The 56,075-nt window shown below is 64.1% G+C and carries 55 protein-coding genes and 1 tRNA gene (1 of these 56 running past the window's edge); 22 read left to right on the top strand and 34 right to left on the bottom strand.

Going from position 1 to position 56,075, the window contains the following annotated elements; translation table 11 throughout:
- Both FJ954_RS31225 and FJ954_RS31220 read left to right on the top strand, forming a co-directional pair.
- Nucleotides 1–346, top strand: partial view of an amidohydrolase gene (locus FJ954_RS31225; protein WP_140665984.1) — the 3' end only. Its footprint begins 803 nt before the window's first position; the window shows 346 of its 1,149 coding nt (coding positions 804–1,149); its start codon lies beyond the left edge, outside the window; the stop codon is at nt 344–346.
- Nucleotides 347–473: 127 nt separating this feature from the next.
- A complete protein-coding gene (locus FJ954_RS31220) occupies nt 474–1,094 on the top strand; it encodes an FMN-binding negative transcriptional regulator (RefSeq protein WP_140665981.1) in 621 nt (206 codons plus the stop codon).
- 12 nt (nt 1,095–1,106) lie between these two features.
- Here the strand turns inward: FJ954_RS31220 and FJ954_RS31215 are convergent, their stop codons facing one another.
- A complete protein-coding gene (locus tag FJ954_RS31215) occupies nt 1,107–2,003 on the bottom strand; it encodes a sigma-70 family RNA polymerase sigma factor (RefSeq protein WP_140665978.1) in 897 nt (298 codons plus the stop codon).
- Nucleotides 2,000–2,758 carry an SDR family oxidoreductase gene (locus tag FJ954_RS31210; protein WP_140665975.1) on the bottom strand — a complete coding sequence of 253 codons (759 nt, stop codon included), beginning with the start codon at nt 2,756–2,758 and terminating at the stop codon, nt 2,000–2,002. The genes FJ954_RS31215 and FJ954_RS31210 overlap by 4 nt, the downstream gene beginning before the upstream one ends.
- 243 nt (nt 2,759–3,001) lie before the next feature.
- Between FJ954_RS31210 and FJ954_RS31205 the strand changes: the two genes are divergently transcribed.
- Complete coding sequence (locus tag FJ954_RS31205) at nt 3,002–4,024, top strand: aminopeptidase (RefSeq protein WP_140665972.1); 1,023 nt, start codon at nt 3,002–3,004, stop codon at nt 4,022–4,024.
- Nucleotides 4,025–4,064: 40 nt separating this feature from the next.
- Here FJ954_RS31205 and FJ954_RS31200 read toward each other — a convergent pair whose 3' ends face one another.
- Both FJ954_RS31200 and FJ954_RS31195 read right to left on the bottom strand, forming a co-directional pair.
- On the bottom strand, nt 4,065–4,625 hold the full coding sequence (locus FJ954_RS31200) for a GNAT family N-acetyltransferase (protein WP_246681181.1): 561 nt from the start codon (nt 4,623–4,625) through the stop codon (nt 4,065–4,067).
- Between the two features lie 398 nt (nt 4,626–5,023).
- Nucleotides 5,024–6,082 carry an alpha-hydroxy acid oxidase gene (locus tag FJ954_RS31195; RefSeq protein ID WP_140665969.1) on the bottom strand — a complete coding sequence of 353 codons (1,059 nt, stop codon included), beginning with the start codon at nt 6,080–6,082 and terminating at the stop codon, nt 5,024–5,026.
- Nucleotides 6,083–6,979: 897 nt separating this feature from the next.
- On the opposite strand from FJ954_RS31195, the gene FJ954_RS31190 reads away from it, so the two are divergent.
- Entirely contained in the window at nt 6,980–9,094 is a 2,115-nt protein-coding gene (locus FJ954_RS31190; protein ID WP_140665966.1) for an alpha/beta fold hydrolase, read from the top strand.
- Between the two features lie 436 nt (nt 9,095–9,530).
- Complete coding sequence (locus FJ954_RS31185; protein WP_246681182.1) at nt 9,531–10,757, top strand: alpha-D-ribose 1-methylphosphonate 5-triphosphate diphosphatase; 1,227 nt, start codon at nt 9,531–9,533, stop codon at nt 10,755–10,757.
- 41 nt (nt 10,758–10,798) lie between these two features.
- Here FJ954_RS31185 and FJ954_RS31180 read toward each other — a convergent pair whose 3' ends face one another.
- Both FJ954_RS31180 and FJ954_RS31175 read right to left on the bottom strand, forming a co-directional pair.
- Nucleotides 10,799–10,999 carry a hypothetical protein gene (locus FJ954_RS31180; protein WP_140665960.1) on the bottom strand — a complete coding sequence of 67 codons (201 nt, stop codon included), beginning with the start codon at nt 10,997–10,999 and terminating at the stop codon, nt 10,799–10,801.
- A 78-nt stretch (nt 11,000–11,077) separates the two neighbouring features.
- Nucleotides 11,078–11,308 (bottom strand): hypothetical protein, encoded by a 231-nt coding sequence (locus FJ954_RS31175; RefSeq protein WP_140665957.1) that lies wholly within the window; start codon nt 11,306–11,308, stop codon nt 11,078–11,080.
- A 158-nt stretch (nt 11,309–11,466) separates the two neighbouring features.
- On the opposite strand from FJ954_RS31175, the gene FJ954_RS31170 reads away from it, so the two are divergent.
- Nucleotides 11,467–13,494 carry an amidase gene (locus tag FJ954_RS31170; RefSeq protein ID WP_140665954.1) on the top strand — a complete coding sequence of 676 codons (2,028 nt, stop codon included), beginning with the start codon at nt 11,467–11,469 and terminating at the stop codon, nt 13,492–13,494.
- A 58-nt stretch (nt 13,495–13,552) separates the two neighbouring features.
- Entirely contained in the window at nt 13,553–13,972 is a 420-nt protein-coding gene (locus FJ954_RS31165; RefSeq protein ID WP_140665951.1) for a VOC family protein, read from the top strand.
- Between the two features lies 1 nt (nt 13,973).
- On the opposite strand, the gene FJ954_RS31160 is transcribed toward FJ954_RS31165, so the two are convergent.
- Together FJ954_RS31160 and FJ954_RS31155 are read right to left on the bottom strand one after the other, a co-directional pair.
- The gene (locus FJ954_RS31160) at nt 13,974–14,621 is read right to left on the bottom strand and encodes a ThuA domain-containing protein (RefSeq protein ID WP_140665948.1); all 648 of its coding nucleotides are present in this window, start codon (nt 14,619–14,621) and stop codon (nt 13,974–13,976) included.
- A 49-nt stretch (nt 14,622–14,670) separates the two neighbouring features.
- Nucleotides 14,671–15,693, bottom strand: coding sequence for an LLM class flavin-dependent oxidoreductase (locus FJ954_RS31155; RefSeq protein ID WP_140665945.1), 1,023 nt, complete (start codon nt 15,691–15,693; stop codon nt 14,671–14,673).
- Between the two features lie 106 nt (nt 15,694–15,799).
- On the opposite strand from FJ954_RS31155, the gene FJ954_RS31150 reads away from it, so the two are divergent.
- The gene (locus FJ954_RS31150) at nt 15,800–16,876 is read left to right on the top strand and encodes a CaiB/BaiF CoA-transferase family protein (RefSeq protein ID WP_140665942.1); all 1,077 of its coding nucleotides are present in this window, start codon (nt 15,800–15,802) and stop codon (nt 16,874–16,876) included.
- Between the two features lie 10 nt (nt 16,877–16,886).
- Nucleotides 16,887–17,387: a peptide deformylase gene (locus tag FJ954_RS31145; protein WP_140665939.1), complete on the top strand. Its 501-nt coding sequence runs from the start codon at nt 16,887–16,889 to the stop codon at nt 17,385–17,387.
- 105 nt (nt 17,388–17,492) lie between these two features.
- Here FJ954_RS31145 and FJ954_RS31140 read toward each other — a convergent pair whose 3' ends face one another.
- From FJ954_RS31140 to FJ954_RS31090, 11 genes are all read right to left on the bottom strand, one after another.
- Nucleotides 17,493–17,768, bottom strand: coding sequence for a hypothetical protein (locus FJ954_RS31140; RefSeq protein ID WP_015316720.1), 276 nt, complete (start codon nt 17,766–17,768; stop codon nt 17,493–17,495).
- A 150-nt stretch (nt 17,769–17,918) separates the two neighbouring features.
- Entirely contained in the window at nt 17,919–19,415 is a 1,497-nt protein-coding gene (locus FJ954_RS31135) for an aldehyde dehydrogenase family protein (RefSeq protein WP_015316719.1), read from the bottom strand.
- 156 nt (nt 19,416–19,571) lie between these two features.
- Nucleotides 19,572–20,987 carry an FAD-dependent oxidoreductase gene (locus FJ954_RS31130; protein ID WP_140665936.1) on the bottom strand — a complete coding sequence of 472 codons (1,416 nt, stop codon included), beginning with the start codon at nt 20,985–20,987 and terminating at the stop codon, nt 19,572–19,574.
- Nucleotide 20,988: 1 nt separating this feature from the next.
- Nucleotides 20,989–21,855, bottom strand: a complete 867-nt coding sequence (locus tag FJ954_RS31125) for a PfkB family carbohydrate kinase (protein WP_140665933.1) — start codon at nt 21,853–21,855, stop codon at nt 20,989–20,991.
- A complete protein-coding gene (locus tag FJ954_RS31120) occupies nt 21,852–22,706 on the bottom strand; it encodes a sugar phosphate isomerase/epimerase family protein (protein ID WP_140665930.1) in 855 nt (284 codons plus the stop codon). The genes FJ954_RS31125 and FJ954_RS31120 overlap by 4 nt, the downstream gene beginning before the upstream one ends.
- A gap of 19 nt (nt 22,707–22,725) precedes the next feature.
- A complete protein-coding gene (locus FJ954_RS31115) occupies nt 22,726–23,577 on the bottom strand; it encodes a carbohydrate ABC transporter permease (protein ID WP_140666020.1) in 852 nt (283 codons plus the stop codon).
- Between the two features lie 5 nt (nt 23,578–23,582).
- On the bottom strand, nt 23,583–24,542 hold the full coding sequence (locus tag FJ954_RS31110) for a sugar ABC transporter permease (RefSeq protein ID WP_246681180.1): 960 nt from the start codon (nt 24,540–24,542) through the stop codon (nt 23,583–23,585).
- 4 nt (nt 24,543–24,546) lie between these two features.
- A complete protein-coding gene (locus FJ954_RS31105; protein WP_140665927.1) occupies nt 24,547–25,869 on the bottom strand; it encodes an ABC transporter substrate-binding protein in 1,323 nt (440 codons plus the stop codon).
- A 37-nt stretch (nt 25,870–25,906) separates the two neighbouring features.
- Nucleotides 25,907–26,920, bottom strand: a complete 1,014-nt coding sequence (locus FJ954_RS31100; protein ID WP_140665925.1) for an SIS domain-containing protein — start codon at nt 26,918–26,920, stop codon at nt 25,907–25,909.
- A 189-nt stretch (nt 26,921–27,109) separates the two neighbouring features.
- Nucleotides 27,110–28,138, bottom strand: a complete 1,029-nt coding sequence (locus FJ954_RS31095; protein ID WP_140665922.1) for a LacI family DNA-binding transcriptional regulator — start codon at nt 28,136–28,138, stop codon at nt 27,110–27,112.
- 79 nt (nt 28,139–28,217) lie between these two features.
- Nucleotides 28,218–28,293: transfer RNA gene (locus FJ954_RS31090), tRNA-Ile, on the bottom strand.
- 135 nt (nt 28,294–28,428) lie between these two features.
- Here FJ954_RS31090 and FJ954_RS31085 point away from each other — a divergent pair.
- Nucleotides 28,429–29,139, top strand: a complete 711-nt coding sequence (locus tag FJ954_RS31085; protein ID WP_140617816.1) for an SIMPL domain-containing protein — start codon at nt 28,429–28,431, stop codon at nt 29,137–29,139.
- A 168-nt stretch (nt 29,140–29,307) separates the two neighbouring features.
- Here the strand turns inward: FJ954_RS31085 and FJ954_RS31080 are convergent, their stop codons facing one another.
- Both FJ954_RS31080 and FJ954_RS31075 read right to left on the bottom strand, forming a co-directional pair.
- Nucleotides 29,308–29,664: a hypothetical protein gene (locus tag FJ954_RS31080; RefSeq protein WP_015316248.1), complete on the bottom strand. Its 357-nt coding sequence runs from the start codon at nt 29,662–29,664 to the stop codon at nt 29,308–29,310.
- Nucleotides 29,665–29,911: 247 nt separating this feature from the next.
- The gene (locus FJ954_RS31075) at nt 29,912–30,358 is read right to left on the bottom strand and encodes a YcgN family cysteine cluster protein (RefSeq protein ID WP_041163697.1); all 447 of its coding nucleotides are present in this window, start codon (nt 30,356–30,358) and stop codon (nt 29,912–29,914) included.
- Between the two features lie 197 nt (nt 30,359–30,555).
- Between FJ954_RS31075 and FJ954_RS31070 the strand changes: the two genes are divergently transcribed.
- Nucleotides 30,556–32,574, top strand: coding sequence for an OmpA family protein (locus FJ954_RS31070; RefSeq protein WP_140665920.1), 2,019 nt, complete (start codon nt 30,556–30,558; stop codon nt 32,572–32,574).
- A gap of 455 nt (nt 32,575–33,029) precedes the next feature.
- Here the strand turns inward: FJ954_RS31070 and FJ954_RS31060 are convergent, their stop codons facing one another.
- Nucleotides 33,030–33,896 carry an NAD(P)-dependent oxidoreductase gene (locus FJ954_RS31060; RefSeq protein ID WP_140665917.1) on the bottom strand — a complete coding sequence of 289 codons (867 nt, stop codon included), beginning with the start codon at nt 33,894–33,896 and terminating at the stop codon, nt 33,030–33,032.
- A 179-nt stretch (nt 33,897–34,075) separates the two neighbouring features.
- On the opposite strand from FJ954_RS31060, the gene FJ954_RS31055 reads away from it, so the two are divergent.
- Complete coding sequence (locus FJ954_RS31055) at nt 34,076–34,342, top strand: type II toxin-antitoxin system VapB family antitoxin (RefSeq protein ID WP_140665914.1); 267 nt, start codon at nt 34,076–34,078, stop codon at nt 34,340–34,342.
- Nucleotides 34,343–34,586: 244 nt separating this feature from the next.
- On the opposite strand, the gene FJ954_RS31045 is transcribed toward FJ954_RS31055, so the two are convergent.
- Entirely contained in the window at nt 34,587–35,273 is a 687-nt protein-coding gene (locus FJ954_RS31045) for a helix-turn-helix transcriptional regulator (RefSeq protein ID WP_140665911.1), read from the bottom strand.
- Between the two features lie 8 nt (nt 35,274–35,281).
- Nucleotides 35,282–36,154, bottom strand: coding sequence for a S1C family serine protease (locus FJ954_RS31040; RefSeq protein WP_140665908.1), 873 nt, complete (start codon nt 36,152–36,154; stop codon nt 35,282–35,284).
- A gap of 166 nt (nt 36,155–36,320) precedes the next feature.
- Between FJ954_RS31040 and FJ954_RS31035 the strand changes: the two genes are divergently transcribed.
- Nucleotides 36,321–37,271 carry a trypsin-like peptidase domain-containing protein gene (locus tag FJ954_RS31035; protein WP_140665905.1) on the top strand — a complete coding sequence of 317 codons (951 nt, stop codon included), beginning with the start codon at nt 36,321–36,323 and terminating at the stop codon, nt 37,269–37,271.
- Here the strand turns inward: FJ954_RS31035 and FJ954_RS31030 are convergent.
- Entirely contained in the window at nt 37,231–37,707 is a 477-nt protein-coding gene (locus FJ954_RS31030; RefSeq protein ID WP_140665901.1) for a VOC family protein, read from the bottom strand. The genes FJ954_RS31035 and FJ954_RS31030 overlap by 41 nt on opposite strands.
- 66 nt (nt 37,708–37,773) lie before the next feature.
- Here FJ954_RS31030 and FJ954_RS31025 point away from each other — a divergent pair, with 66 nt between their 5' ends.
- Entirely contained in the window at nt 37,774–38,367 is a 594-nt protein-coding gene (locus FJ954_RS31025) for a TetR/AcrR family transcriptional regulator (protein WP_140665898.1), read from the top strand.
- Nucleotides 38,368–38,489: 122 nt separating this feature from the next.
- On the opposite strand, the gene fabF is transcribed toward FJ954_RS31025, so the two are convergent.
- On the bottom strand, nt 38,490–39,758 hold the full coding sequence (fabF, locus tag FJ954_RS31020) for a beta-ketoacyl-ACP synthase II (protein WP_140665895.1): 1,269 nt from the start codon (nt 39,756–39,758) through the stop codon (nt 38,490–38,492).
- 35 nt (nt 39,759–39,793) lie between these two features.
- Nucleotides 39,794–40,372: a TetR/AcrR family transcriptional regulator gene (locus tag FJ954_RS31015; RefSeq protein ID WP_140666011.1), complete on the bottom strand. Its 579-nt coding sequence runs from the start codon at nt 40,370–40,372 to the stop codon at nt 39,794–39,796.
- Between the two features lie 85 nt (nt 40,373–40,457).
- On the opposite strand from FJ954_RS31015, the gene FJ954_RS31010 reads away from it, so the two are divergent.
- From FJ954_RS31010 to FJ954_RS31000, 3 genes are all read left to right on the top strand, one after another.
- Nucleotides 40,458–41,570: an efflux RND transporter periplasmic adaptor subunit gene (locus tag FJ954_RS31010; RefSeq protein WP_140617807.1), complete on the top strand. Its 1,113-nt coding sequence runs from the start codon at nt 40,458–40,460 to the stop codon at nt 41,568–41,570.
- On the top strand, nt 41,570–44,680 hold the full coding sequence (locus FJ954_RS31005; protein ID WP_140665892.1) for an efflux RND transporter permease subunit: 3,111 nt from the start codon (nt 41,570–41,572) through the stop codon (nt 44,678–44,680). Before FJ954_RS31010 ends, FJ954_RS31005 begins: the two co-directional genes overlap by 1 nt.
- Nucleotides 44,681–44,819: 139 nt before the next feature.
- Complete coding sequence (locus FJ954_RS31000; protein ID WP_140665889.1) at nt 44,820–45,434, top strand: TetR/AcrR family transcriptional regulator; 615 nt, start codon at nt 44,820–44,822, stop codon at nt 45,432–45,434.
- A gap of 383 nt (nt 45,435–45,817) precedes the next feature.
- Here FJ954_RS31000 and FJ954_RS30995 read toward each other — a convergent pair whose 3' ends face one another.
- A complete protein-coding gene (locus FJ954_RS30995) occupies nt 45,818–46,780 on the bottom strand; it encodes a LysR family transcriptional regulator (protein ID WP_015316232.1) in 963 nt (320 codons plus the stop codon).
- Nucleotides 46,781–46,887: 107 nt separating this feature from the next.
- Between FJ954_RS30995 and FJ954_RS30990 the strand changes: the two genes are divergently transcribed.
- Complete coding sequence (locus FJ954_RS30990) at nt 46,888–47,523, top strand: FMN-dependent NADH-azoreductase (protein WP_140665886.1); 636 nt, start codon at nt 46,888–46,890, stop codon at nt 47,521–47,523.
- Nucleotides 47,524–47,577: 54 nt separating this feature from the next.
- Here FJ954_RS30990 and FJ954_RS30985 read toward each other — a convergent pair whose 3' ends face one another.
- Nucleotides 47,578–47,877, bottom strand: a complete 300-nt coding sequence (locus tag FJ954_RS30985) for an AzlD family protein (protein WP_015316230.1) — start codon at nt 47,875–47,877, stop codon at nt 47,578–47,580.
- Complete coding sequence (locus tag FJ954_RS30980) at nt 47,874–48,608, bottom strand: AzlC family ABC transporter permease (protein ID WP_140617803.1); 735 nt, start codon at nt 48,606–48,608, stop codon at nt 47,874–47,876. Before FJ954_RS30980 ends, FJ954_RS30985 begins: the two co-directional genes overlap by 4 nt.
- Before the next feature lie 171 nt (nt 48,609–48,779).
- Here FJ954_RS30980 and FJ954_RS30975 point away from each other — a divergent pair, with 171 nt between their 5' ends.
- Nucleotides 48,780–49,238 (top strand): Lrp/AsnC family transcriptional regulator, encoded by a 459-nt coding sequence (locus FJ954_RS30975; RefSeq protein ID WP_015316228.1) that lies wholly within the window; start codon nt 48,780–48,782, stop codon nt 49,236–49,238.
- A gap of 175 nt (nt 49,239–49,413) precedes the next feature.
- On the top strand, nt 49,414–50,616 hold the full coding sequence (locus FJ954_RS30970; RefSeq protein ID WP_140665883.1) for an MFS transporter: 1,203 nt from the start codon (nt 49,414–49,416) through the stop codon (nt 50,614–50,616).
- Nucleotides 50,617–50,697: 81 nt separating this feature from the next.
- On the opposite strand, the gene FJ954_RS30965 is transcribed toward FJ954_RS30970, so the two are convergent.
- The gene (locus FJ954_RS30965) at nt 50,698–52,698 is read right to left on the bottom strand and encodes an EAL domain-containing protein (protein ID WP_051041256.1); all 2,001 of its coding nucleotides are present in this window, start codon (nt 52,696–52,698) and stop codon (nt 50,698–50,700) included.
- Nucleotides 52,699–52,983: 285 nt separating this feature from the next.
- Between FJ954_RS30965 and FJ954_RS30960 the strand changes: the two genes are divergently transcribed.
- Complete coding sequence (locus FJ954_RS30960; RefSeq protein ID WP_140665880.1) at nt 52,984–54,018, top strand: class I SAM-dependent methyltransferase; 1,035 nt, start codon at nt 52,984–52,986, stop codon at nt 54,016–54,018.
- 113 nt (nt 54,019–54,131) lie between these two features.
- On the opposite strand, the gene FJ954_RS30955 is transcribed toward FJ954_RS30960, so the two are convergent.
- Nucleotides 54,132–54,428, bottom strand: coding sequence for an HlyU family transcriptional regulator (locus FJ954_RS30955; protein ID WP_015316224.1), 297 nt, complete (start codon nt 54,426–54,428; stop codon nt 54,132–54,134).
- Nucleotides 54,429–54,472: 44 nt separating this feature from the next.
- Nucleotides 54,473–55,114 carry a TetR/AcrR family transcriptional regulator gene (locus FJ954_RS30950; RefSeq protein WP_140665877.1) on the bottom strand — a complete coding sequence of 214 codons (642 nt, stop codon included), beginning with the start codon at nt 55,112–55,114 and terminating at the stop codon, nt 54,473–54,475.
- Nucleotides 55,115–55,197: 83 nt separating this feature from the next.
- On the opposite strand from FJ954_RS30950, the gene FJ954_RS31785 reads away from it, so the two are divergent.
- Nucleotides 55,198–55,365: a hypothetical protein gene (locus FJ954_RS31785; protein WP_181177954.1), complete on the top strand. Its 168-nt coding sequence runs from the start codon at nt 55,198–55,200 to the stop codon at nt 55,363–55,365.
- A gap of 114 nt (nt 55,366–55,479) precedes the next feature.
- On the opposite strand, the gene FJ954_RS30945 is transcribed toward FJ954_RS31785, so the two are convergent.
- Nucleotides 55,480–56,075, bottom strand: a 596-nt coding sequence (locus tag FJ954_RS30945) for a PadR family transcriptional regulator (RefSeq protein ID WP_140665874.1), incomplete at its 5' end; no start/stop codon positions are given.

Here is a 56,075-nt window from a genome sequence, read left to right as displayed (position 1 = left end):
CGCCGCCGCCGAAACCCTGGTCAAGGAGATCGCCGGCCGCCACGGCCTCTCCGCCAGCTGGGACTATCACGAGATCTTCGTCGCCAGCGTCAACGCGGCGGATGCGGTCGAGCACCTGCGGCGCGCCCTCGATGAAGAGAGCGTCGCGCATGGCGAGGAAGCCTTGCCAATGCGCGCTTCGGAGGATTTCGGCCTGTTCGGCCACAGCGCCAGGTCGGCGATGTTCTTCCTCGGTGCGGGCGAACACCACCCTGCCCTGCACAATCCCGACTATGACTTTCCCGACGACCTGATACCGATCGGCTCGAAGATCTTCATGAGGACCGCGCGCAACCTTCTCGGCTGATCTCAGCGGCACGCCGGCCAGCTCCGCCGCAAAGCTCTGTCAACTGGCCACCTGGATGCCTCGAACTGGATATTCCCAACGGGCCGGATTGTGTGGCATCTGTGAGCGCAATGCGAGGAGTTCGAAAATGTACACGCCGCCCGCCTTCCGCGACGACGACAAGGACAGCCTGATGGCCACGATCCGCGCCGCGCGGCTGGCCAATCTCGTCACCGCCACGGCGGACGGGCCGCTCGCCACCCCCCTGCCGCTTTTTCTCGATGAGACCGAGGGCGAGCACGGCGTCATCCATGGCCATCTGGCCAGGGCCAACCCGCAGTGGCGCGTTCCCGCGATCAGCGACGGGCTCGCCATCTTCATGGGCCCGGACGCCTATGTGACGCCGGCTTGGTACGCCACCAAGCAGGAAACCGGCAAGGTCGTGCCGACCTGGAACTACGCGGCGGTCCACGCCTACGGTCCGGTCGAGTTCTTCGAGGATGCCGACAGGCTGCTGGAAGTCGTCACCCGGCTGACCAACCTGCATGAAGGCGCGCGCGCCGCGCCCTGGGCCGTGTCGGACGCGCCGCCAGACTTCATCCAGTCGCAGCTTCGCGGCATTGTCGGCCTGCGCATGCCGGTCGTCAGGCTCGAAGGCAAGCGCAAGATGAGCCAGAACCGCAACGCCGCCGACCGCGCCGGCGTGGCCTCCGGGCTGGCCGCGAGCGAGCGTCCGTCCGACCGCGAGGTCTCCGCCCTCATCCCGTGAAGGCACGGCGCCTCACCTTGCCAGCACCAGGTCGGCGTCCTCGAGAACGTACCGGACATAACGGTAGTCGCGAATGAAGCTGATCCGGCCGTCGCGCCATTCCAGCCACATGAAATGACTGGGTTTCGCGTCGGCCCGGTCTTCGAACACCGCGATCACCTCGCGGCCCTCGACCCATGCCGGCCTGAGCCACAAGCCGTCGCTCCTGGCGTAGATGGTGAAGAACATGCCGACGTCGGCGGCCCCCGCGCGCGGCTTGTGCGTGGACTGATGGAGCCTCACATCGTCGGCCAGCAGCGCGCGCAAACCGTCCCAGTCGCGTCGGTTGAACAGATTGACGTAGCGCAGGATGGCCGCCGACGCGATGCGCGCATCGGGAAGCGGATTGGCCTCGGCGTTGATCCGCCGAAGCCGGGCGCGGCCGCGCGCCAGATGCGCCTTCACCGCATCGACCGTGATGCCGAGCAGGGCCGCGATGTCGGCCAGCGGCTCGTCGAGCACATCCCTGAGGATGACCACGCTGCGTTGCGTCACCGGAAGCTCGGCGAAGCGCGACACGGCGGTTTGCACGGCTTGCCTGCGCATCAGCACCTCCACCGGGTCGGCCTCGTCGGCTATGTCGAGCGCCGCCTCGATCGGCTCCGCGGCGCGGATCGCGCGGCTACGCAACAGGTCAAGCGCGCGGTTGTGGGCGATCCGGAACAGCCAGGGCCTGAGCCGAGGCGCCTCACACAACTCCTCCAGGGCAACGACGGCGCGCGCGAACGTGTCCTGCACGACATCCTCGCCGTCGATGACCGAGCCCATCAGGCGCGAACAATAGCGGTGCAGCTCCGGCCGCAAGGCAGTGGCAAGGGCAAGCAGCCCTTCCTGGCGGTCGCGCTCCCCCGCTGGCTTTCCGTCGTTCAAGGACCCGCGCTCTCCATGATCGTCACCCCGGCGTCGCCGCTAAGGCCGAAGACGACGCCCTCGCCATATTGCGGGTCTTCCAGCAGCGAGACCACCCTGTCGCCGAAAGCCCGGGGCGGCATCGGCGCGCCGAAGCGGGTGACGAATTGTTCCGGCGTGATGCCCATCGAGCCGGCATAGGCGCCGGCGGCCGCATCGCCGATCCCGGTGTCGAGGATCATCTGCCGTGGCACGATCGCCTGGAAGCGTATGCCGAGGCCTTTCTCCTGCGCCACGCCATTGGCGTATTTGGCCATGAACCAGAGCATCCGCTTGGCGCCGCCATAGCCGCCCGACATCTGCGACCCGGTGACGGCCGCACCGCTCGACCCGACCAGCACCCGGCTGCCCGGCCCGAGCGGCAGGTTCAGCGCCGCCTGCAGCCAGTAGAGCCCGGCCTTGACATCGGTTTCCCAGGCAATGGAGAAGTCCTCCCACTTCAACTGGTCCAGCCGCCCCATGCGGGGCGTGGCACCGGCGTTGAGCACCAGTATGTCAGGGCGGACCTCGCCAAGAATGCGATAGGCGGCGTCCTCGTCCGTGACATCTGCGGCGATGGTGGCGACCCCAAGCCGCGCACCGACCGCCTGCAGCGCCTCGGCGCCCCGGGCGACCACGGTCACGCCGGCGCCTTGCTCGACCAGCGCTTCGACCAATCCGAGGCCAAGCCCACGGCTGCCGCCGGTCACCACGATTTTCTTATCCCTGAGGCTCATTTGACCCTGCTCCAGTGTTTCACTGTAGCTAAGACGTTTGAGGATCCGGAAAAGAGTCAGCCGTGGGGGAGATTTGTCGTCAGCCAGAAGCCGGGTCGACAGTCCGCGCCGCTGCTCGCTATGGATCTTGACGAAAATTGGTGCGCCGGTTTGGACATTGGGGCGCAACATGTGCTCCATGGCAGGTGACGAAGCGGTGGGGAAGAAGTGAAGCGCGTTTTTCGATTGTTTGCGGCGGCCGTCATGGCGTCCGCGCTGAGCGGCTGCACCAGCGTTTCCTACTACGCGCAATCGCTGGAGGGCCATGTCCGGATCATGGCCGCGCGCCAGGACGTTGGAAAACTGATCGAGGCCCCTTCGACGCCGGAGGCATTGCGCGCCAAGCTGACGTCGGCGAGCGCCATAAGGCAGTTCGCGACGGACGAGCTGGCACTGCCCGACAACAGCAGCTATCACAGCTATGTCGACATCCACCGGGATGCCGTGACCTGGGCCGTTTTTGCCGCCCCGCAATTCTCGCTCACGCCCAAGACATGGTGCTTTCCGGTTTTCGGCTGCGTTCCCTACCGGGGTTACTTCGATCGGAAATCCGCGACCGAAAGCGCCATGGCACTTCATCGACAGGGGCTGGACGTCTATGTCACCGGCATCACCGCCTATTCCACGCTGGGCTGGTCTAGTGACCCGCTGCTCTCGACCATGCTGCGTCAGGACGACACCTATCTGGCGAGCCTTGTCTTTCATGAACTGGCGCATCAGCGCCTCTATGTGAACGGCGATTCCGCATTCAATGAGGCTTTCGCGGTCGCCGTCGAAACCACCGGCACGAGAAAATGGCTCCGCGCCGCCGGCGATCGCGCCGGATTGCGCCGCTACGAGGCCGATCGCAAGCGCAGCGCCGATTTTCTCGCACTGGTGTCGAAAACCCGCGACGAGTTGCGGCAGGTCTATGAAAGCTCCCGGCCCCCCGACGGGATGGCGGCGGCCAAGGCAGCCACGCTCGACAGGTTGCGGACGCGCTACCGGCAAATGCGCGACGGAAGCTGGGCCGGATACCGGGGATACGACGCCTGGTTCAATGCGCCGATCAACAACGCAAAGCTCGCCGCGACGTCTGTCTATGGCGAACAGGTTCCTGCGTTTATTCGCCTGTTCGAGCTGTGCTCCAGCGACTATCCGAGATTCTACGCTTCCGTTCGACGGATCGCTGACCTGCGCGAACCGGCCCGTGCCGAAGCGCTCAAGGCGGCGACCAGCTGCGATTGACCTGAGCAAACACGGCGGCCTTTGGCGTGCTCCGATAGCTCTAAGCCTGGTTCGCCAGGACCAACGGTCCTATGTGCGCGGCGAGCACGAAACGCTCGCATTGCTCGCCGTCGGACTCATCGATGAAGCTGTCGACATGTTTGAAGCCGAGCTTCGCCAGTATCCGCAGCGACGCGACATTGCGCGCCGCCGCCTCGGCCGTCACCTGTGCGAGCGCCAGGGTCTCGAAGGCGTAGCGAATGACCTCGCGGGCCGCCTCGGAGCCCAGCCCCTGCCCCCAATGCGCACGCCCCACCACAAATCCCAATGCGGCCGACCTGGCATCGTCCGCGCCGAAGGACAGGGTTATCGTCCCGATCGCGTCCGCCACGCCAGGCTGGTCTATCGACCATTTGATCGCCCGGCCGTCGGCGAACCGCTGACGCGCAAGGGCGAGCCATCGCGCGCCCGCGCCGATGTCGTCGGCAACGGGATCGCCGGCAAGGGAGGCGGATTCGATATCGCTCGCGCGCGCGAACCACGCCGGGATATCCCGCTCGCCCGGCGCCCGAAGCACGAGCCTTGGTGTGGTGAGCCTGGGAACTGCTTTCATGGAGAGCATTTTCGCCCCGGGGTAGCGCCAATGCAACGGCGCTGAGAGCCGCGGCGGCTGACCGCCAGGACAGATTCGACCGCAAGCTACGCCCCAACCGCCTTCAGCCCCAGCGCCATGCACTTCAATCACTCCGGGGCCACCCGGCTACCGCCGGCCAGCGAGTGGCGTGAGATTTGGTGATGGCACCAGCCCACCACAGGGTGGGACTATGACAACGCGCGTTGGCGATTCGCCATGAACATAAACGGCTGTTGTGGGGCCGACAGCAGACCATCGGCTTCTCTGTCCAAATTCTCAGAATCGGCGACAATGCGACAATATAGTGGGCGCTCGGCTGGACAAAAAGCGGGACGGAGTAAAGCGTAGATCTGCAATACTGAACATGCCGAGGAATAGTTGGGGCTTCACCAGATTGCCGACCGGTCGATCTCGTCGATGCGCGCCCGGCCGGTTAGCGCCATTGCCGCCTCGAAGTCTCTGCGGAGCAGGTGGACACAATAGGCTACGCCGTCGGCACCATCCGTTGCAAGTGCGTAGACATAGGGGCGACCAATCATGACGGCGCTTGCCCCTAGGGCAATCGCCTTCAAAACGTCTGTGCCACGCCTCACGCCGCCGTCGAGGATGATGGGAATCCGCCCGGCTACCCGCTCCGAGATGGCGGGCAGGGCGTCGATGGTCGCTGGCAGGGTGTCGAGGTTGCGCGAACCGTGGTTCGAGACGACGATGGCATCGGCACCGGTTCTGATTGCCTGCTCGGCATCGTCAGGATCGAGAATGCCCTTCAGGATAAGCGGTAGGGTTGTCAGCGAACGCAGCCAGGCAATATCCGCCCAGGTCGGCATCGCCCGCCGCTGCGCAGTGCCAACTTTGAGCACGCCGGTGTTACGGTCCTTGAAGTATGGCGTTGCGAGGCTGTCGGGAATTTTGAATCCTGCCCGGAACTGCCTGTGGCGATCGCCTGGCGTTGGCAAGTCGACAGTCACGCTGATTGCCTTCGCGCCCAGTGCCGCCATGCGCGATACGAGTTCGCCATTGAAACCGCGATCGCTTTGCCAATAGAGCAGGAACCAGACTGGAGACTGGCTCACCGCCACGCAATCCTCGATCGCCGCCGTCGCCGTGGTACCCAGAGTGAACACCGCTTCCGCCACTCCGGCGCCGCGCGCCGCTGCCACCTCGCCTTCCGGATGCACCAGCCGCTGATATGCTATTGGGGCCAGGATGATCGGATGCGGCAGACTTTGTCCGAAGAGCGTGATCCCGGTATCAAGTCTTGTCACATCGCGTAGCACGCGCGGCCTTAATCTGATGCGGTCGAATGCGGCTTCATTGTCACGCTTGGTGATTTCGTCGCCAGCACCCCCAGCAATGAACTCGTAAACTGCGTGCGGCAATACCTCTCGTGCCGCCGGTTCAAGATCCGCTAGGCAGAGAAACCGGGTCTCGATGTCGAGCGGCATGGCCCACTCCGGTCAACGTGTCAAAAAAGTCGGCTAAGTCCAAAGACAACATTCGCGCATTTGGCCGCTGGCCGCAAGACGGCGGCACAGCGCGCAGGGCAACGAACGTCGATGACCGGGCGGCGGAAACGCGGCCAGAGGCAGACCAGGAGCTTTGAGGCTTGGATCTTCAAAAATGACTTTCAGGGCTTGTCGCTCGCATCGACTTGATCGGCCCCGAAATTGCCGACCAACCGAGCCTGCCTGCTCCCGGTTGTGGGAGAAGGGGTCATGGCGGGGTTCGGCCCTGTGGGTCGGAAGGTCAGTCCGTGGATAGGGCAGTATGTCACCGGTCTCGGGTGCCGCGCACGATGGGCCCAGAGCCTTGCTGAATCCCGAGTGGGCCCTCGACATTCTCAAGTCAATGTCGTCGACCAACTCAAGCATTCTTCGCAGGGTCCCCGCTACGCTGCAACGGGCGCAATCGCTGGAGGAAAGCGCGTCCGACACGCGCGATCGTTACGCATGCGCGGCCCATGACGGCTGAGAGATCAAGCCGGCGAACCACTGATCCGCGGTGGGCCTTTTGCCTTTCGAGATAGTTGGCAAGCGCAATGTCGTGACACAGTGGTGCAACCGCGCCGCGCCACGCCGGATTGTGCCAAGACTCTTCATGCAAGGGATCGTCATGCCAGATGGGCCAGTCGATCGAGCTTGGGCGTTGCACGGCGTCCTCCTGAGACACGCGGAGTGAGAAACAAGGGGCTCAGTGCGGCAATCTCCTCGACAGCCGTGAGAAACGCGCAGCAACCAGCGTGATGGAATCGTGAAAAGCGCGATTCTGGCAGAATCACGGTTGAAATAAGGAGGGCGACACGAAAGGATCGCCGGTGCGTGGTGGCTGTTGTGGCGGATCCGATGACCGGGCCTCATCTCTATCTACTGGGTGGTTTCGACTTTGCCGGCGTTGGGGCTGCGGTCCCCGCCTTCAGCCGCAAGGCGCGGGCGATGATGGCTTACCTCGCGCTGCAATCGGGACATGCGCAGTCGCGCGAAAAGCTCGCCGCCCTTTTGTGGGGTGGCAACAGCGAGACCCAGGCGCGGATGAACCTGCGACAAGCGGTTTCGGTTGTCGGCAAGGCTATGCAAGCTTCTGGCAGTGCTCGCTTCCTCAGGGATAGCGACAATGTCGCCCTTCATCTCGATGGCCTTGATTTCGATGTCGCGCGGTTCGAGGCGCTGGCAGCCAGCTCGGAGCCTGATAACCTCGAACAGGCGCTTGTCGTCTATCGCGGCGACCTGCTTGACGGTTTCGGCCTGAAGCAGGAGCCTTTCGAGGACTGGCTGCGGATCGAGCGCGAGCGTCTGAGGGGAACGGCTGTCGCGGCGCTGGACAGGCTGGTCGCGCATTATAGTGCAACCAAGGATCCGGCCTCCTGCGTCCGCGCTGCTACGCGCCTGCTCGCCATGGAGCCGCTGCGGGAGGACATCCACCGCGCCCTGATGCACGTCTATGCGGCGCAGGGCCGGATCAATCTGGCGCTCAAGCAATATGACAATTGCCGCGATGCGCTGCAGCGGGAGCTGAGGCTGCAGCCCGAGCCGGAGACAAGACATTTGCACGATACGCTACGGGCCCGCCGCACGACATCGCCGCGTCCGGCCTCGGCCTCCGAGCCGCCGCGCGCCGAGGCGGGCGGCGAACCCCTGCGCCCCTCCACCCACTATGTCAAATCCTCCGGGGTCAGCATCGCCTATCAGGTGACCGGCGACGGGCCGATCGACCTGATCTATGTGCCTGGATGGGTCTCCAATCTCGACCTTGCCTGGGCCTCGCCACGGCTTTCGCATGTGTTCCAGCGGCTCGGCAGCTTCTGCCGCTTGATCCGCATGGACAAGCACGGCACAGGGCTATCCGACCGCAATGTCGGTTTGCCGACCATGGAAGAGCGGATGGAGGACATGCGAGCCGTGCTGGATGCGGTCGGCTCGAAGCGCACGGTTGTGTTCGGCGGTTCCGAGGGCGGCCCCATGTGCATGCTATTCGCGGCGACCTACCCCGAGCGCACGGCGGCACTTGTGCTCAACGGAACCTATGCCAGGGGCAGATGGTCGAAGGATTACCCTTGGGCAAGGACGGCCGAGCAGGTGGAAGAAGACCTGGCCACCATTGAGAGACAGTGGGGAGAGCCGGCGGACATGGGCAATGCGGCCCCCAGCCTGATGAACGACACGTCCGAAAGAGAATGGTTCGCCGCTTACCTCAGGAATTCAGCCTCGCCCGCAGACGCGATCTCGCTCTGGCGCTGGGGAACCGAAATCGATGTTCGCGACATCCTGCCTGTCATTCATGTTCCGACACTGATCGTTCAGACGTCGGGCGACCGCTGGGTCAAACGGGAAGAAGGACGCTACCTGGCAACGCATATCGAAGGCGCCAGATATGTCGAGCTCACCGGCCGGGATCACGTGATCTGGGGCGAGAATTCCGATCGCCTCGTCGACGAGATCGAGGTTTTCGTCACCAACGCTCTCCAGGCGACACCGGGCGAACGGCTCCTGGTGTCGGTGCTGTCGCTGGAGATAAGCGACCCGCATTCTGACTCCGGCGCAGATCTGATTGAGCGACACGCAGACGAGATCAGAAGCCAATTACTTCTCGCCGAAGGCAGGCAGATCAGGCGCTCGCCAAGCCGAATGCTCGCGGTGTTCCAACGACCGACGCGGTCGATCCAGTGCGCGATCGCGATCCGCCATCGCCTGAGACAATCCGGTCTGGATGTCCGCTCCGCGGTCCACACCGGCGAATGCGAGGAGCGCGGCGATGACTTCACCGGCATCGCGATCGAGCTGTCATCGCGATTGCTCGACTATGCCCGGCCGGGCGAGATCATCGCGTCGCGGACGGTGCGCGATCTCGTGGTTGGCTCCGGCCTGACATTCGAAGAGTATGGCGAGATGGAAGCGAGCGGGATGCCCGGCGTGCTCGCGTTCTTTTCCGTCAGTGGGGCGCCGTCCGGCGCTGGCGGGTGACCAGCCACGGATGGCCATTTCGGCCACGCGTTTGTACTTTGTGGTGGCTCAAAGCACGATGGGCACGGTGAGGAGTCTTGGCGCGGCCGCGACCTCCGCAGTCCTCCTTGCAATGTCTGCTATCAGGACTTGGCGAAGACAATCTATACGTCCGAAATGCGGCGCATTCCTGACGTAGCCAACCAACGTGCGTCTCGTATCACATCTTGCGGTTTAGCCACCGGTGGCAGCACGGCGGCCCAACCCGCCTGTCCTACACAAAGCTGTCACCAACTGAGCTTATCCGATCCTCGGGAATGAACCATCCACATGACACGCCTTGAAACCGCCCGGCCGGAGGGCGATCGGGACATGTGGAATGCTGTTTTCGGAGACGACCATGCTTGAACGGGCGGACAGGGCCGCATCCCACCGGGATCAGCCGAAGAAACACGATCTGTGGTTGAGCGAATTCGAGATTGTGCTGCGCGACCGTGTCATTGCCAATGGCGCGGTCAGGATCGAAGACGGCCGGATCGCCGAGATCCGCGACCAGCCTGCCGAGAATGCCGACTTCGTCGGCGGCGGACGCCTGCTGCTGCCTGGTTTCATCGACATGCACGGCGACATGGTGGAACGGGAAGTGGAGCCGCGCAGCGGGGTCCACGTGCCGATGGAAATCGGCGTCGCCGAGCTCGACAAGCGGCTGGCCTCCTGCGGCGTGACCACCGCCTATGCCGCGCTCTCCTTCATCGGCAACAGCGCCACGGCCGCCTTGCTGCGCTCGGAAGAACACACATCGTCCATCATCGAGACCATCGCCAGGCTGAAAGACCACCTTCTGGTCGATCACCGCATCCATGCCCGCTTCGAGGTGACGTTCAGCGCGGCTGTCGGCGTGCTGGAAAGATTGATGGATGCCGGCAAGCTGCATTTGATTTCGCTGATGGATCACACGCCCGGCCAGGGACAGTACCGCGACGTCGAACTGTATATCGCCCGCCTGGCCAAGGAGCGCGGCATGTCGATAGCCGACGTATCCGAGGTCGTCGGCAAGCGCATGGCCGATCGGAACGGGCATGGCGGTGTGCTCGGCACGCTGCAGGGCCTGTCGGCGTTTGCCCGCGCGCGCTGCATCGTGCTCGCCTCGCACGATGACGACACGCCGGAAAAGGTGGAATTCGTCCACGGCCTGGGAACCGTGCTCAGCGAATTCCCGGTGACGCTGGAGGCGGCGCGGGAAGCCCGCCGGCTCGGCATGTATACGGCCATGGGCGCGCCCAATGCGCTGCGCGGAGAATCCTATTCCGGCAATCTTTCCGCTCGCCAGGCCTATGAGGCCGGGTTGCTCGACATGCTGGCCAGCGACTATCACCCGGCCTCGATCCTGCCGGCCGTCCTCGGCCTGGCGAAACTGAGCGACGGTGGCCTGGCGAAGGCGGCGGCGCTGACGAGCGCCAACCCGGCCGCCGCACTCGGGCTCACCGATCGCGGAGCCATCGAAGCTGGGCTCCTGGCCGATCTCGTCGTGGCCGACCGCCAGCCGGTGCCACGTGTGCGAGCCACCTTCCGCGCCGGCCGCATGATCTACGGCGACGGTACGCTTGAACCGGCGCGGAACAGGGTGATCGAGGGAGGCCGCGACCGGCCGCTGCCAGCCGACCGAGGGCAATCCCAGGACTAGCGGTTCTCTGGGAAAAGCACGTGGCGCTTCACCAGTAGTTGCTAAAGCTCGAGCGCCACCATCATCCCGCGCACCTCCGCCATTTCCAGCAGCAGATCCTGCAGGTTTTCGGTGGTCAGCGGCGCACCTGATATCGCCGGCAGTTCGGCGATACTCTCCCTCATCGAAATCACGGGAGCCCCGGTTTTTTCCGAAAGCAGCCGCGCGATGGCTGCGCGGACAAGCGCAATCTGGTCAGGCATGATTCCCCTTTCATGCTACGATAACGGCACCATTTTCTTCATGCTGTATGCCTTGCCGCAACTTATGCGAGCATTCATTCACGCTTGCAGGTCATCTCGTTGATGTTCGTACGATCGACACCCGCCCAACGGGGAGAGCGACGGCGTCCCGCTGTCGTCGCCTTCCATGGCGCGGAGCAGGGCAAGCGGCACTTCGTGCCGGCAGAGCCCGATCAAAATCCTGCCTTGCACCGTCACCGGCAATTCGGTGTATCTGTCGAAAATGGAATACGTGCCTGTCGGCTCATTCAAAATCTCGAAACGGTCCAATGCAAACCTCAACCTTCCCCGGAACCCAGTAACGCACGCGTCCATCGGAGGTTGCCTAAAAAAACGATTTTTTCGGGGAGGCGCGAAAGAGTTCCAATTGGCTCTTGCCGAAGCCGGCGGCCTCGCTCATCCATGGCGTACAGACACTGGGGCCAATGATGACCGAGACCAGCCTTCACCTCGTCGAAGCGTCGATCGACCAATTGCGCCAAGCGCTCGACAACGGCGCCATCACCAGCGTCGAACTGGTCGCGGCCTATGTCAGGCGGATCGCGTATTTCGACCGGCACGGCATCGCGCTGAACGCCGTGCCGGTGCTCAACCCTGAAATGTTCGAGGATGCCGCCGCTTCCGACGAGCGGCGCCGGCAAGGAAAGACGCTTGGCCCGCTCGACGGCATCCCCTACACCGCCAAGGACAGCTACAAGGTCAAAGGCCTGACGGTGGCTGCCGGCTCGCCCGCCTTCGAGCATCTCGTCGCCAATGAGGACGCCTTCACCATCGCCCGGCTGCGCGCCGGCGGCGCGGTGCTGATCGGCCTCACCAACATGCCGCCCATGGCCAATGGCGGCATGCAGCGCGGCGTCTATGGCCGCGCTGAAAGCCCCTACAATGGCGACTATCTGACCGCCGCCTTCGCGTCGGGCTCCTCCAACGGCTCGGGCACCGCGACGGCGGCCAGCTTCTGCGCCTTCGGGCTCGGCGAAGAGACGTGGTCGTCCGGCCGTGCGCCGGCCACCAACAACGCGCTGGTCGCCTACACGCCCTCGCGCGGCGTCATTTCGGTGCGCGGCAACTGGCCCTTGGTGCCGACCATGGATGTCGTGGTGCCGCACACCCGCAGCGTGCCCGACATGCTGGAACTGCTTGACGTCATCGTCGCCGACGATCCGGAAACGCGAGGCGATTTCTGGCGCGCCCAGCCTTGGGTGGCGCTGCCGAAAAGCTCCGGGATGCGGCCACCACGTTATACCGACCTGACGCTTGCGGGTTCGCTGAAGGGCAAGCGGCTCGGCGTACCCAGAATGTATATCGGCCGCGACGCAGAAATAGATCGCCCGATCGAAACCCGCGCCTCGGTACTTGATCTCTGGGAACAGGCGGCCGCGGATCTGCGGCGGCTCGGCGCCGAAGTGGTCGAGGTCGACTTTCCCCTCGTCTCCAACTATGAGCGCGACCGCCCAGGCGCGCGGACCATGGTCGAGCGTGGGCTGGTGCCCGGGGACTTCGCCGACCGCGAAATCTGGGATCTCTGCATCTGGGGCTGGGACGATTTCCTGCGGGCCAACGCCGACCCTGCTCTGCCCGATCTCGCCTCGGTCGACGGCCCAAAAATCTTCCCGCAGCCACCGGGCACGCTGCCCGACCGCTATGAAGGCGGCTTCGATCTGGCCGAGTATGTCGAGCGGGCAAAGCTCGGCGTCGCGCCCTTGGCCCACATTCCCACGATCGCAGATGGCATCAAGGGACTCGAAGCAACAAGACGCATCGACTTCGAGGACTGGCTGGACGCACAAGGCCTCGATGCCGTGGTCCTGCCGGCCGCCGCCGATGTCGGCCCGGCCGACGCCGACGTCAACGAGGCGTCAGCCGATCTGGCCTGGCGCAACGGCACCTGGGTCGCCAACGGCAATCTGGTCTGGCGCCATTTCGGCATCCCGACCGTCACCGTGCCGATGGGCACAATGGCCGACATCGGCATGCCGGTCGGCCTGACCTTCGCAGGCAAGGCCTATGACGATGAAAGGCTGCTTTGCATGGCCGGCGACTTCGAACGTTCCACCCAGCGCCGCACCCAGCCGCCGCGCACGCCCGGACTGGCTGACGATGTGTTTTCGCGCCAGCGTACTCAAGCCGGCAATGGCAAGGCGCCGGTAGTGGAAATCGCGCTAACCGCTGAAACGCGCTCTTCCGGTGATCACGACGAGATCACGGTCACAGTCGACCTGGCTGTCGAGGCAAGCGAAGCGGAGCACGCCAGCATCAAGGTGCATGTCAACGGCCAGGCGATTGACATGCACCAAGCCGGCACGCGGCTCAGCGGGCGTGCGCTCGTCCCGGCCGAGGAGCATCGGCGCCTGCACAGCGTCTGGCGCGGCTCATACGGTTCGATCGTCACTGCGGTGGTGCGGTTACAGGATGGACGCAGCGCCGGCGCCTATGTGGTCACCGGCGGAATCGAGTGATGATGCGCCGTACGGGCCGCCTTACCATCCGCAACCGGCCAGACAACGGGATCCAGCCATGATCAAAGTCAAACAACTCGCCCATGTCTGCATCTTCGCCAACGATCTGGACGAGACACGGCGCTTCTACGAAAATGTCCTTGGCATGGATATCCAATTCAATTTCCTGCGCGATGGCGCGGTTTTCGGCTTCTACCTCAATTGCGGTGGCCGCAGCCATGTCGAGGTCTTTCAGAAAGCGGGAGCGCGGTTCAGCGAGACGGACCAGATCAACCATTTCTGCCTGGAAGTCGAAGATATCGACGCCGCGATCGCGCACATCGCGTCCATGGGCGTTGACGTCACCGCCAAGAAATGCGCCTGCGACGACACCTACCAGGCCTGGCTGCGCGACCCCAACGGGGTGAAGATCGAACTGTTCGAATACACCGGCAAAAGCGCGCAATTCACCGGCGGCGACCGCGTCGCGGACTGGTAGGCTAGTCGCGCGCGGCCCACAGCAAACCGCGCTCCATGATTAGCGCCATTTCCGGCACCGCGAACTCGTCCGCCGTATGGCCAAGGGAACTGTAAAAAACCTTGCCCCCGCCATAGCGGCGCTTCCAGACGACCGGCATGACGACGCCGTCGATGCCGGGAAAATGCGCGTCGGTGAAGGTGGTTGTCGCCAGCACCTCATTGGCCGGGTCGACATGCATGTAATATTGCTCCGACCGGTAGGCGAAATCGCTGACGCCTGTCGTGACCGGATCGTCCGGCCGGGTGATGACGACATGGTAGTCGATGATGTTGCCGGGATGCGCGACCCACTGGCCGCCGGTCATGAACTGGTAGTCGGGCTCCGCGCGAAAACTGTCGCCCATCGTGCCGTGAAAGCCGCCGAGCCCGCTCCCCAGGCGAACCGCCTGCGTCAGGTTGTTCAGCTCGGCCTTTTCGATCGTCGACATGGTGATGACAGGCACGATGAGATCGAATGATGCAAGGTTCGGATCGGCGAACATCGCTGTCCCCTCGCCGAGCGTGACCGCGAAGCCGTTACGCTCCAGCATGTCGCGGATGATGTTGGCGCTGCGCTCTGGCGTGTGGCCTTCCCAGCCTCCCCAGGCAATCAGGGCTTTCCTGGACATGCGGCAACCTCCCTCGATCCATTAGACCGACGACCGCTCCCCGCACCGGTCAGCGCCAGCCTAGCGCCGGCGCGACATGGGTGAGGATCGCCTCGATGACATGGGCGTTGTAGTCGACGCCGAGCTGGTTGGGAACCGTGAGCAAAAGCGTGTCGGCCTCGGCGATCGCCTCGTCCTGCGCCAGCTCCTTGATCAGCACGTCCGGCTCGGCGGCGTAGCTGCGGCCGAAGATCGCCCTGGTATTTTCCTCGATAAAGCCGATCTGGTCGCGGCTCTCATTGCCGCGCCCGAAATAGGCGCGGTCGCGGTCGTCGACCAGCGCGAAGATGCTGCGGCTGACCGAGACGCGCGGTTCGCGTTCATGCCCGGCCGCCTTCCAGGCTTCGCGATAGATGCGGATCTGCTCGGCCTGCTGGACATGGAACGGCTTGCCGCTCTCGTCGAATTTCAGCGTCGAGCTCTGCAAATTCATGCCGAGCTTCGCCGCCCATTCAGAGGTGGCGTTGGTCGCCGCGCCCCACCAGATGCGCTCGCGCAAGCCCTCCGAATGCGGCTCGAGCCTGAGCAAGCCGGGCGGGTTGGGGAACATCGGCCGTGGATTGGGCTGCGCGAAGCCTTCGCCGCGCAGCGTATCGAGCAACACCTCGGCGTGATGCCGCGCCATGTCGGCGTCGCTTTTGCCTTCCTGCGGCACATAGCCGAAATAGCGCCAGCCATCGATCACCTGCTCGGGCGAGCCGCGGCTGATGCCGAGCTGCAGCCGGCCGCCGGCGATGATGTCGGCCGCACCCGCATCCTCGGCCATGTAGAGCGGATTCTCGTAGCGCATGTCGATGACGGCCGTGCCGATCTCGATGCGGCTGGTCTTGGCGCCGACGGCCGCCAGCAGCGGGAATGGCGAGGCGAGCTGGCGGGCGAAATGATGCACGCGGAAATAGGCCCCGTCGGCGCCGAGCTGCTCGGCGGCGACGGCGAGATCGATCGATTGCAACAGTGCGTCGGATGCCGAACGCACCTGCGATTGCGAAGAGGGCGACCAGTGCCCGAATGACAGGAAACCAATTTTTTTCATGGTCCTGAAGTATATGCGGGCGGCACATGCTTCAATGGCGAAAGAACAGGGTTACACACCGTCGCCCTCCGCAATAGCTTAAACGCGCAACACCAGAGAGGATGGGATGCTCAGGGGAATCCGCATCGTCGAGATCGAGGCGCTGGGACCGGCGCCCTTCGCCGGCATGCTTTTCGCGGACCTCGGCGCCGATGTCATTGTCGTCCACCGCAGGGAGCCGTCCGTGCCGGCCACGCGCTCGCTGCTCGATCGCGGCAAGCGCTCCATCGCGCTCGACCTGAAGAATATGGACGACGTGGCCGTGCTGACGCGCCTCATCGCCACCGCCGACGGGTTGATCGAGGGGTTCCGGCCCGGCGTCATGGAGCGTCTCGGGCTTGGCCCGGAGGCCTGTCTCGCGGCCAATCCGCGCCTGGTCTACGGCCGCATGACCGGCTGGGGCCAGCACGGTCCACTGGCCGGCACCGCCGGCCACGACATGAACTATATCGGCCTGTCCGGCGCGCTCTGGTACGGCTCCTTGCCGGGAGAGCCGCCCATGGCGCCACCGACGCTCGTCGGCGACGTAGGCGGCGGGGCGCTCTATCTGGTGATCGGCATGCTGGCCGCCATGATGAACGCACGCGCCGGCGGCCAAGGCATCGTCGTCGACGCGGCGATCGTCGACGGCTCGGCCCATATGATGAACCTGCTGATGTCGCTCGCACAGTCCGGCGCGCTTGCCGCCGACCGCGGCCGCAGCCTTCTCGACGGACCGCATTGGTGCCGCGTCTACCGGACATCGGATGGCGGCTTCATCAGCGTCCAGTGCGTCGAACCTAAATTCTATACGCTCTTCCTCGACAGGCTTGGCTTGACCGCCGATCCGCAATTCGCCAACCAGTTCGATCGCGAACTCTGGCCGCAGCTGGGCGACCGGCTGGCGGCGATCTTCGCCACGCGACCTCGCGACGCATGGGTCAAGTTGTTCGCGGGCTCGGACGCCTGTGTCGGCCCAGTCTTCAGCCCCCATGAAGCGGCCCAGCATCCGCACATGGCCGCACGCGGCACATGGCTGACGGTGGACAGCATCCTGCAGGCGGCGGCCGCGCCGCGCTTTTCCGGATGGGAACAAAAGACACCGGCCAAGAGCCCCATGCGCGGCGAACATGACGCAGAAATCCGCGCAGGCTTGCCGAGTTGAGGCGAGGTCCATGACAGTTCGGTCGATCGTAAAATTCCCCAATCCCCTCCTTCGCGCCGTGGCCGAACCCGTGGAGCTGTTCGACGACGATCTGCAGGCCTTGGCCAGCGACCTCATCGACACCATGCGCGCGGCCCCCGGAATCGGTATCACCGCCCCGCACATCGGCATTCTGAAACGGCTGGTCGTCATCCAGCTCCCTTCCGCGGCAAAACCGGCGATCTATGTAAATCCGGCCGTCGTCCAGGCCTCGACCGAAATGATCCGTCATGAGGAAGGCAGCGTTTCGATGCCCGGTGTCACCGAGGACATCGAACGGCACGCCCGCATCCGCGTTCGCTATCAGGATCTGGATGGCGGTGAGCGGTTCGAGGACGCCGAGGGCCTGCTGGCGGTTTGCCATCAGCATGAGATCGATCAGCTCGACGGGCTGTTCTGGACGCACAGGCTGACCCGCCTCAAGCGCGACCGGCTGATCAAGCGCTATGGCAAGCTGATGCGAACCTCGTAGACGCCACGGGGCGGATCGCAATGTTACGCCGGGCGCGTGGCCGCGCCGGCGGACCGTGTCACGTTCGCAACGTGCTAACCTGATCGCGGACGAAACGTCCGCCGGTCATTTTCCGCAGTGGTGATCGTTGATCTTGTTTATCGCAAAACCGTCCGGACCAGTCCGGTGGTAGGAGCAGGCTCCAGCGGCCGTTGTGAACAACTGCTGGTCATAGTAGCGCGGGCCGCCGAAGAGGAAGTCGATGAGATCGTCATTGGCGGGAACGTAGCGCTCCTGTTCGTCCTGGTGATGACGGTGCTTGGCGCCCGCGAAAGCCAACGAGGACATGCCGAAGCCCATCGCGAGAGCAAGAGCGCAGATCGCCAATCGTTTCGTCGTCATCGCAAACACCCTTCTGTTCGGGATTCGATCTTATATCGAAAATCGCCAGATGACGAAAAGTTCCTGAACAAGGGCCTTGCTCCGGCCGATGCGCGGCAGTCGGCGACGGGCCCGGACCGCGGGCGCCCTCACCTGAACATCGCCACGCCCTCAATCCGTCTGGATCCAGACGGATTTGGTCTCCAGATACTCGTGCAGATGCTCGATGCCGCCCTCGCGGCCATGGCCGGACATCTTCATCCCGCCGAAAGGCACGGCCGGATCGATGGCGTGGTACATGTTGACCCAGACCGAGCCGGCCTTGATGCGGCGGGCTAGCTTGTGCGCGGTGCCGAGGTGGGTGGTGAAGACGCCGGCCGCAAGCCCGTAGGGCGTCGCGTTGGCGCGCGCGACGGCCTCGTCCAGCGTGTCGAACGGCATCGCCGAAATAACGGGTCCGAAAATCTCCTCCCGCGCGATGGTCATGGTGTCCGACACCGCGCCGAAAACGGTCGGCGCGATGAAGTTGCCGCCATCATAGAGTTCGCCTGTCAGCCGCGCTCCGCCGACGACCAGTTGGGCGCCTTCGTCGCTGCCGGCCTTGATGTAGCCTTCCACCTTGCCGGCCTGCCTGGCATTGATGAGCGGCCCGATTTCGGTCTCCGCCTCGATGCCATGGCCGATGCGCAGTTTTCCGGCGAACTCCGCCAGCCGGCGCACGAATTCGTCATGGATCTCGCGCGCCACGAACAGGCGCGAGCCGGCAATGCAGATCTGGCCCGAATGCACGAACACCGCCATCGCCGCGATTGGGACAGCCTTGTCGATGTCGGCGTCGCGGCAGACAATGATCGGTGACTTGCCGCCAAGCTCAAGCGAGACGCGCTTGAGGTTGGTGACAGCAGCCCGCGCGATCGCTTGACCTGTCAGCGTCGAGCCGGTGAAGACGATCTTGTTGACGTCGGGATGTTCGGCGAGCCGCGCGCCCGCTTCGGCCCCGGTACCGGTGACGATGTTGACGACGCCGTCGGGCACGCCGGCTTCCTGCATCAGCCCGGCGATCAGCAGCGGCGTCAGCGATGCCTCCTCGGACGGTTTCAGCACGATGGTACAGCCCGTGGCGAGCGCCGGCGCGATCTTCCAGATCGAGGCCGCGGTCGGCGCGTTCCAGGGAATGATCGCGCCAACGACGCCAACCGGCTCGCGCCTTGTGAAGGTGACGATTTCGCCCGGAATGGAATTGTCGATCGCCTCGCCATGCAGCGCCGTCGCCATGCCTGCATAGAAGCGCAGCATGCCGATGACGCGGCGCCGGTTGGCCAGCGTGCGCGTGATCGGCAGCCCCATGTCGAGCGTGTCGCAAACGCTGAGCTCTTCCCAATGTGTCTCGAACAGGTCGGCGATCCTGAGCAGCACGCATTGCCGCTCATAGGGCGAGAATTTCGACCATGGACCTTCGAAAGCCGCGCGCGCCGCCGCGACCGCCGCATCGACATCGGCGGCTCCGCCACGCGGCACCGTCGCCAGCACCTCGCCGGTCGCCGGATTCAGCGCCTGCATCACCTCGCCGGACTGCGCTGCGACCCACTTGCCGTCGATGAACATCGGCCGGAATTCGCCATGGTAGAGCGACGTGGCCTTCGCCCTCGGGTCGAAATTCACCGTCATCCCTTCCTCCTCGCGAATTTCCGGGCAACTATTACTCCCGGCGGGGGCGACCTCAACAAGGAAAGCTGAAGGGCGTTCGGATAATCGGACCGCCAGCGTCCGCGCCCGTGTTCACCAGAAAGGCGCAACAACAGGTCCTTGCGGGTTTAAAGATGCCTAGCCCCCGCCGCCCGGCGTGCGTTCCGACAGGAATCGCGTTAGAGCGCCTGGCGTCCCGTTGCGGATCTCGACGTCGTTCCGGCGCGCGATCGCGGCGCGCACAAGCTTGGCGCCGAGATAGCGGAACGGTTCCGGCGGCATCGTCTTGCGCCGATCGAGCCCCACCAGCCCACTGCCGCTCCAGCGATCCTTCCGTTCCAGAACAAGGCTGGCGAGGACGCGGCCGCCGATTGGGGTCTGGGCAATGCCGGTCCCGTTGTAGCCCATGCCAAAGAAAATGTTGGGATGACCCTTCAAGTGATCGAAGACGGGAACATGCTCCGGCACGCAGTCGATCGGGCCCGCCCAATCATAGTCGATCGGCACTCCTCGCAGTTCGGGGTAGACGCGGGCCAGTTCGCGGATATTGTCCCGTCCGTGTTCGGGGCTGCGGTTGAAGCTTTGGCCGAAATTGCCCGCATAGGCGATGTTGCCGCTGCCGCGGCCGAAGACCACCCGGCCTTTCGGGGTGCGCTGATAATAGAGGACCTGGCGCTGCGCGTCGCAGATGGAGGCTCCGTCTCGCCAGCCGATCCGGTCGAGCAAGTCAGGGATTTCCGCGGTCGCGACCACCTGGCTCGCGACCACGTAAAGATGCCGTCGCAGTTCGGGCAACGCCGACAGCCAGGCATTGGCCGCCAGCACGACCTTCTCGGCCCGCACCGCGCCTTGCGCGGTCCGGACCACACAGGTCCTGCCGGGCACGATTTCGGTGACGGGACTGCGCTCATGGACGACGACGCCGCGAGCGATCGCCAGGTCGCGCAGGCCGGTGGCCAGCTTGGCTGGATGCACGGTTCCGGCATTCGCCTCGACGACGCCGGCATAGGAGGCGGAAGACCCGGTCCGCTGCTTGATCTCCTCGCCGGTCAGCTGCCGGAAGCGGTTGGCCCCGGCTGCCTCGGTCATCGCGACAGCGCGGTTCCAGGCTCCCTCCTGGGCCGTGGAGCTGGCCGTCCACAGCCAGCCGTCAAGCCGGAGATCCATATCGATCGTGCCGTCGCGCTGAAGTTTCTCCAGCTCTGCGATGGCATCGACGCTATCGGCGCAAAGCGCCCGCCCCTCCTCCTCGCCGACGACGGCGCTGATCTGATCGAGCTCGGCGAACCAGGAATGCACCTGTCCTCCATTGCGCCCCGAAGCGCCGGAGCCGCACTGATCGGCCTCGATCACCATGACGCGGGTTTCGGGAGCCAGGTCGCGGATCCGCAACGCCGTCCACAGCCCGGTATAGCCGCCGCCGACGATCACCACGTCGGCCTGCTCGCCGCCGACCAAGGGTTGGGTGGCCGGGGCAGCGGCAATGTCCTGCAGCCAGAACGACCGATCGGCTGTCGCCGCGACCGCCGGCTGTCTCATCCGTAAAGTGGCCATGTCAGACCCTCGTCTCGCGATTGATCAGGTCGGCATATTTCAGCGGCAGCCAGTCGGGGATGGGGCGCGGTTCCTGCGGGAAGCCGCCGAGATGCGTGCAGGTCCTGCTGGCGTCGAGAGAGGCTTTTTGCATGGCATCGTCGGCATCGAGACCCGCGAAGCAGAACGCGGTGATGAAGGTGGCGATAAAGCTGTCTCCCGCACCGCACGTGTCCACGACGGCGGTCGGCGACGCCTCGACATGGCGAACGCCTTGGCTGTCGCCGAAATAGGCGCCGCGGCTGCCGCAGGTGAGCACGACCTGGCGCGCCCCGGCCGACCGCAGCGCGGTCATGAGGGGCTCGACCGGCACGCCCGGCTCGTCTGGACCGGACGCGAAGACCAGAGGCACGCCCTCCAGCGGCAAGGCCAGATGCGCGGTCGAGACGTCGAGACTGAACGGCACGCGCTCGCGAACCAGGCGGCGCACGAGATCCTCGTTGGCATTGGTGCCCAGATGCACCCAATCGGCTTTCGAAATGACCTGCCAGTTGCGCGGCGCGGGCATGTAATTCTCGCCGACGCCGAAGGATTCGAACAGGAAAGTACGGTCGCCCGACTGGTCGCGCAGCAAGGTTACAGCCGTGTCGCCGGAGATCATCTCGACATCGTTGCGGGACAGCCCGGCGGTCTCGATCTCGCGGAGCGTTATCTCACCTTCAGGATCATCGCCAACGGCGCCGAAATAGCGTGCGCTCCAGCCATTGCGGCGCCATTGAACGGCAACGTTGAGGGCGTTCCCGCCCACCGTCAGGAGGTCCTTGTTGAGATAGACGTCGAGGCAGTTGTCACCGACGGCGACCAGATTGGGCGATGCTCCTCCGGTCATGCTGCTGTCGGCGCCCGCGTCATGTGAGGCTCGATCGCCTTGAGATTGCGTGTCCACGCCGCGACCGGGTCCAGAGCATAGGAGCCATTTCCGAACGGCTCGAAGGTCAGTTTCCCCCGATAGCCCGACGCGGCGAGGTCGTCGAGGTACTGGCCGATCGGAAGCTTGCCGTCGCCCCAGACAAGATGCCCCGCCGGCAGCCCGTCGACGATCTGGACATGTACGAGGCGTGGCCCGAACAGCCTGACATAGTCGGCCACGGTATCGCCGGCAGTGGCCATGCCGACCGTGTCCAGGACCACGTCCATGGTGTCGGCGCCGATCTGGTCGAGCATTTCGCGCAGGCCCGCCGCATTGGTGACGACGTTGGTTTCGACGCGTTGCAGCGGCTCGAGCAGGCAGCGCACGCCGACCGAGGACGCATGGGCGGCGATCTCCGCGAGCGACTGGGCCGACCGTGCCCATGCTTCTTGCGGCGGGTCGTGTTCATATCCACGCCCGGACGTCAGGAACAAATATCGGGCACCCAGTTCGGCGCATATGTCCGCCGCGCGGCAGAACCGCCTGACGCTGTCGCGGCGGTATGCGCCGTCGCCCGACGCGATGTTGATCGGATAGATCACCTGCTCGGGCGTGAAGCACCAGACCGTCAGGCCGTTCTGCGCAAGTATCTCGCGAACCGATCGAACATGCGCGTCTGTCGCATGAAACAGGTCGAGATGCGGCGCGATGCCCCAAAGCTCGATCTCCTTGAAGCCGAAGCCGCGAAGGATCTCGGCAACGCGCTCGAATGCGTAATGCTGGAAGGCGAAGTTGGCCCCAATCAGCTGGTCGACCTTGAATTGCGGCATGGATGTCCTTCCCGGTGATTTATTTGCCGATGCCTTCGGAGAGGCCGCGGATGAAGTACCGCTGTGCGGCGAAGAAAAGCAGGACGATCGGCAGGGCCGAGATCGTCATCGCCGCGAAGACGACGCCGTAATTGGTGCCGTTCTTGGACATCAGCGAGGTGAGGCCGACGGGCAGCGTCTGCACAGCCGATCCATTGGTGAAGACCATCGCGAACAAATACTCGTTCCAGGCGAACAGCACGTGAAGGATGATGCAGGAGATGATGATCGGCTGGCACAGCGGCAGGATGATACGCCAGAAGATCTGCCCCTCGCTGGCGCCGTCGATGCGGGCCGCCTCGTCGAGATCCTTCGGCAGCCCAAGCATGTAGGCGCGGATCAGGAAGGTGCTGAACGGAATCCGGAACGCCGTGTAGAGGATGATCAGCGCCCAGTAGGTGTTGTAAAGGCCGATGGCCTGCAGCATCCGCACCAGCGGGATCAGCGCCACGGTCGGACTGAGCATGAGGCCGCCAAGAACCAGACCGACGATAAGCGGCTTGCCGGGCATTGGCGTTCGCGTCAGCCCGTAGGCGGTCCAGGCGCTGATCAGCACCGTGCAGATCGCTGAAGCGACGGTCACCAGCAGGCTTGAGACCAAATAGTCGCGGACGCCCCGGTTCCAGGCCTGCACATAATTGGCCCAGGTCCACCGCGACGGCAGCGCGAAGGGGTCGCCGAAGATCTGCCCATTATCCTTAAAGCCGTTGAGCGCCATCCAGACCAGCGGATAAAGCACGACGATGCCGAGACAGATCAGGAACGAGTACAGAAAGGCTTTCGCAAGAGCGCTCCCGAAGGTCGGGCGCGCGGTCCGCCCGCTGGCCGCCATCACCGTCACAGCTCGACCCTCCGGCGCCTGGTGTACCAAAGCTGGGCCGCTCCGGTGATCATGGTCACGGCGAAGATCACGGCGGCGATCGCGGCGCCGTAGCCGAAATTGTTCTGGATGAAGCCCTGCTGGTAAAGCCATGTGCCAAGCACCTGGCTGCGGTTGTTGGGGCCGCCGGCGGTCATGACCATGACTTCGTTGAACACCTGGAACGCGCCGGTGATGGTGACGATGATCATCAGGCCGGTCATCTCGCGGGTCAGTGGCAGCGTCACGCTCCACAGCCTGCGCATCGGCCCGGCTCCGTCCATGACCGCGGCATCATAGAGATCGCGCGGAATCTTCTGGATCGCGATCGCGAACAGGAGCGTCGAATAGCCGAAGCCCTGCCACTGGCTCATCGCGATGATCGCGTAGATCGCCGTGTGCTCGCCGCCGAGCCAGGGCTGGATGAGTTGTTCCAGGCCAATGCGCCTGAGCCCGGCGTTCAAGAGCCCGATATCCGGCTGGTAGATGAAATAGAACAGCAGGCCGGTCACGGTGATCGAGATCGCGGACGGAATGAAATAAATCGCCCGCCAGAAGCGCCTTTGCCGCTCGCTGCCCAGCCCCTCGATCAGCGCCGCCAGCACGAAGGCGCCGCCGACCTGGAAGACGATGGAGATCAACGCGTAGAGCGTGTTGTTCCACAACGCCACCCAGACGACCGGGTCGTGCAGCAGCCGCTCATAGTTGGCGAGGCCGATATTCGTGGTCTCGCCGGTAAAAATATCCTCGTCGGTGGTGCTGACGATGAAGTTGTCGACGATCGGGTAATACACGAACCAGCCGACCAGGATCACCGCAACGGCGACCCACCGGAGCGAGCCCCAGTGGCGGAACCGGCGGCCGGCTTTCGCCGCCGGCTCGCCCTTGGCGTTGCTCAAGGCAGCGCCTTCCATTCTGGCCAGACCGGGATTCGCCATTGGCCTATTTCGATGCCGCGGCCGCCTGCTTGACCTGCTCCATGACCTGTTCCGGCGTCATCGAGCCGCCGGTGAGGGCCTGGAGGCTGGACAGCCAGGCGGAGGCCACGCGCGGCGGGTTCACCGTGTCCAGCCACGGCATCAGGTAGGAAGCGGAGGCGATCTCCTTGAGACCGGCCACGACGGAAGGGTTCATGTTGGCTTCCGACGCCCCGCCGATGGTCGCGCTGGGCTGCCCGTAGGGCGGAGCCGAGAGCACCTGGCCATTCTGCTTGGACGTGACGAATTTCATGAAGTCGATCGCCAGCGGGATGTTGCTGGAGGCGGAACTGATCATGTAGCCCTCCGGCGCGCCTTCGATCGCTTTCGCGTCGCCCTTCGCGCCGTTCGGCACAGGCAGGGTGAAGAAGCCCAGATCGGATACTTTCAAAGCGGAATCCGCCGACGCGCTCTGATCGAACTCGATGATTTCCTGGTAGTACATGGCCGATTTCGTGTTGCTGAAGGTCTGGATGGCCGACGAATAGGAGGTGCCGTTCACCGAGGCGCCGCCATCCGTGCAACTGTCGATGAGCTGCTTGTACTGAGTGAGCGCGGCGACATAGCCCGGGTCGCTATAGTCCGCCGTGCCGGGGTCGAAATCCTTCTCGAGTACCGCCTGCGGAACGTCGTAGGCGAGCAGCTGCCCCACATAGTGGATTGCCGGCCAGGCTTCCTTGTTGCCGAAAGAGATCGGCGTCATGCCCGATTTCCGGATCGTCTCGCACGACGACAGGAGCTCCTCGAAGGTCTTGGGCGCGCTCAGGCCGAGTTTGGAGAACGCCTGCTTGTTGTAGCCCATGAATTTTGCGTCGAGATAGAGCGGAATGCCGTAGTATTTGCCATTGTACATGAAGGCCTGAACGGCCGCCGGCGTCAGTGTCTTGCCCCACTCGGTATCGGGCCCGATGACCGGGGTCAGGTCGACGGCGCGATGGCCGCGCACGAAGTTTCCGCCCCAGCTGCCGGTCCAGGAAAAGTAGATGTCCGGGAGCGAGTTCGACGCGACCAGCGTTTTGGTCTTGTCCTTGACGCTGTCGTCGCTTTCCTGGATGAGTTCGACCTTCACGCCGGGATGAAGCTTCTCATAGTCCTGGGCGACGCCGACAAAATACGGCGCGAGCTGCTGCGCGCCGAATTTCGTCAGGACCGACAGCGTTCCCTGGTAATCGACCTTAGCGTTCGGATCGGCCTGGACCGCCTCGGCGCCGATACCCTGTCCCATTGTCAGACCCAGTGCCGATGCCGCGGCAAGCGCGGCGATTGCCGCCTGTGTTGAATATTTCATGATCAGTTCCCTTCTTCGTTTTTATGAGGTGAGGTGATCAGTATTCGACGCGCTTGTAGTAGCGGCGCGTCGTCAGCGGGTGATTGCGCAACACTTCCAGATGCGCGCTCACCCGTTCCAGCAACGTCGCAAGCACGATCGGCGAGATCAGCTTGCGGACAGCAGGCGAGATACCGGGCAGTTCGACCGACGCGGCATCGAGAACGTGCACCTTGTCGGTGTATCGTTTGATGAAATTTTCGACGCGATCACCCAGCGGACGGCTGGCATCTTCCCCCTTGAAGAGGAATACGCTCACACCCGGTTCAACCAGCTCCAGCGTGCCGTGGAAGAAGTCGGCGGCATGGACCGGTCTGGTCCTGATCCACTGCATCTCTTCCAGAATGCACATGCCGTAATAGTAGGCTTGCGGCCAGACGGAGCCGGCGCCGGTGAAGATGTGATAGGTTTCGTTCTTGATCGTGTCGGCGAGTTTCGCCGCGCTGTCTTCATAGGCCGCCTTTGCCCCAACCAGCAGTTCCGGCAGTCTCTTGAGCTCGGCCACCGTGGCGTCGAAGTCCTCGTATTCGCCGCGCTCCGCCAGCAGTGCCAGCACGATCAGCAGCGACTGCAGATAGAAGGACTCCGAAGAGGTGTCGTCCTCCGCGAAGTTCGTGAAGGTGAAATCGGCTTCCCTGGCAAGTGGCGTGTCGGAATGGCCGGTGAGCGAGAGCGTGCGCACGCCTCTCTGCTTCAGGAAGGAAAGCAGCTGCACGCTTTCCCTGGTCGTGCCCGACAGCGACGGGATGACCACGAGCGACTTCCGGTCCAGCCCGGCGGGCGGATCAAGCACGACCTGCGCCGGATATTCTCCCCGCACCGGGAAGCTCGTACGACGCTCGGCCAGCTCGATCGCTGGAAGGGTCAGAAGCTGCACGCCACCGGTCCCCATGAAATAGAGCCGCTCGACGCCCTCGCCGAGCAGCCGGTGCATGAGCGCCCTCGCCTCTCCGGCGAAGGAGACGGCTCCGCCCTGGATCTTGATGAAGCGGTCTTTGTCAAAGTTGAGCATGCAGGTCTTCCTCGTATTTTCGCTGCGGCAGGGCGTCCGCTCGTTGCAGGCACCGCCGGCGGATCGCCATGGCCACCATCGATCCGAATGATTGTGAGATCGATCTCACATATTTAACGCACGCATTTCAGAGGTTGGCAAGCCCCCTCACAGGACGAATTCGCGGAAGAGCCTATTTGGATCGGGCGATCAGCCCCCGTGCAGCCGCGAGACCGAGCCGCGAACGATGAGACGGGTCGGGAAGCGCGTGTGGCGCGGGGCCAGCTTCTTGCCGGCCAGGCGGTCGAGCAGCATTTTGGCGGCAAGCGGCCCTATTTCGGCTGTCGGCTGCGCAATGACGGTGATCTGGGGATCGGTGAAGGTGGCGAGGTTGAAATCGTCGAACCCGACCAGCGAAACATCATGCGGGATCGACAGTCCCATCGAGCGCAGGCCGAGCAACGCGCCTTGGGTCATCAGGCTGTCCACGGTGAACAGGGCGGTCGGACGATCGCGGCGGCTGAACAGTCGAATGGTGGCTTCGACAGCATGTTCCACGGTCGAGCGTGACACGCTGACCAGCGACGGGTCGAGGGCAATGCCATGCGCCGCAAGCGAGTTCTGGTAGCCGGCAAGGCGCTCCTGCGCGGTGAAGATGCGCGATTCGTCCCGCAACAGGCCGATGCGCTCATGGCCATTGGCAACCAGGTAGTCCACGGCCGCGCGCGCACCGCCTTCATTGTCGACGACGACGCTGTCGCAGTGCACTTCCTTGACGACACGGTCGATCAGCACGACCGGCGTGCCCTCACGGGCGAGCTGCACGATATGCTGGCTGTCCGTCGCCGAGGTCGGCGCAAGAATGAAGCCACGGATGCTGAGCGAACGCAGGCTTTCGAGCAGTTCCTTTTCCTGTTCGACATTCTCTTCGCTGCTGGCGATCAGAAGATTGTGGCGGTGCCTGCGCAGTTCCGCCTCGATATCATGGGCAATGCGCGCGAAGAACGGATTCTGGATGTCGCCGGGAATGAAGCCGACGATCGGCAGCTGCCCGCTGCGCAGGGCCTGCGCGACGAGGTTGGCGCGATAGCCCAGTCGCTCGGCGGCTTCCAGCACCCGCAAAGCCGTCCCGTCGCCGACGTAACCGTAACTGTTGAGCGCCCGCGCCGCCGTGGCGCGCGAAACGTTGGCCGCGGCGGCCACGTCTTTCAGGGTGATCCCTTTCTGCGTCACGATCATTGTGCTCCCGGGACGGCAATATCCCGTTTGGCGAACCCGCGGGCGAACTTGCCCGTACGCTATTGGTAAATAACAACAATGGTGGGCCCGGAGGGACTCGAACCCCCAACCAAGCGGTTATGAGCCGCCGGCTCTAACCATTGAGCTACAGGCCCCACGCGGGCTGGATTAATGTTTTTCGCATCGCGGCACAAGGCTTTCCCGGCGGGCTTTCGCAGATCGCCCAAATCAACCCATAATCGCGCTCTACGCGCTCCCCTGCGACTTGATCGCAGACCAAGGAGATTTTCATGACCAGACATCTTTTGCCCCTCGCGCTCGCCGCTGCAATCGCTTTTCCGGCGATGGCTGGAGCCACCGATCTGCCGACGCCGCCCCGCATCATCGTGTCCGGCGAGGGCGAAGCAACCGTGGCCCCCGATCTGGCGGTGCTGACGCTCAGCGTCATGCGCGAAGCCAAGACGGCGCGTGCCGCACTCGACGCCAACAATGATGCCATGGCCGCCGTGATTGCCGCGATGAAGGCCGCCGGCATCAAGGATCGCGACCTGCAGACCGCGGGCATCCAGATCAACCCCCGCTACAACTACACCAACAAGCCGGACGGCAGCCAGGAGGCCGAACTCGTCGCCTATCAGGTGACCAACACGCTCTCGGTGCGCGTGCGCGACGTCGACAAGACAGGCGAGATCCTCGACAAGGCGGTGTCGCTCGGCGTCAACCAAGGCGGCGGCATCGCCTTCACCAATGACAATCCGGCGGCCACCGTCACAGAGGCCCGAAAGAAAGCTGTCGCCGACGCCATGGCCAAGGCCAGGACGCTGGCCGAGGCGGCCGGGGTCAGCCTGGGCCGGGTGCTCGAGATCACCGATCAGAACATCAGGCCGGCGCCGATGCCGATCAACGCCAAGGCATTCGACGCCGCGGCCGGCGCGGCGCCGGTACAGGCCGGCGAGAACGCCTACAATGTCCAGGTCACCGTTACCTTCGAACTGAAGTAGGCGGCGCTGGACGCCGTGGCTGAGCATTGCTTGGCCACGGACCTGCTCAAGAGAGACCGCCGCGGGCATTAAAAACCCCGCAGAATCGCTCCCGCGGGGGTTTCGGGCCACTTCTTTCCCTAGGGAAAGGGGCTCCAGACCTTCACAGAAGGTCCACGCCTGAGATTCTCAGCGGTTGATGACCGGGCAACCGCGCTCGTTGGCGAACACGATGACGACGCGGTCGCCGTACTGACGGCCCATAACCTTGACCACGCGGCGGTTGACATCGACGATGCGGGCACGGTGCAGCCCCATGCGCTCCGCCTTGTCGAGGGCGCGATCCGGCGAGCAGCCACGGCGCCAATCGTCGCGGCGCTCGTCCCGGCGGTGGCGATAGCCGTCGTCGCCGGCATAGACGCCGAAGCGCGGATCCTGGTTGTTGCCGAAGCCAAGATAGAGGCTGTCGGCATGGGCGGGGATGGCCGCCAGCGTGCCGAGGCCGACCAGAGCCGAAAGCGCTGCCGTCTTGATGGTGGTGTACATGGTTCTCTCTCCTTGTTGCGGGCTTGCGCCCTCCTCGTGAAACCGATGGCGGGAGAATGCACCGGCCTGTCTGAACTATTTACGAACTGCCCGTTCATCCCCGGTTCATGTGGCGCCACACGGCAAAGCGCCGACCTTTCAAATCTCTCGCCGGCCAAATCCCTCGCCGGCACTCAACAATATCGCGCCAGGCGCCTCGCCCTCGCAGGGTTCCCGACAGGCAACTCCTGACGGTCTACCGCGCGCGTCAGGGCTCGTCGTCGAGCATAAAGTCAAAATAGTCTTCCGGTTCGGCCAGGTCGGTCTCGCTCGCCTTGACCCGGCCGCGCATGGAAATGCCGGCCTCGTGCACGGTCTCGGCACTGCCGGAAACCAACCGATGCCACCAGTAGAGGTCGCGGCCCTCGGCCACCAGCCGGTAGGCGCAGGTGCTGGGCAGCCAGCTGATGGTGCGCACATTCTGCGGCGTCAGGCCGACGCAGTCGGGAACGCGCGCCAGCCGGTTGGCATAGTCCGCACAGCGGCAGCTCTCGGCGTCGAACAGCCGGCAGCCGACGCTGGTCCAGTAGATTTCACCGGTGTCCTCGTCCTCGAGCTTGGACAGGCAGCACTTGCCGCAGCCGTCGCAGAGCGATTCCCACTCGGTGGGGCTCATCTCTTCCAGCGTCTTGGTCTTCCAGAACGGGGTTTCCATTTCCGGCATGTGGCCCCAGCCGCCGCCAAGGTCAAGCGCGGCGACAGCCGGAATGAGGCTGCAAGGGGGCCGAATGACATGAAGTTGCCTTCAAAAGGTCGGCCAATAGCCCTGTACGGCCGCTAACGATGGGCAGCTGGAACCAATTTCGTTAAAAGCGGTTTCGGCAAGGATGGGACCCCACAAGGAGAATTTCGATGAAACGCCAACCACGGATTCTGGCAGGCACGGCCCTTGGCCTGTTGATGGCATCCGCGCCGTTAGGCGCGTCCCCGCTTCAGGGGACAGCCGCGTTCGGCCCCATGCAACGCGGGGGGACACCGCTGATCATCCTGGCGCAGGACACCCCCACCGACCAGGGACAGGGCGACGAGGAACAGCCGCGCAAGAAGAAGCACGAGCAGCAACAGCAGACCGAGACCGCTCCGGCCGCGCAGCAGCCCGCCCCCGCGGCTGAAGAGCAGCAGCCGCGCAGGAAGAAGCGCGACCAGCAGCAGCAGACCGAGCAGGCGCCCGCCGGCGAGGCCGCGCCCGCAACCGACGAGCAGCAGCCGCGCAGGAAGAAGCGCGACCAGCAGCAGCAGACCGAGCAGGCGCCCGCCGGCGAGGCCGCGCCTGCCAACGACAACCAGCCGACCAAGCCTGGCAGGAAACACAAGCTGGACCAGCAGAAAGAGGCGCCGGCCGCCGTGCCGGAGACCGCTCCGACACCGAAGCAGGCTCCTGCCGGCGAAGCGACGCCGAAGGTTGAATCCCCTCCCGCCGGCGAGCAGGTTCCCGCCCAGGGCGAGCAATCCCAAGACAAGACGAAGAAGCACGGCAGGAAACCGGCTGGCGAACAGCCGGCGAATGGCGAGCAGCCCGCGACCGGCGAACAGCCGCCGACCGGTAGGCAGCCCACCACCGGCGAACAGCCGGCGACGGGAGAGCAGCCCGCCACCGGTGGAGCCGCGACCAATGGGAAGGCCGCGCCTGTCCAGGGCGAAAACCCGGTTCAGGGCGAAGCCCCCGCCGACAAGAATGCCGCCCCCATCCTCGACAGCCAGAAGGATGCCAGGCGCAAGGGTCGCGGCGAGAACGGCCAGGACGGCGGGAACCCAGCCACCCAGCCCGCCAACCAGAATGGCGAACAGCAGAACGGCGGGCAGCAGAATGGTGGGCAGAATGCCCAGCAGGGCGGTGACCAGGGCCGGAAGCCGGTAGTGGCGCCGGTGGATCAGGGTCCGCCTCCAACCGACGACAGAGCCGCCCAGGAGGCGATCAAGACGGAAAAAATCGTCCCGGTGACGCAGGAGAAGGGCAAGCGGCTCGAGCGCGCGCCTGACGAGGACATCCGTGACCGCCGCCGGCCCAAGGGCGTCGACGTGCTCAAGGAAATCGGCGACCGGGTGATCGTCCAGTTCAACGACCAGACGTTCGTCCAGAGCAACGATCGCCCGCGCCTGACCCGCGGCGCCAAGGATGTCTACTACGAGGACCTGCCGCAGGGCCGCACGCGCGAGACGGTCGAGCGCGACAATGGCTTCCGGATCGTCACCATACGCAACCGCTACGGCGACATCCTGCAGCGGTCGCGCATCGCGCCCGACGGTCGCGAATACGTTCTGAGCTATGTCGACGAGCGCAGCTACCAGGACGAAGATGACTGGCGCGATCCCGGCGATGACCTGCCGCCGATGCGGCTGACCATCCCGCGCCGGGACTACATCCTCGATTCCGAGGATGTCGATAGCCCCGACGACTATTACACCTTCCTCGAACAGCCGCCGGTGGAGAAAGTGCAGCGTCTGTATTCGATCAACGAGGTCAAGCGTTCGGCTCGCGTGCGCGACATTGCACGGCGCATCGATCTCGACACGCTGAACTTCGAATTCGGCTCGTCCTCAATCTCCGACACCGAGGTGCAGAAGCTCCAGGGTGTCGCCGACGCCATGGAGAAGCTGTTGAAAAAGAACCCGGCCGAGACCTTCCTGATCGAGGGCCATACCGACGCCGTCGGCACGCCCGAGGCAAACCTTGCTCTGTCGGACCGTCGCGCCGAAGCGGTCGCCGAAGCGCTGACCAACGCCTTCGGCATCCCGCCCGAGAACCTGACGACACAGGGCTATGGCGAGGAGTATCTGAAGGTCGACACCCCGGCGCCCAACCGCGAGAACCGGCGCGTCGCCATCCGCCGCATCACCTCGCTCGTGGCGCCGGTGGCGAGCAACAACTGACCTGCTTTTCCAGCGACTTGCAGTGGTTTCTGGAACGAGGTCGGCAACAAGGTCCCATCCCGATCAACCGGGATGGGACGAACTGCCGACGGCACGGCCCGGGTCAACAAGAATTGTACAGGCCTTGGAGCCGGCTCATTGAATCACCGGGCTTCGCACCCCAGATTCCTGACTGGGCGTTCCCTGCCCCGTCCCGACTCCAGCGGGACGCATTGAGCCCCGCCGGCCCTCTCCGGCGGGGTTTTTTGCTTTTAGGCCCACCTTGCAAACGCTGGCCTGGCGGTCGAAATACGCGCTCAACGAAGGACGAGGCGAATTGATGCCTACGGAAGAAACCGGCGATCAGAGGCTTGAGGGCTTCGTCGGGCAATCGACGAGGGCGACCAGTCAGGTGAACCGGAGCCGTTCGATGTCGAGTCATTTTTTGAAAGCAAGCGGCGGCGGCAGGATCGCCTTCAGTAGATGTTCCTGATCTTGCTGTCCGTCCTGGCAAACACCTCATCCGGCACAAAAAAATCTCCGGCCAGCGGTCCGGTTGCGTCAGGCGCATAGACCGAGAAATCGCTGACGCCCTCGGCGCGCAGCACCTCTTCGTCGATGTAGAAATTGCCTGATGCCTCGCGCGACGGCCGCATGAAGATCGCGTGCGCGGCATCGGCCATGATGTCGGGCGACCGGCTCATCGCCGCGACCGTCGCTCCGCCCAGAAGGTTGCGTACCGCGGCCGTGTCGATGGTCGAGATCGGCCACAGCGAATTGACCGCGATGCCATCCCTGGCGAATTCCGCGCTCATGCCCAGCGTGCACATCGACATGCCGAACTTGGCCATGGTGTAGGCGACATGGTTCTTGAACCATTTGGCCTTCATGTCCAGCGGCGGCGCCAGATTCAGGATGTGAGGGTTCTTCGCCAATTTCAGGTGTGGAATGCACATTTTGGACACGAGGAAGGTGCCGCGCGTGTTGATCTGATGCATCAGATCGTAGCGCTTCATGTCGGTTTCCAGCGTGCCGGTAAGCTGGATGGCGCTGGCATTGTTGACGCAGATATCGATGCCGCCGAATTTCTCGACGGTTCTGCCGACCGCCTCGGCCACCTGCGCTTCCTCGCGGATGTCGCATAGCACCGGCAGTGCCTTGCCGCCGGCCTGCTCGATCTCTTCAGCGGCGCTGTAGATCGTTCCCGGCAGCTTCGGATGCGGCTCCGCCGTCTTGGCGGCGATCGTCACATTGGCGCCGTCGCGCGCGGCGCGCAGCGCGATCGCCAGCCCGATGCCACGTGACCCGCCGGAGATGAACAGCGTCTTTCCCTTGAGCGACATTTTTCCTCCGCCTGGATTGTCTTGTGTCGCGATCCTTGCGCGCGCCAGAGCCGGATACAAGAGCTTGTGGTGCGACGCGATGGTGACGTAGCGGAGGGTACCGTGCCTTGTCGGCTGCAAACGACGTGGCGCCGAAACCGATTTGGCGTATGATTCCATACCGGATGGCAGATCACCAAATGGCTTTGTTCATCAAGAATGTCGAAGTGGAGCGGTTGGCCCGAGAACTTGCCAAGAGCCGTGGTGTGCCGGTGACCGAAGCGATCCGGCAGAGCCTCGAAAACGAAACTGCTCGCGAACACCTGACTTCTCAGCAAAACGAGTCTGACCTGATCGCGAGGCTGATGGAAATTTCAGAGCAAGCAGGCCGGATACCTGATCGGGACCGCCCAATGACCGAAGACGAAGTACTCGGTTACGATGAACTCGAAATACCGAGCAGCTGACGGATACTTCGTCCGCACCGTCGCGCCGCCCCTCATTGCCCTGCCGGGCATTTCTCCCCGTATAGTGACGGGGAGAAAGACGCTCTCATCGCGGCCTTCGCCAATCATCACCTTTGCAAGGGGAGCGCCGAGGTCGCGGCAACTCCCTTCTCCCTGTCACTATACGGGGAGAAGGTGCCGGTAGGCGGATGACGGGCAGCGCCAATCTCTGAAGATAATCGTCAGACTTGCCCGACATCCACTCCTAAACCAGAACCAGCCCCTGCCGCATCGCGATCGCGATGGCGTCCGTACGATTGGCGGCACCGAGCTTGATCAGGATCGCGGCGACATGGAACTTCGCCGTGTGGACGGAGATGTTGAGCCGCCGCGCGATCACCTTGTTGGGCGCCCCTTCGGCCAGCAGCGCCAGCACTTCCGCCTCGCGCGGCGACAGCGCTGGCCGGGTGGCGGCGCCATCGTCGACCGTTTCCTCGCCGAACAACCCGCTATGGCTTCCATCCCCATTGGCCGCATCACCGCGGTCGAAATCCTCATGCCTATCCGGCATCGAACGCCCTTCGCCGGACACCCGGTAGCCGGCGGCGGCCAGCCTGACGGCAGCGGCGATCAAAGCTGCGTCCGCGGCCAACGGCAGCACCGCAAACACCTGGCCTTGCGGCCGGCCCGCGCGGTCCGAAAGCAGTACTTTTGGGGTCGTGCTGCCGCCGACGCCGGCTCGATCGACCGAAGCCGTGCCGTTGGCGACAGCGTCATCGACGATGGCCACATCGGCGACCCCGCCACCGGCCACGACCGGCAGCAGATCGTCGGCCATGGCGAGCGAAGCCGACAAGCGCTCGGCGCGCTCGGCATCGCGCAGTGCGATCAGCACCACGAGCTGGCGTTCGCCGCGCGCCACGTCAGGCCTTGTCAGCGTGTCGCTTTCCATCCGTCCTCTCAGCTCAGCGGCTTTTCGCCGATCGTCAGCACGACGTCGCGCTGTTCGCCGCCGCGCACGACACCCAGCTTCACCGAAGCACCGGCGCTGTCGGGCCCGAGCCGGCGGATCAGATCTCGCGGACCATGCACGGCCTCGCTGTTCCACGCCACGATGATGTCGCCGAGCGAGAGGCCAGCGGCCTTGGCCGGGCCATTGTCGTCGAGGCTCATCACCATTGCGCCACGCGCGTCGCGGTCGCGCACCGGATGCAGGCCGGCGCCGAGGTAACCACGTGCGACATGCCCCTTTTCGCGAAGCGTCGCCACCGCGCGTTCGATCGTCTCATAGGGCATGACCAGCGCGCGGCCACGCGGGCCGAACAGAAGCATGCCGATCAGCGCGCCCTTGGCGTCCAGCACCGGGCCACCCTCGAAGCGGCCGCCGGCACCGACAGCCAGGTTGATGCGCCGGTCGATGGTGCCGCCGCGCATCGAGCGCCAGGCCGGGCCGACTTCGCCGACCGAGCCCGACACGGCCAGCACGGAGCCCTGGCTGCTGCCGATGGCTATGGCGATATTGCCTGGCCGAACGGGGCTGGCTCTATCGAGGACAGGCGCGCTGGCCGCATCCGCGGGCTTCAGCAGGGCGACGCCCGTCGAAGGATCGCGGCCGACCAGTTCGGCCTTCGCCGTCTCGCCGGAGGCCAGTGTCAGTTCGATCTCCTCGCCGGCCTCGACGGCTTCCTCGGCGGTGACGAAATAGCCGTCGCCCCAGTGGAAGGCGCTCGCCGTGCGGTGATGATGCGTGGCGAAGCTTGCCGTTGCCGGCGTCGCCTTGTCGGCGATATCGGCGATGGCATCGGACAATGCATTCAGATTGAAGTCGCTCATGATGATCTCCTGGGTTTTCTCATGCCCCAGATATCGCTCGGCAGTACGCCAGGAGGTACTCGCCTGACGGCTAGTTGCGGGTTCGACTGGCCATCTGGTCAGGTCGCGGCGGTTCCGGCCGCTCCGCACATATAGTCACGATCAAGCCTGAAAACACGGAGCCCCCATGGCCCTCGCCGCGCCAAAATTCCAACCGGACGAGACATTGCTCGACGCCTATTCGACGACGGTTGCCGACGCGGTCGACCGCATCGGCCCGGCTGTCTGCCGCATCGAGCGCATCGGGGGGCCGGGCGGCCACGGCTCGGGCTTCGTCATCGCGCCTGACGGGTTGGTCGTCACCAATTTCCATGTCGTGGGTGACGCCAGGACGGTACGCGTCTCGATGCCGGACGGCGCCTCCAGCGAAGGCCGCGTGCTCGGCCGCGACCCCGACACCGACATCGCCCTCGTGCGCGCTGACGGCAGCTTCGCCGACGTGGCGCCGCTGGGCGATTCCAAGCGGCTGCGGCGCGGCCAGATCGCGATTGCCATCGGCAATCCGCTGGGCTTCGAATGGACCGTCACCTCCGGCGTCGTCTCGGCGCTCGGCCGCTCGATGCGGGCTTCGACCGGCAGGCTGATCGACGACGTCATCCAGACCGACGCCGCGCTCAACCCCGGCAATTCCGGTGGTCCGCTGGTCTCGTCGGCCGGCGAGGTGATCGGCGTCAACACCGCCATGATCCATGGCGCGCAAGGCATCGCCTTCGCCGTCGCCTCCAACACCGCGAACTTCGTCATTTCCGAGATCATCCGCTTCGGCCGCGTGCGCCGCGCCTTCATTGGCGTCTCCGCCGACACGGTAAACCTGCCGCGGCGCGCGGCTCTCTTGTCGCAGGTCTCGACCAGCACGGCGGTACGGCTGCGCAGCGTCGAGAAGGACGGCCCGGCGGCCAGGGCGGGTCTCAGGGAAGGCGACATCATCGCCGCAATCGACGGCCGCCCGGTGACCGGCGTCGACGACCTCGTGCGCATGCTCGACGCCGAGCGCATCGGCCGCGAGACGCTGTGCACCGTGGTGCGCCGCACCGGCGTCAGCCAGGTGACGGTGACGCCGGTGGCACGGGCGAGCTGAGGCTGCCGTTCAAGCCCCCGTTGGCGCCTTCCGCATACTGCGCCAGGAATTCCTCGCTGGGCGGGATCGGCTTGATGATGTCGATCAGCACGCCGTTGGGATCCTTGGTGATGAAATGGCGCTGGCCGAAAGGCTCGTCACGCAGCGTTCGCAGGATAGGCAGGCCGGCAGCAAGGATCCGGTCATGGATCGCATCGGGATCGCGGACCTCGAAATTGATCAGCAGCCCGGAAGTCCGCCCCCGCCCCTCCTCGGGGATCGTCTCGTGGTCGCCCTGGACGATGCCGAGATTGACGCGCTTGTTGTCCACCGATTGCAGATGCACGTACCAGTCGCTTTCAAACAGCGGCTGGAAACCGAAATGCCTGACATAGAAGGCCGCCGTGCCGGCGACATCGCCGGTCATCAGCACCGGATAGTAGCTCGTCGTCTTCATCTTTCCTTCTCCCGTCAACTGACATACAGTCTGCATGTAAATTGAATTAACATACAGGCTGCATGTATGCAACAGAAATCCGCGCGTCGTTCCAACCGCGATCGCACCGAGACGACGCGCGCCGACCTGATCGCGGCGGCGCGCAAACTGTTCACGGAAAAATCCTATGCCGAGACCGGCACGCCGGAGATCGTTGCCGCCGCCGGCGTGACGCGCGGCGCGCTCTACCACCATTTCGCCGACAAGCAGGCGCTTTTCGCCGCCGTGGTCGAACAGGAAGCCGCGGCGGTGGCGCGAGAGATTGACCGCGCCTCCCCGCCTTCGCTCAGCGCCCGCGATGCGCTGATTGCCGGTTCCGATGCCTACCTCACGGCCATGCGCGCGCCCGGCCGCACGCGGCTCTTGCTGCTCGACGGCCCCGCCGTGCTCGGCCGCGCCGCCATGGACGCCATCGACAACCGCCACGGCAACCGCTCGCTGCGCGAGGGCCTTGTCGCGGCGATGCGGACGCAGTCGATGAAAAGATTGCCGCCCGAAGCTCTGACCGCGCTGCTTGCCGCCGCCTTCGACCGCGCGGCGCTCGCCATCGACGCCGGTGCGTCGGGCGAAGATTACCGTGCCGTGCTGACGGCGCTGATAGACGGACTGTCGCGCGCCTGAAGTGCCCCCGCGAATGTATCGTGCAGTCATCGCCCGGGTGCGGGGCGACGATGTCGCCATGCGTAAACTTGTCGCCGGCTGCCACTGCCCGACCAGGACATCACGATTGCCGCAAGCCGCGGCTAGTCCGTCCAGCGCCGGAACAATGCGCTGGCGTTCACGCCGCCAAAGCCGAAGCCATTGGAAATCGCGTAATCCATCTCCATCGGCCGGGCGTGGTTTGCGACGAAGTCGATCCCGTCGCTTGCCGGATCGGGGGCGCTCAGATTGAGGGTTGGCGGTGCGACCTGGTCCCTGAGCGCCAGGACCGTGAAGATCGCCCCAAGCCCGCCGGCGGCGCCAAGCAGGTGGCCGGTCGCCGACTTCGTAGCGCTGACGGCTATGCCGAAATCTTCTCCGAAGACCCTTTTGATCGCGGCGATTTCCCCCAAGTCGCCGACTGGCGTCGAGGTCGCGTGCGCGTTGAGGTGGCGGACCTCCCGTGCCGAAATACCGGCTTGGGCAATCGCGATCTCCATAGCCCGGCGCGCACCGTCGCCATCCTCGGGGCCGGAGGTGATGTGATAAGCGTCCGCCGTCGTGCCGTAGCCGACCAGTTCGGCGAGCGGTTTGGCGCCGCGCGCAAGCGCGTGGCTCAATGCCTCGATGACCAGGATGCCGGCGCCTTCGCCCATGACGAAGCCGTCGCGCGACATGTCGAACGGGCGGGAGGCCTCCTCAGGACGATGATTGAAGGACGTGGAAAGAGAGCGTGCCGCGGCAAAGCCGCCGAGGCTGACCGTATTGATGCAGGCTTCCGTTCCGCCGCAGACCGCGATGTCGGCCTCGTTGGCGCGGATAAGACGCGCCGCATCGCCGATCGCCTGGATGCCGGCCGCGCAGGCCGTCACCGGCGCGCCGAGCGGACCCTTGAACCCATATCGGATCGAAATCTGTCCCGCCGCCATGTTCACCAGGAACGACGGCACCGTGAACGGTGAGAGACGCCGAACACCGCGCAGGTCGACGGTTCGCACCGCTTCGGTTATCGCGGGAAATCCTCCGACACCCGACGCGATGATCGTCGCGGTGCGGGTCCTGTCATCGTTCGAGACCGGGTTCCACCTGGCCTGGGCAACCGCCTCTTCCGCAGCCGCCAGCGCAAAGACAATGAAGCGGTCGGCCTTGCGCTGGTCCTTCGGCGCCAGGACGATGTCTGGATCGAAGCCAACTTCGGGGTCTTCCAGCAAGGAAGGAACCATTCCACCGACCTTCGCCGGCAGGTCTCGCACCATGTCGTCCGGAAGCTTTCGAAGCCCCGAACGGCCGGCCAGCAGGCGCGACCATGACGCTTCGACATTGGCCGCGAGCGGCGTGACCGCTCCCATGCCCGTAACAACGATCCGTCGCATCTATTCTCCTATCACTTGGCCAGCGCGTGCGGCTTTCAAGCCGCGACGGCTTCGCGAACCTGAGCGGTGGCGGCACTCAGAAAAGCCTTCGCGAGGTCGGGATCATTGACGGCGCGCGAGAGGACGACCGCGCCGACCATTGTCGAGAGAACGACCATGGCTTTACCGCCGGGCGCATCGCCGTCCGCCTCGCCAACCCATGAGCCCAGCATCTCGAGGTATTCTCGGATGCCGGCCTCAAATGATGCCTTCACCTCGGCGCCTTGCCTGGCAGCATCCGAGCCAAGCGCAACCACCGGGCAGCCGTCCATCCTTTCCTCGCGATGCCCCGTGCTGAGATAGAAGTCGATCACGGCGCCAAGCGGATCCTCAGGGCTCGCCGCGGCCGCCGTCGACCATCGGTTCGCAGCGCTTTCCAATGCCCGTCTGGACGCCTGCGCGACCAAGTCGTCCTTGGACGCGAACTGCTTGTAGAACCCGCCTTGGGTCAGCCCGGCGCCCTCCATCAAATCCTTGACGCCGATGCCATCGAATCCGCGCTCCCGAAAAAGCCGGCTCGCTACATCGATCACGGTTTGCCGGTTCTGCTCAGCTTGGCTGCGAGTCACACGCATCATTCGTCTCCTTTTTTGATTGCGTTCATAATCTATATCAGTTATAGAGTACGAATGCAATCTATTTTCACAGAAGGCGATGGGCATGAAAAAGAAACTCATTATTGGGCTGGGGAGCGTTCTGGTCGCGGGGTTTGGGGTGGCTGCATTCGTCACGCTTCCCATTCGCACACAGGCAGCCGCCGTCGTGGCTGACCCGAGGCAGGAAGCACCGATCGTCAGACTCGTGACGGCAGTGGCGGTGACAGGATCCGAACGCGGCTTCACGGGTACAATTGCCGCGAGGGTGCAGAGCAATCTTGGGTTTCGCGTACCCGGCAAGATCATCGAGCGCCTTGTAAATGTCGGCGAACAGGTCAAGGCGGGCCAACCGCTGCTGCGGATCGATGATACCGATCTTGCCCTTGCCCTCACCGCCAAGCGCAACGCTGTCGCGGCTGCGCGCGCTGTCCTGGTTCAGACCAGTGCGGACGAGAAGCGCTATGCGGTTCTGGTCAAGAAGGAGTTGGCCGCAACCCCGCAGCGTTACGAGCAGGCGAAGGCAGCACTCGATACCGCGACTGCACAGCTTGCCGCCACCGAAGCGGAAGCGAAGGTCGCAGAAAACGAGGCGGCCTATTCCGTCCTGGACGCGAACGCCGACGGAACCGTCGTCGAAACGCTTGGCGAGCCAGGACAGGTTGTCGCCGCGGGACAGACCGTGGTTCGGATCGCGAACGCCGGCCCCCGTGAGGCGGTGGTCACGCTTCCCGAAACGATCCGGCCGGCGATCGGCTCGGTAGCCGAGGCGGGCTTGTATGGGGGCGATGGGCGGCATTTTACGGCGCATCTCCGGCAGTTGTCGGACGCTGCCGATCCCCAGACTCGTACCTATGAGGCCCGTTATGTGCTCGATGGTGAGGCCGCGGCAGCACCGCTTGGCGCGACGGTAACCATCCGGCTTGCAAGCCAGGCAAGTCAGACGGAAGTCCAGGTGCCGCTCGGAGCCGTGCTGGACGACGGTCAGAAGACCGGCGTTTGGAGTTTGGACGGCGCAACCTCGACCGTACACTTTCGGCCCGTCAAGCTTGTTCGTGTAACCAGCGAAACCGCCGTGATCTCCGGGCTGAGCTCGGGCGATTCGATCGTTTCGCTCGGTGCTCATCTCCTGCAGGAAGGCGCTCGCGTCAGGACTGCCTCTGAAAACAGGAGCAACTGATGAGCCTCAATTTTTCCGCGATCGCCGTTCGCGAGCGAGCCGTCACCCTTTTCTTCATCATTCTGCTCGTCGCCGCCGGCGCCTACGCTTTCCTCATGCTTGGACGTGCGGAGGATCCCAACTTCACCATCAAGACCCTGACGGTCACGACCGTATGGCCGGGCGCGACGGCGCGCGAGATGCAGGACCTCGTCGCCGAACCGTTGGAGAAGCGACTTCAGGAGTTGACCTGGTACGACCGTGTGGAGACGACGACACGGCCAGGCTATGCCTATTTGACGGTCACACTAAAGGACAGCACACCGCCATCCAGCGTGCAGGAGGAATTTTACCAGGCCCGCAAGAAGCTCGGGGATGAAGCCCGCAACCTGCCGCCCGGCGTGCTCGGCCCCTTTGTCAACGACGAATATTCCGATGTGAGTTTCGCTCTTTACGCCCTTAAGGCGAAGGGCTTGCCCATGCGGGAACTCGCCAGGCAGGCCGAGACCATTCGCCAGGACCTTCTGCATGTGCCCGGCGTCAAGAAGATCAACATCCTCGGCGAACGTCCCGAACAGATATTCGTCGAGTTTTCCTATGCCAAGCTGGCAACCCTCGGCGTGTCGGCGCAGGATATCGTCGCTGCCCTGCAGCGGCAGAACACCGTCACACCGGCGGGCTCGATCGACACAGAGGGGCCGCAGGTCTTCATCCGCGTCGACGGCGCCTATGACAGTGTCCAGACGATCGCCGACACGCCGATCGTCGCCGCGGGACGGACGTTGAAGCTCTCCGACATCGCCGTGGTCCGGCGCGGCTACGAGGATCCTGCCACCTACGTCATCCGTCACCAGGGTGAGCCGACCATCATGCTCGCGGCGGTGATGCAGGAGGGCTGGAATGGTCTTGAACTCGGCAAGGCACTGGAGGAGAGGTCAGCAGCGATCGCACAGACGCTGCCTCTCGGAATGACGCTGGCCAAAGTGAGCGATCAGGCCGTCAACATCGGCTCGTCGGTCAACGAGTTCATGATCAAATTCGCGATGGCGCTTGGCGTGGTGCTGCTGGTGAGCCTGCTCAGCCTCGGCTGGCGCGTCGGCATCGTCGTGGCGGCCGCCGTCCCGCTGACGCTCGCCGTCGTCTTTCTCATCATGCTGGAAACCGGCCGGTTCTTCGACCGCATCACGCTTGGTGCCCTCATCCTGGCGCTGGGCCTCCTCGTCGACGACGCCATCATCGCCATCGAGGTGATGGTGGTGAAAATGGAAGAGGGCATGGATCGCATCAAGGCGGCGGCCTATGCATGGAGCCACACCGCGGCGCCGATGCTGTCGGGCACGCTGGTGACGATCGCGGGGTTCCTGCCGGTGGGCTTCGCGCGCTCGACGGCCGGCGAATACGCCGGCAACATCTTCTGGGTCGTGGGGTTCGCCCTCATCGTCTCCTGGGTCGTCGCGGTTTTCTTCACCCCTTATATGGGCGTCAAGATGCTGCCCGCGATCAAACCGGTCGAAGGCGGCGTTCACGCCATATACGACACACCGAACTATCGGCGCCTCCGCCGGCTCATCACCTTTGCCGTGCGCCACAAGTTCGTGACCTGCGCTGCCGTCGGCATCGTCTTCGCGCTTTCGGTTGTCGGCATGAGCGGTCTCAAGCAGCAGTTCTTCCCGACATCCGACCGTCCCGAAGTGCTGGTCGAGGTTCGCCTGCCGGAGGGCACCAGCATCGAGACGACGACCGCCACGGTCGAGAAACTGGAACACTGGCTTGGCGGCCAGCCCGAGGCCAAGATCGTCACGAGCTATGTCGGTCAGGGCGCTCCCCGCTTCTTCTTCGCCATGGCGCCCGAATTGCCTGATCCCGCCTTCGCCAAGATCGTCGTCCTGACACCGGACGCGGACGCGCGCGAGGCCTTGAAGCACAGGCTCCGTGAAGCGGTTGCGACAGGGCTTGCCCCTGAAGCGAACATCCGCGTTACGCAACTCGTGTTCGGACCTTACACGCCGTTCCCGGTCGAGTTCAGGGTCATGGGGCCAGACCCGCGGCAATTGTACATCATCTCCGAAAAAGCCCTCGACATCATGCGCGGCGTACCGGACGTGCGGCAGGCCAATCGCGACTGGGGCAATCGCACGCCGGTACTGCGCTTCATCCCGGATCAGGACCGATTGAACCTTATCGGCCTGTCGCCGGCGGAAGTGGCCCAGCAGCTCCAGTTCCTCCTCACCGGCATCCCGGTCACGCAGGTCCGCGAGGACATCCGCAACGTCCCCATCGTGGCCCGCAGCGCCGGCGGCGAGCGACTGGATCCATCGCGTCTGGCGGATTTCTCGCTGATGAGCCGGGAGGGCCGCCAGATTCCACTCGACCAGATCGGTCACTCCGAAGTTCGTCTGGAAGAACCGATCCTGAAACGCCGCGATCGCACACCCGTCATCACGATCCGCTCGGACATCAATGAGGCGACCCAGCCTCCAGAGGTTTCCAAGCAGATCATGACGGCCCTTCAGCCGCTGATTCAATCCCTGCCTGCCGGCTATCGCATCGAAATGGGTGGATCGATCGAGGAGGCAACCAAGGCCAACACAGCGCTGGGCAAGGTCTTTCCGGCCATGCTCGCCGCCATGCTGATCGTCATCATACTGCAGGTGCGATCCTTCTCGACGATGGCGATGGTCATGCTGACGGCACCTCTCGGTCTCGTTGGCGTCGTACCGATGTTGCTGGCCTTCAACCAGCCTTTCGGATTCAACGCCATCCTGGGCCTGATAGGCCTGGCGGGTATCCTGATGCGCAATACGCTGATCCTGACCGAACAGATCAAGGAGAACCGTGCCGCCGGTCTTGACGACTATCAGGCGGTCATCGAGGCCACGGTGCAACGCACAAGGCCGGTGATCCTGACCGCACTTGCCGCCGTTCTGGCTTTCATCCCCCTCACGCACTCCGTCTTCTGGGGATCGATGGCGTTCACGCTGATCGGCGGCACGGCTGCCGGCACGGTGCTGATCCTGCTGTTCCTCCCTGCACTCTACGTCGCGTGGTTCCGGATCAAGCCGGCCACGGATGAGGTCCAGGAGAATTCAACGGAGGAACCGGAAGTGCCGGCAGCAATGGCGGCCGAGTAGGTCCGTTGTCGCAGGAGACGGTTCGAATTCTTGCCCGTTGGCTCTGCCTGGACACAGGGCCAACGGCACGAACTTGCCGCTTACAGACGATCGTCCACGCGAGTCCGGCCGGTTCGCTTCATCAATTCTGGAGACATGCATGAACCGTCCAGTTCGAACACGAACTGATCCCGACGAGATGCGCGCGCGCATCCTGTCTGTGGCGGACGAGCAGTTTCGCCGCCTCGGCACCCATAAGACATCGGTGGCTGATATCGCCTCCGAACTCGGCATGAGCACGGCAAACGTCTATCGTTTCTTCCCCTCCAAGGGTGCGATCATCGAGTCCGTCTGCGGGCGGGTCGTCAACGAGGTCGCCGGGATCGCCTCTGCGATCGCATGCACGAGCGCGCCGGCCCCGGAGAAACTCGACCAACTCCTGACCGCGATGCACCACCACAGCAAGACCACACTGGTCAAGGAAAGGCGCATGCACGAGATGATTGTCGCCGCCATGCAAAACAACTGCGCGATCATCAAGACGCATGCCGAGCGGGTGGTAACGATCCTCGAAGCGATTATCCGCGAGGGTATCCAAGCAGGGGAGTTCAAGGTCGAAGATTCAGTGGAAGCAGCACGCGCGGTCAAGACCGCCTTCACGCCGTTTTTCCACCCGATTCTGATCGAGCACCGCCTTCGACACGGCGAAGACGACGAAGCTGGCCTGCGCGAGCAGATTCGCTTTATCCTGAAAGCTCTGGGAAAGTCCGACTGAGGCGCGTGCCGTTGGTCCGGCAGGGCTTAGCGATGGGAGGCGACCAGAAGATGGAGGTCGACACATTGGTTTCGCGACGACCAGCAAAGTGGAAGGACATTATCGCGACCGGCTGTGAAGCGTGGAGTTCCCCAACAGTCTCTGAAAGGCAGGTGATCGTGTCCTTGTACGCAGCGGAGAATGCAATGGCGAGGCAACCGAAACCGTCCAATCCCGTTATGGCTGGCTCACCTACCTTGCGGGCTCACATTTGGGATGGACACATGAAAAGGACCTATGAAAAACCGACACTGCGCAAATGCGGAAAATTGACCGCCCGTACGGCGCAGCTCGTGGTTTCCGGGGTGACGCAGATCGAATGATTTTCGGCTGAGCTCCAGGATTCAGCCGCCGGCGTTCGCATCACCGTCGGTGTCCGGCTCCTCTTCGGGCACCTCGCCCGGCTCGAACTCGTTGAAGCAGCCGAGCCCGCGCTTGAACCGGTCGATCAACCAGGCCGCCGCCGGCTTTGGACTGCGATCGTTGCGGTGCATGGCAAACAGGGGCGAACTCACTTCCTTGTAGGGTTCGAGGTCGAGTTCCACCAGGCGGCCGCTGGCCAGGTCGTCGGCGATTAGCCAGCGCGGCAGCCCGCCCCAGCCGAGCCCCTCGCGCATCAGTATGTGCTTGGTGCGCATGTCGGTCAGTCGCCACGTGCGGTAGGCGAAGACGCCGTAATCGCGTCCCTTGGTGCGCTCGGACTGGTCGATCACGACAAGCTGCGTATGCTCGCGCACATCCTCGAGCGCCACCGGCTTCGGCAGCAGGGCCAGCGGATGATTGGGCGCTGCCGCCGGCACCAGCGACATGAAGCCGATGCGCACGAGATGCACGTCGACATCGCCTAGCAGGCCGCCAATGCCGAGATCGGCCTGTCCGCTGACGACAAGATCGGGGATGAGACCGAGCGTGCCGATATACAGGCGCAGCATCACGGTCGGAAACCGCGCCTCGAATGCCTTGAGCACCCGCACCAGCACGGGGGACGGCAATGATACGTCCACCGCCAGCGCCACCTCGGCCTCCAGCCCGTGATGGTGCCCGTCGACGCGCGAGCGCATGCGCTGCAGCACGCCAATCATGCGCCGCGCGTCTTCCAGCATCGCCCGGCCGATCTCGGTCAGTTGCGGCTCGCGCGTGCCCTCGCGCTCGAAAAGCTTCAGCCCGAGCTGCGCCTCGAGATTGGCGATACCGTAGCTGATGACGGATTGCGCGCGGTTGAGCTTGCGGCCGGCTGCCGAGAAACTGCCGGTATCGGCAACGGCGACAAGGATTTGGAGCTGGTCGAGGGTCGGGTTGGGCTGCATCGTTGTATCTACTTTATGGATGGATCGTATCGAAAATATACCAGTTTATCTGATTGGTCGATGCCCCATATATGGGGGGACAATTCATCCCACTGGAGAGACCCGCTATGTCCATTCTTCTCGTCACCTCGAGCCCGCGCGGCGCTGCCTCGCACTCGACCCGCATCGCCACCGAGTTCGCCCAGAAGCTTCTCGCCGCTGACCCGTCGAACACGCTGGTCGCGCGCGACCTCGTCGCCAACCCGCTGCCGCATATCGATGCCGACTATGCGACCGGCATCTACACGCCGGCCGATGCCCGCACCCCGCGCCAGGCCGAAGTGGTCGGCGTTTCCGATGTCGTGCTTGACGAGTTGTTCGCCGCCGACACGGTGATCCTGGCCACCGGCTTCATCAACTTCAACATCTCCTCGACGTTGAAGTCCTGGGTCGATCACGTCGCCCGCTCCGGCAAGAGCTTTGCCTATGGCGAGAACGGCCCCAAGGGTCTCGTCACCGGCAAGAAGGTCTACATCGTGCTGGCCTCCGGCGGCATCTATTCCGAAGGTGCGGCCGTGCAGTTCGATCACGCCGTCCCCTACCTGCGCAGCGTGCTCGGTTTTATCGGCATGACCGATGTCGACGTCATCCGCATCGAGGGCGTCTCCAAGGGACCTGACGCGGTGGATGCCGCGCTCGCCAAGGCTACGGCCACGGTCGATGCATTGGTTGCCGCCAGCCGTGATGTCGCGGCTGCAGCGTAAGACTCTCGGTCCATGGTTTGTCAAAGGCAGGCGTTCGCGCCTGCCTTTTTCGTTCTAGCCGATCAGATGCCTCAACAGGCTGGCCGAAGCGACCCCGATCAGCACGGTTGGCAGCATGGAAAGCCGCGTCGCGGCGACCAAGGTGATGGCCAATGCCGCGAGATCGGCGGGATTGCGCGACACGAAGGCCGGCGCGATGACAGAGATCAGCACGCAGCCGGGTGCTGCCTCCATCACCGCCGTGGCGCGGGGACTGAGCACGCGGTTGCGCAGCACGACATAGCCGCCGATCCGCGTCAGATAGGTGACGCCGGCCATCAGCACGATGGTGAGAAGGGTCGCTGCGTCGATCATGCATCACCCGCCATCAGCCAGGCCGCGGCCAGCCCCGACACCGCGCCCGCCGCGACATACCAGGCGCCGGGAACGAAGAGATAGACCAGCGCCGCGACGGCCAGGCTGACAAGCCAGGGCCGCGCCGCCGCGACGCCCTTCCACATGCCGCGCATCAGCACCAGGAAGACGGCCGGAAACGCCATGTCGAAACCGTAGATCTCGACATGGCCCAGCATCGGGCCGAGCAAGGCGCCCAGCGTGGTGAAGGCTACCCAGGTCAGATACATCGCCAGCGCGGCACCCATGTAATAGCGCGGGCTGAAGGCCGGTGCGACACCGGCGGCGGCGCGCTGTTTGGCGTCGGCCAGGCCCAGCGCCCAGCTTTCGTCGCATAGGAAGAACAGCGCCGGAAACACCTTGCGCCGCGGCAGGTCGCGCAGGAACGGCGCGAGCGCCGCTCCCATCAACAGATGGCGGCTGTTGACCAGGAAGGTGATGGCGACGATGAGCAGGATGTGCGGCGGCGACGTCCACAGCTGGACCGCCGCGAATTCCGAGCCGCCGGCGAAGTTCAGCCCCGTCATCATGGACAACTCGACCGTGCTCAGCCCTTTCTGCACGGCCTGGGCGCCAAGCACCAGCGCATAGGGGATGGTGCCGAGCAGCACCGGCGCGCAGGATGCCACGCCACGGCGAAACTCCGATCCCGAACCATTGCCGACCGTCTCGACTGCCTGTGAAATGCTCATACCCTGCCATTGGGCGGCCCCACAGCCGCCCTGCCCTGCGTTTGAAAATCCCGTGATGTCAGGGGCAAAACATACCTACAGCTCTCCGCAATTTGGTTGCGAAGATTGTTGTCTTTCGTCAGATTTTGGCATTCACTGTTGCGAAGCCGCAGGAAAATGGAATTCAACGCCATGAAGCTCGACGACATCGACAAACGCATCCTGCGGGCGTTGCAGCGAGACGGCCGCATGGCCAACAATGATCTGGCCAATGAGGTCGGCCTGTCGCCCTCGCCTTGCCTGCGGCGCGTCAAGCTCCTGGAGGAAGCCGGTATCATCGACCGCTATGTCGCCGTGATCAATCCGGCCAGCATCGGCAAGGGCCTCACCTTCTTCACCCGCATCTGGCTGAAGGCACAGGACGAGGACACGATCGAACATTTCGCCACCGAGGTCGCCAAGCTGCCGCAAGTGATGGAGTGCTATCTCATGCTCGGCGACTGCGACGCCATGGTGCGTGTCGTGGCCGCCGGCATCGATGACTACCGGCGCTTCCAGTCGGAGCATCTCAGCCGCATCAAGGGCGTGCAGAACGTCAAGACCGACGTACCGAGCCAGACGATCAAATACACATCGGAACTGCCGATCTAGGACAAGCCAGCGCAAATCCAAGGGTCTGTATCCGTCAAAGCCCTAACGTCCAGACTGGATAAAAAATGCAACCGGATTGTAGGATGGGCGCTGGTGCCGGCGTCCTTCGGACGCAAGGGCACGGCGAAGCTGGACCGTGCCACCACAAGACCGCGTTCCGGCATGGGAGAAAACCATGAACCATTCCTACCGTTGGGTCATCGTCGCGGCTGGCGCGCTGATGTCCTGTGTCGCCATCGGCACGATGTTTTCGCTGGCGATCTTTCTCGAACCTATGGCGCTCGATACCAATTGGTCGCGCGCGGGCATTTCGAGCGCCATGACACTCAATTTCCTGGTGATGGGCCTTGGCGGTTTCGCCTGGGGTGCCCTGTCCGACCGGTTCGGCGCCCGTATCGTCGTCACAATCGGCGCCGTGCTGCTCGGGCTGGCGTTGGTGCTGGCAAGCCGCGCCGGTTCGCTTCTCACCTTCCAGATCACCTATGGCGTGCTCGTCGGGCTCGCGGCCAGCGCCTTCTTCGCGCCGATGATCGCGCTGACGTCAGGCTGGTTCGACACCAATCGCGGACTGGCCGTATCGCTGGTCTCGGCCGGCATGGGCGTGGCGCCGATGACGATCTCGCCGCTCGCCCGCTGGCTGATCTCCGCCTACGAATGGCGTAGCGCCATGTTCGACATCGGCATCCTGGCCTGGGTGCTTCTGCTGCCCGCCGTGCTTCTGGTGCGCCAGCCGCCGAAGCCTGTCGCCTCGGGTGCCGCCGCATCACGAGCCGCCGAAGGCGCCGGCCTCACGGTCGGCCAGGCGCTGCGCTCGCCGCAATTCATCGTGCTGGGGCTGACCTTCTTCGCCTGCTGCGCGGCCCATTCCGGCCCGATCTTCCACATGGTCAGCTACGCCATGCTGTGCGGCGTCGCCCCGATGGCCGCTGTCTCGATCTACAGTGTCGAGGGTCTGGCAGGCCTCGGCGGCAGGCTGCTCTACGGCGTGCTGGCCGACCGGCTCGGGGTGAAGCCGGTGCTGATCGCCGGGCTGGCGATCCAGGCGATCGTCATTGCCGCCTATCTCTCGATCAGCCAGCTCGACCAGTTCTATATGCTGGCCGTCATCTTTGGCGCCACCTATGGCGGCGTCATGCCGCTCTACGCGGTGCTGGCGCGCGAATATTTCGGCCAGCGCATCCTCGGCACCGTATTCGGCGCCGCCACCATGCTCTCCAGCCTCGGCATGGCGCTAGGGCCGCTTGCCGGCGGCATGGTCTTCGACGCCTATGCCAGCTACCATTGGCTGTTCATCGGTTCGGCGCTTATCGGCCTGGGTGCCGCGGGCATAGCGATCGCCTTTCCGCCGCTGCCACGCAGGGCGTTGCAGACGGCATAGGCATCGCCGCACTGCAATCGTCGCCAGAGGGCAGACGGGCTTGACGGGCCAATGGCCGGTCAAGCCATGCCTACCTCGCGGTCACGCCGACTTGAGAACCGTGAACGGCCGCTTCTGAATGGCCCGCTTGGTCTGGAAATTCGCGGCCGGAGCGGGACGACCGACGTGAAAGCCCTGGACCTTGTCTATGCCGAATTGGCGCATGAGGACCATCTGCTCTTCGGTCTCCACCCCTTCGACCAGGATCTTGTGGCCGCGATTTCGGACCAGCGCGATGATGTCCTGCAGCATTGCCATGCCCTTGGGGGTGCCGCAGTCGTGAAGGAACGAGCGGTCGATCTTGACCGTATCGAAGTCGATGAGACGAAGCCATGAAAGGCCGGCGAATCCCGTCCCGAAATCATCGAGCCAGATCCTGATCCCGAGCAGCTTCAGGTCGCTGATGCAGCGCAGGATGTCGGAATGCATCTCCATCTCCAGCCCCTCGGTGATCTCGAAGGCCAGCCTGTTTCCGGTTACGCCGGTCTCGCCCAGAATGGTCGCGACCGACGTCGCGAAGCCGGGCGTCTTGAGCTGGATCGGCGAGACGTTGACGCTGACGACGCGCACGTGATCCTGCGCCAGGAGTTCGGCGCACACCGTCCTTATTGCCCAGCGCCCGAGCTCGAGGATGGCGCCGGTTCGTTCCGCGACGGGAATGAACAGGCTCGGCGGAACCAGGGTGCCGTCGAGCATCTTGAGGCGCATCAGCGCCTCCACGGCCTCGAACCCGCCCGACGCGACGTCCTGGATGGGTTGGTAGACGAGCGAAACGAGGTCCTGGCCAATGGCGATCTTCAGCAATGCCGCCAGGTTCTCGCTCTCGTCGCTGCTCTGGGGATCGGTCGGATCGAACAGCCGGGCACAGTTTCGGCCGCTGGCTTTTGCAAGATAGAGCGCTCGATCGGCCTCGTGGATGATCTTCTCCAGCTTGGCGGCGGTCTGCTTCCTGGTGAACGCCGCGCCCACGCTCGCCGTCACGATCGAGATGCCATCCCGGCGCAACTCGTGCGCGATCGCCAGGTTCTCTATCGTGCGGCAAATGGCTTCCGCCAGATCCGCGACCTCGCCCTTCTTGTCCATGCGGGCCAGGACGATGAATTCCTCGCCGCCATAACGGCCGATGGAGCCATCATGTTGCTTGATCAGGTCGCTGAGCGCATCGGCGACCTGGATCAGGCAACGGTCGCCTTCCTGATGGCCATAGCAATCGTTGAACTTCTTGAAGAAGTCGACATCGATGAGGATCGCCGCGAAACCGTGGCCAAGCTTTTGCCAGTCGTTCCAATAGTCGCGCAGTTTTTCGTCGATGGCGCGCCGGTTCTCCAGCCCGGTCAGCGGATCCGTCCGCGACAGCCTGAGCAGGGCCTTGCCGCGCTCGGTCGCCTCCTTGTGCTGGATCTTGGCTTCCAGCGCGTTCAGGAAGACGTTGTAGCGTTCTTCGTTCAGCTTCCAGTTAACATAGGACGTGAATGTGAAGCACGAAACGTAGAAAGTGCCGAAGACCATCTTGTATATCAGCGTAGCGGGTAAAAAGTAGTTCACCACATACAAGATGCACAAAATTATCGTCGACGTTATGATCGAGACCTTGAAGCGGAATGTGAAGAAGAGATTGGCACTCATCATGAAAATAGTGCCAAAGACCATATAATAGGCGACGCTTTCCTTGTTCGCGCCCATGGACGCGGGGCAAAGCCAGCCGATATAGCCAAAGATGATGGCCGCGGCGCAGGTTACGTCAAGCCAGTCGGTGGCGGCTCCCCTGCGAAGCTGTGCTTCCAGGACCAACAGTGCAGTCAGTCCGACAGCGAAGCGGGCCGTGATTGTAAGGGCGGCCACGTCGGGTATCAGCAGCAGATCCGATACCGAAAACAAGACGTAGATGACGACGGCGATCCAGAGGCCTGGCCTGGCTTCCTTCCTTCGCTTCGCCTGGGCTTCCGTGCGGTAAAGGGTTCGAAGTTCGGCCGCCCCCAGCTCCTGACGCGGCGGTTCCGCATCCACCGCATCGGCCACTGCGGATGACGCGCGTTCGTTCACGACAAATCCCGACTGAAGGACATTTCGCGTTCCGAACTCTTTTCCAGCTTCTGCCCCCAACGCAGACCGACTCCTTGGCGCGACACGACTTGCCGCGCGATCAAATGCAATGACGCAGGACAAGTTTCCGTTAACTCGAACCCGGAATCCCGCCCTCAAAAACCCCAAAGAATTGATATGGTTAGCGGGAAATTAATCATATCGATAGAATGCAACGGAGCCGCCGTTGGCAAATCGAGTATTCTACGCAATAAGTTAACTGACTGTTAACTATGGAGCCTTGGTGTGCAAACTGTCTTCGACGGCCAGAGTCTGATTACTGCTGAAGCGATCGCCGGTGGTCTCCGTCGAGGAAAGCCCGAGCATCATGGCGAAGCGTTCGAAACCGCTCGCGCGGAGCTGGCGCTCATCCTCCACGCCACACAGCAACAGGTCGAGCAGCAAAAATTTCCCGCCGAGATCGTCCGCCGCCTGCTGTCGCTTCTCAACGCGCTGCGCGCCAAGGTCCATCCCGACGTTTGGCAGGCCTTGATACCGGTGGCGCAGAACCACCCGATCCAGAAGTACTTTCTGGAGGATCCGCTGACACATTGGTCCTTCACCAAGCCCAGGGGTTATTCCGGCGACGCGCAGTTGCTCGACTACATCTATTGCGACCCGCATGTTGCCGAGAGCGTCGCAAGCGCCTCGGAGGTCGGCAAGGCGCTTTACAGCCACACCCAGAACGTTCCGTCATGCGTCGCCGCACGCGAGCGCCGCGATCTGCTGACCCGCTATGTCGATGAAACCGCGGCCAGGAACGGGCCCGAAACGGAAGTCCTGGCGATCGCTGCCGGCCATCTGCGCGAGGCGAACCGTTCGGCCGCATTGGCCGAGGGCGGCCTCAAGCGCTGGGTCGCGCTCGACCAGGATCCCCAGAGCGTCGGACTGATCGCGCGCGACTTCCAGGGCACCGCGGTCGAGGCCATCGACGGCTCGGTGCGCACTGTGCTCACCAGAAGCCACAAGCTCGGCAAGTTCGACCTCATCTATGCCTCCGGCCTTTACGACTACCTCCAGCACAACGTCGCCGTGAAACTCACCAAGACCTGCCTGCAGATGCTGAAGCCGAACGGGACCTTCCTGTTCGCCAACTACGCCGAGGGCACTCCTGACGCCGGCTACCGGGAAACGTTCATGGACTGGGTGCTGCTGCTGCGGTCGGAGGTCGACATGTGGAACATCATCAACGCCAGCGTCGACCGCAACGCCGTCGACGCGCAGGTTTACTTCGGGGAGAACCGCAACGTGCTTTACGGCGTCATCCACAAGCGTGGATAATACCCATCTGGATGCGAACCGGCTGACGTAAGGACCTCGAGCGCTTCGACCGCGGTGCTCGAGGGTTCGGTCCTCTTACGCGCACCCCAGGCTCGCTTCGGGAACGGCATGCCCTAGCCGAAAATCCGCTCGCCCTGTTCGTCGACGAGCTGGATGCCTTTCTTGATCGAGATGTCGACGGCGTCGTCCAGCCCGGCGAAACGGTCGGCGCGGATGAATTTGTGCTCCTTCACAACGCCGTCGACCTCCTTGGAGACGACGCCGCAGGTCTGGTACTGGCCATCAGCCTTGTAGGGCGTGGCGCTGATCGTGAAGCCCTTGTGCTCGACCTGCTTGGCGGGCGCGGCATTTCCAGGCTCGGCCGCTTCGCCGCCACCGCCGCCGCCGAAAAGACGCTTCAAAAAAGACATCGCTCAAATCTCCCTGTCGCCGGCGATCGCGGTTCGCGTGCGATTCACGACGTTGTTCCTCCAGCATGCGCGAATGTGCCGCCGCGTTCCAGTCCCCTGATGAAGACGGAGACCAGGAGCTCGATCTGCTGGCCGATCTCATCGGCCTGGCGGCGGTCGGACCTGGCCGTATAACCGCTGGTGACGATGCCATGTACGCTTGACCAGAGGGTTCGCGCGGCGATCCGGCGCGTGTCCTCGTCGAGATCGAAGCCGCCATCGGCAAGCACGCTGGCGATGATCTCGAACAGCCGGTCGAGCCGCGCTTCGTAGACGTCGGGCTCGGTCAGCACCGGACGCCGCCTGTTGAAGGCAAGCAGCGCCGGCCAGCTGCCGGGATGCGCCTCGACGAAGCGAACATAGGCGCCTGCCAGTGCCATCAGCCGTTGGCGCACGTCGGTGATACCACGCCTGGCAAGCTCGGCCATCGCCGCGGCGCCCGCGCCCCCCAGCCGGTCGAGCAGGCGCATGTTGACGGCGCGGTGCACCCCGTCCAGATCGGAAAACAGGTTGTAGACCGAGCCGACCGAGATGCCCGCCTGTTCGGCAATGGTCCTGGCCTTCAGATTGTCCCTGCCGCCCTCGTTGAGCAGCGCTTCGGCAATGGCCAGCACCCGCTCGCCCGTCTCTTCCTTGTCGAGTGCCATGCTTTCCTTCTGAATGAGCGCGCCTAGCAAATGACCTGCTGTTTTCGACCCGACGCTGCTTCGTTTACCACATCCAGGGTATCGTGAACAGTGTTCAAAAGGTCTTGAACGAGGTTCATTCCTGCTATCGGCTACTGGCCATGGGCATCCTGCTGCTCACCGGCAGCCTCGTGAACCTGGTCAAGTACCGCACCGACGAGCGCATCTCCGCCGAGACGGCCAAGATCGAGAAGGCGCGCACGAGAAGCTGATCAGTGAATATGTCGGCAAGGAATGATGCCGACCTGCCCTGACGAGAAAAGCCCGGATCTCCCCGGGCTTTTTGTTGAGCTTTCGCGCTTCAGGAGACGCGCCGCATCGTGGGCTCAGCGATGTGTCAGCGCTTCCAGCGCTTCGGCGGCGGCTTCCAGAATGGCGATCGCCTCGGCCTGCTTTTCGGCCGGGGCATCGACGATCTCGCCGAGTGCCGCGCGCAGCCGGTGGCGGATGGCGCGGAATTCGTCGCGCGTTTCGGAGCGCTCGCCACGTCCACCCCGGCCGCCGCGACGATCCTCGCCGTCGTCGTTCCAGCCGAACCAGTCGCGCGCCTTGGCCATCTTGCGGCCGAACCGCTCGAGATGATCGAGCACGCCGTCGATCATCTCGCGATTGTCGGCCAGATGCGCCTGCCCGGCCTCGGTGATCGAGAACACCTTCTTGTTGCCTTCGCTCGACGACACGGCATAGCCAGCCTCTTCCAGGAAGGTCAGCGTCGGGTAGACCACGCCCGGGCTCGGGGTGTAGATGCCGCTGGTGCGCTCTTCCAGCGCCTTGATGATGTCGTAGCCGTGACGCGGCGCCTCGGCCAGCAGCGACAGCGTGATCAGCTTGAGGTCGCCGTCGGCCAGCATGCGCCCGGCGCGAAAGAAGTCGCCAGGTCCACCGCGGCCGCCGCCGCCCCTGCCCCCGAACGGACCGAAGC

This window comes from Mesorhizobium sp. B2-3-15 (genome assembly GCF_006442875.1).
Classification (GTDB): Bacteria; Pseudomonadota; Alphaproteobacteria; order Rhizobiales; family Rhizobiaceae; genus Mesorhizobium; species Mesorhizobium australicum.
This window is presented reverse-complemented; position numbering and strand designations above follow the sequence as displayed.

Coding starts and splice junctions, on each gene's coding strand:
- FJ954_RS31220 (WP_140665981.1), top strand. CDS start 474: ATGTACACGCCGCCCGCCTTCCGCGACGACGACAAGGACAGCCTGATG.
- FJ954_RS31210 (WP_140665975.1), bottom strand. CDS start 2,758: ATGAGCCTCAGGGATAAGAAAATCGTGGTGACCGGCGGCAGCCGTGGG.
- FJ954_RS31205 (WP_140665972.1), top strand. CDS start 3,002: ATGGCGTCCGCGCTGAGCGGCTGCACCAGCGTTTCCTACTACGCGCAA.
- FJ954_RS31200 (WP_246681181.1), bottom strand. CDS start 4,625: ATGCTCTCCATGAAAGCAGTTCCCAGGCTCACCACACCAAGGCTCGTG.
- FJ954_RS31195 (WP_140665969.1), bottom strand. CDS start 6,082: ATGCCGCTCGACATCGAGACCCGGTTTCTCTGCCTAGCGGATCTTGAA.
- FJ954_RS31190 (WP_140665966.1), top strand. CDS start 6,980: ATGACCGGGCCTCATCTCTATCTACTGGGTGGTTTCGACTTTGCCGGC.
- FJ954_RS31180 (WP_140665960.1), bottom strand. CDS start 10,999: ATGCCTGACCAGATTGCGCTTGTCCGCGCAGCCATCGCGCGGCTGCTT.
- FJ954_RS31170 (WP_140665954.1), top strand. CDS start 11,467: ATGACCGAGACCAGCCTTCACCTCGTCGAAGCGTCGATCGACCAATTG.
- FJ954_RS31165 (WP_140665951.1), top strand. CDS start 13,553: ATGATCAAAGTCAAACAACTCGCCCATGTCTGCATCTTCGCCAACGAT.
- FJ954_RS31160 (WP_140665948.1), bottom strand. CDS start 14,621: ATGTCCAGGAAAGCCCTGATTGCCTGGGGAGGCTGGGAAGGCCACACG.
- FJ954_RS31155 (WP_140665945.1), bottom strand. CDS start 15,693: ATGAAAAAAATTGGTTTCCTGTCATTCGGGCACTGGTCGCCCTCTTCG.
- FJ954_RS31150 (WP_140665942.1), top strand. CDS start 15,800: ATGCTCAGGGGAATCCGCATCGTCGAGATCGAGGCGCTGGGACCGGCG.
- FJ954_RS31145 (WP_140665939.1), top strand. CDS start 16,887: ATGACAGTTCGGTCGATCGTAAAATTCCCCAATCCCCTCCTTCGCGCC.
- FJ954_RS31140 (WP_015316720.1), bottom strand. CDS start 17,768: ATGACGACGAAACGATTGGCGATCTGCGCTCTTGCTCTCGCGATGGGC.
- FJ954_RS31135 (WP_015316719.1), bottom strand. CDS start 19,415: ATGACGGTGAATTTCGACCCGAGGGCGAAGGCCACGTCGCTCTACCAT.
- FJ954_RS31130 (WP_140665936.1), bottom strand. CDS start 20,987: ATGGCCACTTTACGGATGAGACAGCCGGCGGTCGCGGCGACAGCCGAT.
- FJ954_RS31125 (WP_140665933.1), bottom strand. CDS start 21,855: ATGACCGGAGGAGCATCGCCCAATCTGGTCGCCGTCGGTGACAACTGC.
- FJ954_RS31120 (WP_140665930.1), bottom strand. CDS start 22,706: ATGCCGCAATTCAAGGTCGACCAGCTGATTGGGGCCAACTTCGCCTTC.
- FJ954_RS31115 (WP_140666020.1), bottom strand. CDS start 23,577: ATGGCGGCCAGCGGGCGGACCGCGCGCCCGACCTTCGGGAGCGCTCTT.
- FJ954_RS31110 (WP_246681180.1), bottom strand. CDS start 24,542: ATGGCGAATCCCGGTCTGGCCAGAATGGAAGGCGCTGCCTTGAGCAAC.
- FJ954_RS31105 (WP_140665927.1), bottom strand. CDS start 25,869: ATGAAATATTCAACACAGGCGGCAATCGCCGCGCTTGCCGCGGCATCG.
- FJ954_RS31100 (WP_140665925.1), bottom strand. CDS start 26,920: ATGCTCAACTTTGACAAAGACCGCTTCATCAAGATCCAGGGCGGAGCC.
- FJ954_RS31095 (WP_140665922.1), bottom strand. CDS start 28,138: ATGATCGTGACGCAGAAAGGGATCACCCTGAAAGACGTGGCCGCCGCG.
- FJ954_RS31085 (WP_140617816.1), top strand. CDS start 28,429: ATGACCAGACATCTTTTGCCCCTCGCGCTCGCCGCTGCAATCGCTTTT.
- FJ954_RS31080 (WP_015316248.1), bottom strand. CDS start 29,664: ATGTACACCACCATCAAGACGGCAGCGCTTTCGGCTCTGGTCGGCCTC.
- FJ954_RS31075 (WP_041163697.1), bottom strand. CDS start 30,358: ATGGAAACCCCGTTCTGGAAGACCAAGACGCTGGAAGAGATGAGCCCC.
- FJ954_RS31070 (WP_140665920.1), top strand. CDS start 30,556: ATGAAACGCCAACCACGGATTCTGGCAGGCACGGCCCTTGGCCTGTTG.
- FJ954_RS31060 (WP_140665917.1), bottom strand. CDS start 33,896: ATGTCGCTCAAGGGAAAGACGCTGTTCATCTCCGGCGGGTCACGTGGC.
- FJ954_RS31055 (WP_140665914.1), top strand. CDS start 34,076: ATGGCTTTGTTCATCAAGAATGTCGAAGTGGAGCGGTTGGCCCGAGAA.
- FJ954_RS31045 (WP_140665911.1), bottom strand. CDS start 35,273: ATGGAAAGCGACACGCTGACAAGGCCTGACGTGGCGCGCGGCGAACGC.
- FJ954_RS31040 (WP_140665908.1), bottom strand. CDS start 36,154: ATGAGCGACTTCAATCTGAATGCATTGTCCGATGCCATCGCCGATATC.
- FJ954_RS31035 (WP_140665905.1), top strand. CDS start 36,321: ATGGCCCTCGCCGCGCCAAAATTCCAACCGGACGAGACATTGCTCGAC.
- FJ954_RS31030 (WP_140665901.1), bottom strand. CDS start 37,707: ATGAAGACGACGAGCTACTATCCGGTGCTGATGACCGGCGATGTCGCC.
- FJ954_RS31025 (WP_140665898.1), top strand. CDS start 37,774: ATGCAACAGAAATCCGCGCGTCGTTCCAACCGCGATCGCACCGAGACG.
- fabF (WP_140665895.1), bottom strand. CDS start 39,758: ATGCGACGGATCGTTGTTACGGGCATGGGAGCGGTCACGCCGCTCGCG.
- FJ954_RS31015 (WP_140666011.1), bottom strand. CDS start 40,372: ATGCGTGTGACTCGCAGCCAAGCTGAGCAGAACCGGCAAACCGTGATC.
- FJ954_RS31010 (WP_140617807.1), top strand. CDS start 40,458: ATGAAAAAGAAACTCATTATTGGGCTGGGGAGCGTTCTGGTCGCGGGG.
- FJ954_RS31005 (WP_140665892.1), top strand. CDS start 41,570: ATGAGCCTCAATTTTTCCGCGATCGCCGTTCGCGAGCGAGCCGTCACC.
- FJ954_RS31000 (WP_140665889.1), top strand. CDS start 44,820: ATGAACCGTCCAGTTCGAACACGAACTGATCCCGACGAGATGCGCGCG.
- FJ954_RS30995 (WP_015316232.1), bottom strand. CDS start 46,780: ATGCAGCCCAACCCGACCCTCGACCAGCTCCAAATCCTTGTCGCCGTT.
- FJ954_RS30990 (WP_140665886.1), top strand. CDS start 46,888: ATGTCCATTCTTCTCGTCACCTCGAGCCCGCGCGGCGCTGCCTCGCAC.
- FJ954_RS30985 (WP_015316230.1), bottom strand. CDS start 47,877: ATGATCGACGCAGCGACCCTTCTCACCATCGTGCTGATGGCCGGCGTC.
- FJ954_RS30980 (WP_140617803.1), bottom strand. CDS start 48,608: ATGAGCATTTCACAGGCAGTCGAGACGGTCGGCAATGGTTCGGGATCG.
- FJ954_RS30975 (WP_015316228.1), top strand. CDS start 48,780: ATGAAGCTCGACGACATCGACAAACGCATCCTGCGGGCGTTGCAGCGA.
- FJ954_RS30970 (WP_140665883.1), top strand. CDS start 49,414: ATGAACCATTCCTACCGTTGGGTCATCGTCGCGGCTGGCGCGCTGATG.
- FJ954_RS30955 (WP_015316224.1), bottom strand. CDS start 54,428: ATGTCTTTTTTGAAGCGTCTTTTCGGCGGCGGCGGTGGCGGCGAAGCG.
- FJ954_RS30950 (WP_140665877.1), bottom strand. CDS start 55,114: ATGGCACTCGACAAGGAAGAGACGGGCGAGCGGGTGCTGGCCATTGCC.